Origin of the sequence: Comamonas odontotermitis, assembly GCF_014207855.1 — a bacterium.
In the GTDB taxonomy this organism is placed as follows: domain Bacteria; phylum Pseudomonadota; class Gammaproteobacteria; order Burkholderiales; family Burkholderiaceae_C; genus Comamonas; species Comamonas odontotermitis_A.
The window spans coordinates 57672-115080 of record NZ_JACHKZ010000011.1; the positions used below are offsets into that span (position 1 = coordinate 57672).

45 protein-coding genes (1 of these 45 running past the window's edge) are annotated in these 57409 nt (G+C 61.7%); 21 read left to right on the top strand and 24 right to left on the bottom strand.

The genetic code is table 11. The annotated features are described in order from the left end of the window. The 3 genes from phoU to phoR form a co-directional block, all read left to right on the top strand. On the top strand, positions 1 to 240 hold the 3' end of the coding sequence (phoU, locus tag HNP33_RS10665) for a phosphate signaling complex protein PhoU (RefSeq protein ID WP_184708181.1). It extends 462 nt beyond the left edge of the window; the window shows 240 of its 702 coding nt (coding positions 463–702); its start codon lies beyond the left edge, outside the window; the stop codon is at positions 238 to 240. Positions 241 to 250: 10 nt separating this feature from the next. Next, positions 251 to 958: a phosphate regulon transcriptional regulator PhoB gene (phoB, locus tag HNP33_RS10670; protein ID WP_184708183.1), complete on the top strand. Its 708-nt coding sequence runs from the start codon at positions 251 to 253 to the stop codon at positions 956 to 958. Positions 959 to 1024: 66 nt separating this feature from the next. Next, the gene (gene phoR / locus HNP33_RS10675) at positions 1025 to 2377 is read left to right on the top strand and encodes a phosphate regulon sensor histidine kinase PhoR (RefSeq protein ID WP_184708185.1); all 1353 of its coding nucleotides are present in this window, start codon (positions 1025 to 1027) and stop codon (positions 2375 to 2377) included. 25 nt (positions 2378 to 2402) lie between these two features. On the opposite strand, the gene HNP33_RS10680 is transcribed toward phoR, so the two are convergent. The 5 genes from HNP33_RS10680 to trxA all read right to left on the bottom strand — a co-directional run bounded on the left by HNP33_RS10680 (position 2403) and on the right by trxA (position 7977). Then, on the bottom strand, positions 2403 to 3785 hold the full coding sequence (locus HNP33_RS10680) for an MATE family efflux transporter (RefSeq protein ID WP_184708187.1): 1383 nt from the start codon (positions 3783 to 3785) through the stop codon (positions 2403 to 2405). 8 nt (positions 3786 to 3793) lie between these two features. Beyond that, complete coding sequence (locus tag HNP33_RS10685) at positions 3794 to 5506, bottom strand: hypothetical protein (protein ID WP_184708198.1); 1713 nt, start codon at positions 5504 to 5506, stop codon at positions 3794 to 3796. 193 nt (positions 5507 to 5699) lie between these two features. After that, a complete protein-coding gene (locus tag HNP33_RS10690) occupies positions 5700 to 5945 on the bottom strand; it encodes a type B 50S ribosomal protein L31 (RefSeq protein WP_184708200.1) in 246 nt (81 codons plus the stop codon). Between the two features lie 138 nt (positions 5946 to 6083). After that, a complete protein-coding gene (rho, locus tag HNP33_RS10695; RefSeq protein WP_184708202.1) occupies positions 6084 to 7346 on the bottom strand; it encodes a transcription termination factor Rho in 1263 nt (420 codons plus the stop codon). A gap of 298 nt (positions 7347 to 7644) precedes the next feature. Further along, positions 7645 to 7977 carry a thioredoxin TrxA gene (gene trxA / locus HNP33_RS10700; protein WP_184708204.1) on the bottom strand — a complete coding sequence of 111 codons (333 nt, stop codon included), beginning with the start codon at positions 7975 to 7977 and terminating at the stop codon, positions 7645 to 7647. Positions 7978 to 8253: 276 nt separating this feature from the next. Between trxA and HNP33_RS10705 the strand changes: the two genes are divergently transcribed. The 4 genes from HNP33_RS10705 to HNP33_RS10720 all read left to right on the top strand — a co-directional run bounded on the left by HNP33_RS10705 (position 8254) and on the right by HNP33_RS10720 (position 11024). Continuing rightward, positions 8254 to 8745, top strand: coding sequence for a hypothetical protein (locus HNP33_RS10705; protein WP_184708206.1), 492 nt, complete (start codon positions 8254 to 8256; stop codon positions 8743 to 8745). A 201-nt stretch (positions 8746 to 8946) separates the two neighbouring features. Then, on the top strand, positions 8947 to 9396 hold the full coding sequence (gene dut, locus HNP33_RS10710; RefSeq protein WP_184708208.1) for a dUTP diphosphatase: 450 nt from the start codon (positions 8947 to 8949) through the stop codon (positions 9394 to 9396). Between the two features lie 70 nt (positions 9397 to 9466). Continuing rightward, positions 9467 to 10000, top strand: a complete 534-nt coding sequence (locus HNP33_RS10715; RefSeq protein ID WP_184708210.1) for a glycine zipper 2TM domain-containing protein — start codon at positions 9467 to 9469, stop codon at positions 9998 to 10000. A 265-nt stretch (positions 10001 to 10265) separates the two neighbouring features. Beyond that, a complete protein-coding gene (locus HNP33_RS10720) occupies positions 10266 to 11024 on the top strand; it encodes a transporter substrate-binding domain-containing protein (RefSeq protein WP_184708289.1) in 759 nt (252 codons plus the stop codon). A 166-nt stretch (positions 11025 to 11190) separates the two neighbouring features. On the opposite strand, the gene HNP33_RS10725 is transcribed toward HNP33_RS10720, so the two are convergent. Genes HNP33_RS10725 through HNP33_RS10740 form a run of 4 tightly spaced genes read right to left on the bottom strand, consistent with a single transcriptional unit; the run spans position 11191 to position 16637 of the window. Next, positions 11191 to 12786 (bottom strand): gamma-glutamyltransferase family protein, encoded by a 1596-nt coding sequence (locus HNP33_RS10725; protein ID WP_184708212.1) that lies wholly within the window; start codon positions 12784 to 12786, stop codon positions 11191 to 11193. A 29-nt stretch (positions 12787 to 12815) separates the two neighbouring features. Continuing rightward, positions 12816 to 13763 (bottom strand): MurR/RpiR family transcriptional regulator, encoded by a 948-nt coding sequence (locus HNP33_RS10730; RefSeq protein WP_184708214.1) that lies wholly within the window; start codon positions 13761 to 13763, stop codon positions 12816 to 12818. After that, positions 13753 to 15375, bottom strand: a complete 1623-nt coding sequence (locus HNP33_RS10735) for an ABC transporter substrate-binding protein (RefSeq protein ID WP_233464476.1) — start codon at positions 15373 to 15375, stop codon at positions 13753 to 13755. Before HNP33_RS10735 ends, HNP33_RS10730 begins: the two co-directional genes overlap by 11 nt. Before the next feature lie 47 nt (positions 15376 to 15422). Next, positions 15423 to 16637 (bottom strand): M20 aminoacylase family protein, encoded by a 1215-nt coding sequence (locus HNP33_RS10740; protein WP_184708216.1) that lies wholly within the window; start codon positions 16635 to 16637, stop codon positions 15423 to 15425. A gap of 449 nt (positions 16638 to 17086) precedes the next feature. Between HNP33_RS10740 and HNP33_RS10745 the strand changes: the two genes are divergently transcribed. From HNP33_RS10745 to HNP33_RS10765, 5 genes are all read left to right on the top strand, one after another. After that, positions 17087 to 19390: a TonB-dependent hemoglobin/transferrin/lactoferrin family receptor gene (locus HNP33_RS10745; RefSeq protein ID WP_184708218.1), complete on the top strand. Its 2304-nt coding sequence runs from the start codon at positions 17087 to 17089 to the stop codon at positions 19388 to 19390. Between the two features lie 73 nt (positions 19391 to 19463). Next, a complete protein-coding gene (locus HNP33_RS10750; RefSeq protein ID WP_184708220.1) occupies positions 19464 to 20645 on the top strand; it encodes a hemin-degrading factor in 1182 nt (393 codons plus the stop codon). A gap of 10 nt (positions 20646 to 20655) precedes the next feature. Then, the gene (locus HNP33_RS10755; RefSeq protein WP_233464477.1) at positions 20656 to 21654 is read left to right on the top strand and encodes a heme/hemin ABC transporter substrate-binding protein; all 999 of its coding nucleotides are present in this window, start codon (positions 20656 to 20658) and stop codon (positions 21652 to 21654) included. A 131-nt stretch (positions 21655 to 21785) separates the two neighbouring features. Beyond that, positions 21786 to 22871, top strand: a complete 1086-nt coding sequence (locus HNP33_RS10760) for an iron ABC transporter permease (protein ID WP_184708295.1) — start codon at positions 21786 to 21788, stop codon at positions 22869 to 22871. Positions 22872 to 22881: 10 nt separating this feature from the next. Beyond that, a complete protein-coding gene (locus tag HNP33_RS10765) occupies positions 22882 to 23820 on the top strand; it encodes an ATP-binding cassette domain-containing protein (protein WP_233464478.1) in 939 nt (312 codons plus the stop codon). Positions 23821 to 23879: 59 nt separating this feature from the next. On the opposite strand, the gene HNP33_RS10770 is transcribed toward HNP33_RS10765, so the two are convergent. Then, on the bottom strand, positions 23880 to 24332 hold the full coding sequence (locus HNP33_RS10770; RefSeq protein ID WP_184708221.1) for a hypothetical protein: 453 nt from the start codon (positions 24330 to 24332) through the stop codon (positions 23880 to 23882). A gap of 262 nt (positions 24333 to 24594) precedes the next feature. After that, positions 24595 to 25407 (bottom strand): pyruvate, water dikinase regulatory protein, encoded by an 813-nt coding sequence (locus HNP33_RS10775; RefSeq protein WP_184708223.1) that lies wholly within the window; start codon positions 25405 to 25407, stop codon positions 24595 to 24597. Positions 25408 to 25713: 306 nt separating this feature from the next. On the opposite strand from HNP33_RS10775, the gene ppsA reads away from it, so the two are divergent. Beyond that, positions 25714 to 28107 (top strand): phosphoenolpyruvate synthase, encoded by a 2394-nt coding sequence (ppsA, locus tag HNP33_RS10780; protein ID WP_184708225.1) that lies wholly within the window; start codon positions 25714 to 25716, stop codon positions 28105 to 28107. 111 nt (positions 28108 to 28218) lie between these two features. Here ppsA and HNP33_RS10785 read toward each other — a convergent pair whose 3' ends face one another. Further along, positions 28219 to 29571 carry a heavy metal sensor histidine kinase gene (locus HNP33_RS10785; protein WP_184708227.1) on the bottom strand — a complete coding sequence of 451 codons (1353 nt, stop codon included), beginning with the start codon at positions 29569 to 29571 and terminating at the stop codon, positions 28219 to 28221. After that, positions 29568 to 30257 carry a heavy metal response regulator transcription factor gene (locus tag HNP33_RS10790; protein ID WP_184708228.1) on the bottom strand — a complete coding sequence of 230 codons (690 nt, stop codon included), beginning with the start codon at positions 30255 to 30257 and terminating at the stop codon, positions 29568 to 29570. The genes HNP33_RS10785 and HNP33_RS10790 overlap by 4 nt, the downstream gene beginning before the upstream one ends. Positions 30258 to 30509: 252 nt before the next feature. On the opposite strand from HNP33_RS10790, the gene HNP33_RS10795 reads away from it, so the two are divergent. From HNP33_RS10795 to HNP33_RS21040, 4 genes are read left to right on the top strand one after another with little or no spacing between them, the layout of a single operon-like run. Beyond that, positions 30510 to 31847, top strand: coding sequence for a TolC family protein (locus HNP33_RS10795; protein ID WP_184708230.1), 1338 nt, complete (start codon positions 30510 to 30512; stop codon positions 31845 to 31847). 2 nt (positions 31848 to 31849) lie between these two features. Then, positions 31850 to 33220, top strand: coding sequence for an efflux RND transporter periplasmic adaptor subunit (locus HNP33_RS10800; RefSeq protein WP_184708232.1), 1371 nt, complete (start codon positions 31850 to 31852; stop codon positions 33218 to 33220). A gap of 14 nt (positions 33221 to 33234) precedes the next feature. Next, positions 33235 to 36393: a CusA/CzcA family heavy metal efflux RND transporter gene (locus tag HNP33_RS10805; protein ID WP_184708234.1), complete on the top strand. Its 3159-nt coding sequence runs from the start codon at positions 33235 to 33237 to the stop codon at positions 36391 to 36393. Next, positions 36393 to 36980 carry a DUF4148 domain-containing protein gene (locus HNP33_RS21040; RefSeq protein ID WP_233464479.1) on the top strand — a complete coding sequence of 196 codons (588 nt, stop codon included), beginning with the start codon at positions 36393 to 36395 and terminating at the stop codon, positions 36978 to 36980. The genes HNP33_RS10805 and HNP33_RS21040 overlap by 1 nt, the downstream gene beginning before the upstream one ends. Positions 36981 to 37139: 159 nt before the next feature. Here the strand turns inward: HNP33_RS21040 and HNP33_RS10815 are convergent, their stop codons facing one another. The 4 genes from HNP33_RS10815 to HNP33_RS10830 all read right to left on the bottom strand — a co-directional run bounded on the left by HNP33_RS10815 (position 37140) and on the right by HNP33_RS10830 (position 41410). Beyond that, a complete protein-coding gene (locus tag HNP33_RS10815) occupies positions 37140 to 38231 on the bottom strand; it encodes a hypothetical protein (RefSeq protein ID WP_184708236.1) in 1092 nt (363 codons plus the stop codon). Continuing rightward, positions 38228 to 38824, bottom strand: coding sequence for a sigma-70 family RNA polymerase sigma factor (locus HNP33_RS10820; RefSeq protein WP_233464480.1), 597 nt, complete (start codon positions 38822 to 38824; stop codon positions 38228 to 38230). Before HNP33_RS10820 ends, HNP33_RS10815 begins: the two co-directional genes overlap by 4 nt. 112 nt (positions 38825 to 38936) lie before the next feature. Next, positions 38937 to 39998, bottom strand: a complete 1062-nt coding sequence (locus HNP33_RS10825) for a hypothetical protein (protein WP_233464481.1) — start codon at positions 39996 to 39998, stop codon at positions 38937 to 38939. Positions 39999 to 40231: 233 nt separating this feature from the next. After that, entirely contained in the window at positions 40232 to 41410 is a 1179-nt protein-coding gene (locus HNP33_RS10830; RefSeq protein WP_184708305.1) for an ABC transporter substrate-binding protein, read from the bottom strand. A 299-nt stretch (positions 41411 to 41709) separates the two neighbouring features. Here HNP33_RS10830 and HNP33_RS10835 point away from each other — a divergent pair, with 299 nt between their 5' ends. Together HNP33_RS10835 and HNP33_RS10840 are read left to right on the top strand one after the other, a co-directional pair. Next, positions 41710 to 41988 carry a hypothetical protein gene (locus HNP33_RS10835; RefSeq protein ID WP_184708238.1) on the top strand — a complete coding sequence of 93 codons (279 nt, stop codon included), beginning with the start codon at positions 41710 to 41712 and terminating at the stop codon, positions 41986 to 41988. A 15-nt stretch (positions 41989 to 42003) separates the two neighbouring features. Continuing rightward, complete coding sequence (locus tag HNP33_RS10840) at positions 42004 to 44064, top strand: VC_2705 family sodium/solute symporter (RefSeq protein WP_184708240.1); 2061 nt, start codon at positions 42004 to 42006, stop codon at positions 44062 to 44064. 205 nt (positions 44065 to 44269) lie between these two features. Here HNP33_RS10840 and HNP33_RS10845 read toward each other — a convergent pair whose 3' ends face one another. The 5 genes from HNP33_RS10845 to dnaG all read right to left on the bottom strand — a co-directional run bounded on the left by HNP33_RS10845 (position 44270) and on the right by dnaG (position 51083). After that, positions 44270 to 44623 (bottom strand): FKBP-type peptidyl-prolyl cis-trans isomerase, encoded by a 354-nt coding sequence (locus HNP33_RS10845; protein WP_184708242.1) that lies wholly within the window; start codon positions 44621 to 44623, stop codon positions 44270 to 44272. A gap of 102 nt (positions 44624 to 44725) precedes the next feature. Beyond that, positions 44726 to 45034, bottom strand: a complete 309-nt coding sequence (locus HNP33_RS10850; RefSeq protein ID WP_184708244.1) for a winged helix-turn-helix transcriptional regulator — start codon at positions 45032 to 45034, stop codon at positions 44726 to 44728. A gap of 240 nt (positions 45035 to 45274) precedes the next feature. Then, positions 45275 to 46093 carry a formate dehydrogenase accessory sulfurtransferase FdhD gene (gene fdhD, locus HNP33_RS10855; protein ID WP_233464482.1) on the bottom strand — a complete coding sequence of 273 codons (819 nt, stop codon included), beginning with the start codon at positions 46091 to 46093 and terminating at the stop codon, positions 45275 to 45277. Positions 46094 to 46250: 157 nt separating this feature from the next. Beyond that, a complete protein-coding gene (gene rpoD, locus HNP33_RS10860; protein WP_184708248.1) occupies positions 46251 to 48716 on the bottom strand; it encodes an RNA polymerase sigma factor RpoD in 2466 nt (821 codons plus the stop codon). 312 nt (positions 48717 to 49028) lie between these two features. Then, positions 49029 to 51083, bottom strand: coding sequence for a DNA primase (dnaG, locus tag HNP33_RS10865; protein WP_184708249.1), 2055 nt, complete (start codon positions 51081 to 51083; stop codon positions 49029 to 49031). 255 nt (positions 51084 to 51338) lie between these two features. Here dnaG and HNP33_RS10870 point away from each other — a divergent pair, with 255 nt between their 5' ends. Next, a complete protein-coding gene (locus tag HNP33_RS10870; RefSeq protein ID WP_184708251.1) occupies positions 51339 to 52997 on the top strand; it encodes an acyl-CoA synthetase in 1659 nt (552 codons plus the stop codon). A 159-nt stretch (positions 52998 to 53156) separates the two neighbouring features. Then, positions 53157 to 53627, top strand: a complete 471-nt coding sequence (locus tag HNP33_RS10875) for a cupin domain-containing protein (RefSeq protein ID WP_184708253.1) — start codon at positions 53157 to 53159, stop codon at positions 53625 to 53627. 72 nt (positions 53628 to 53699) lie between these two features. Here the strand turns inward: HNP33_RS10875 and HNP33_RS10880 are convergent, their stop codons facing one another. Together HNP33_RS10880 and HNP33_RS10885 are read right to left on the bottom strand one after the other, a co-directional pair. Continuing rightward, positions 53700 to 55610: a gamma-glutamyltransferase family protein gene (locus HNP33_RS10880; protein ID WP_184708255.1), complete on the bottom strand. Its 1911-nt coding sequence runs from the start codon at positions 55608 to 55610 to the stop codon at positions 53700 to 53702. A 121-nt stretch (positions 55611 to 55731) separates the two neighbouring features. Then, positions 55732 to 57375 (bottom strand): alkaline phosphatase D family protein, encoded by a 1644-nt coding sequence (locus HNP33_RS10885; RefSeq protein WP_325064928.1) that lies wholly within the window; start codon positions 57373 to 57375, stop codon positions 55732 to 55734. Between the last annotated feature and the right edge of the window lie 34 nt (positions 57376 to 57409).

Below are 57409 nucleotides of genomic sequence, written 5' to 3' on the forward strand. Positions count from 1 at the left end.
ATCCTCAAGGAGGACGATCTGATTGACGCCGAGTTTGATGGCTTTGTCCGCAAACTCATCACTTACATGATGGAAGATCCTCGCAAGATCTCTCCGAGTCTGGATCTGCTGTTCCTGGCCAAGGCCATTGAACGCATCGGCGATCACTCCAAGAACGTGGCAGAACTCATCATCTACCTGGTCAAGGGAATCGATGTGCGCCACACCACGATGGACGAAATCGAATCCAGTGTTTTGTAGAGCTTGAAGTATGAAAAAACTGCCACGCGTACTCATTGTCGAAGACGAGCCGGCCATTGCCGAGCTGATCGCGGTGAACCTGCGGCACAACGGCTGCCTGCCGATCTGGGCAGAGGACGGCGATGCAGCCCAGCGAGAGCTGGACGCCGTGCTGCCGGACGTGATTTTGCTGGACTGGATGCTGCCAGGCCAAAGCGGCTTGTCGCTGGCGCGCAAATGGCGTGCTGATGCCCGTGTCAAAGGTGTTCCGATCATCATGCTCACGGCTCGCGGCGATGAGCCTGACAAGATCGCCGGTCTGGATGCTGGTGCGGATGACTACATCACCAAGCCATTTTCCACGCAGGAGCTGCTGGCGCGTATCCGTGCGGTATTGCGCCGTCGTATTCCAGAGCAGGTCAATGACAGTGTGACGATCGGCGAGCTGGTGCTCGATGCGGCGACCCACCGCGTCACCTTTCAGGGAGAGCTTCTCAAGCTGGGTCCGACGGAGTTCAAGCTGCTCCATTATTTGATGAAGCATGCCGAGCGCGTGCATTCCCGCTCACAGCTGCTCGACAAGGTGTGGGGTGACCATGTCTTCATCGAGGAACGTACCGTGGATGTACACGTGAAGCGCCTCCGCGAGGCCTTGGGCGTTGCGAACGTGATGGTGGAGACGGTGCGGGGCGCGGGCTACCGCATCACGGCACAGCCGCAGGCGCTGCAGCGCGCCTGATGCGCGGGCTTGCCATTTCTCGTATGCTGCGCTTGTCGCAGCTTTTCTTTTTTGAGTTAGGTCTGCATGCTGTTTCGCATTGTCAGTTTTCTGTTGTTTCAGATCGTCGGCGCATCGCTGGGTTGGTGGCTGGGGCAGATGCCAGGGGCGCTTGTCGCTACCGTGGTGGGTGCATGGTGCTGGTTTGTTGCGGACCTGTGGCGTGGCAACAAAGTGGTTTCGTGGCTCAAGCAAGGTGACCTGCAGCGCCCTCCACATCTATATGGTGTATGGGGCGAGGCCGTGGACCGGGCGCGTCGGCTGTTGCGCCAGCATGAGAAGCAAGAGCAGCAGGCGGTGGCGCAGCTGCAGCAGGTGCTGACTGCGCTGCAGGCATCGCCCAATGGCGTGGTGTTGCTGGATGCGCAAGGCCATATCGAGTGGTGCAACCAGACCGCCTGTGAGCACTTCGGCTTCGATCTCGGGCGCGATCACATGCAGCTCATCTCCAACCTGGTGCGTGCGCCGGAGTTTGCAGGTTATTTTGCCGCCAACGATTTCAGCAGAGATGTGGTCCTGATGAGCCCGGTGGTGCGTGCCACCAGCCCGCTGAAACTATCGGTGCAAATGTTTCCCTACGAAGGGAACCGCAAGTTGCTGCTCTCGCGCGATGTCACGTCGATTGAACTGGCCGATGCCATGCGGCGCGATTTTGTTGCCAATGTATCGCACGAGATCCGCACGCCACTGACGGTGTTGACAGGCTTTATCGAAACCCTGCAGACCCTGCCGCTCAGCAGCGAGGAGCGTACCCAATACCTGGCCTTGATGTCCAACCAGGCGCAGCGCATGCAAAGCCTGGTGGCGGATTTGCTGACCCTCTCGCGTCTGGAAGGCAATCCTCCGCCCAGCCTGAAAGAATGGGTAGGGGTGCGCAGCCTGATGCGCCGCTGCGAGGAGGACGCGCACGGCCTCGCACGCATGATTGCCAAGGACGGTGACAAGCCCCTGCACCTGAATTTTCCGCAGATGCAGTCGCTTGACGAAGCGGGCCTCGAAGTGGCGGGTGCGGGCAACGAGTTGCAAAGTGCGCTGTCCAACCTGGTCAACAACGCGGTGCGCTACACGCCCGCGGGTGGGGATATCACCGTACAGTTTGTGCTGCAGGAAGATGGTACAGGCCGCTTCAGCGTCATGGACACAGGCCCGGGCATTGCGCCTGAGCATATTCCGCGTCTGACCGAGCGTTTTTACCGCCTGGATCGCAGCCGTTCACGAGACACAGGGGGCACCGGGCTGGGTCTTGCGATTGTCAAGCATGTCCTGCAGCGGCATGGCGCGCAACTGCAGATCCGCAGTACCCTGGGCAAGGGGTCTGAATTCGTGGTGGTATTTCCGGCATCCCGGATGCGAAAGGCAGATACGGAGGCGCTGGTATAGCGTGAGCCGTTGCTTGCAATGTGGATCAGGCCAGGCTACGTTGTACGGCCTTGCGGGTCACCTGCTGCAGAAGCGCAACAAAGCAGGCGGCAGCCAACACCAGCGCCCCCGCTGCACACATCCAGAACGCAATGGGCGAGTGCAGGGCGCTTATGCTGCCCAACCCGCTGTAGGCCAGTCGGAATCCGCCCCACAGGCCCATGCCCCACAGCAGGCCACAGTACACCAGCAGCGGCGCAAAGGTGATGCGGTAGCTGCGCAGCACAAAGATGGAGACGGTCTGCGTGGCATCTGCCAGGTGATAGAGGCTCACCCAGGCGAGCAGTCCCACTGCAATGGCGGTAACCTCTGGCGTGTGGGTATACACCGGCACAATCCAGTATCTGCCAATAAGCACCACGCAAGACAACACAGCAGCCAGCAGCATGGCAGACAGCAGCCCCATAAACACGACATGGCGTGCACGTCGCTCGTCGCCAGCGCCGCGCCAATAGCTGGCGCGCGCGCTGGTGGCAATGGCCAATGACAGGGGCACCATGTACATCAACGCTGTCACGTTGGCTGCAATCTGGTGGGCGCCTGAGGCTGCCGTGCCCATGCGTGCCACATACAAGGCCATCAGAGTGAACGAGGTGATTTCCACCAGAATCGACAGGCTGGCAGGAACGCCAAGCTGCGCGAACTGAAGCAATGTGGGCCCATGGGGCCGCTCCAGCTTGCGCCAGATTTGTGTCGGCGCGTACAGCGACTGCGTGCGCAGCAGCATCCAGCCCACGCCGCAGAGGAAGAAGTTGACGGCAAACGTTGCCCAGGCGCAGCCCACCACCCCCATGGGTGCCAGACCCAGGCCGCCGAAGGTGAACCAGATCGACAGCGACAGTTTGACAAGCAGCGACACGGCCTGCAGCCAGGTCACCAATTGTGGTTTGCCCAGTGCCTGGCTTACAGTGCTGAAGACGCGAAAGAGCAAAGCTGCGGGCAGGCTCCAGCCCACAACAGCCAGATAGCTCTCCACCAGCGGCTGCAAATCGGTGGGAACTTCGGTCCATCGCAGTATGGGCGCAGGATGGAACAATACAGCCATGCCCACGGCACTTGCTGCCATGCAGATATAGAGCGACTGCCGCAGCGATGGCCCGATGTCTGCGTGGCGGCGGGCGCCATGCATCTCCGACCAGATAGGCAGCAGCGCCTGCAGCAACCCCATCAGCGAGACATAGACCGTCACAAAAATCGCGGAGCCTACGGATAGCGCGGCCAATGAAGCTTCTGCATGGCGGCCCGCAACGATGGTATCGACCACGCCGAAACCCATTACTGCGATTTGCCCTACGAATACGGTTGCCGCGTGTTTGGCGACCACATCGAAATCGCGGCGTGAAAACACGCGGCGCACAGCGCTCAGCATGGCTGCTCCTAATCCTGCTTGCGCTGGTAAATAACAATCTCAGCGTTTTTATCCGTGGGGCGCGGCACGACCGCGCGTGGTTCCCAGTCTTCGTCAATGCCGTGGCTGTGAGCGGATCTGGCGCCTTCTATCGGTAGCGCCAGCCAGCGGCATGCATTGGCGGTGTCTGTGTGCATTGGAATCAACTGCCATCCGCCTTGCGCCTGCAGTGCAACGATCTGTGCGCGCCCCAGGTTTCCGATGGCGACGCAGCCCGCCTGCGATGGAGCAGGTAGTACCTTGGCCAACGCCTCGACCTGCGCCGTGTAGCTGCGGCCATAATCCAGCATTGGCAGCCAGATGCTCATCAGCAGTATCCAGCTGAGCACCGTGCCGCCAGCAGGCAGCACCAGGCTGCGCCAGATCTCTGGGCGGTTGCGCCGGGCGCGCCAGAACACCAGAGCGCACCAGGCCAGGCTGGCCAGCAAGGCCACAAGGAAAAGCGGCAGCGAGAAGTTGGCTACAAAGCCCGGCGCGATACGAGCCACATTGGCGGCTGGCTTGGCCGGTACACCGGTGTAGACGGCCAGCCAGATCACCCAGATGGTGATGGCTGCGGCACTGAAGAACAGCAGGGTGAACCAGTCAATCAGCGCAGCCATGGCGCGGCGGAAGGTAGGCAAGGCAAATGCAGCGAGAGCCGCAAAGGCGGGCAGGCCCAGCAGCAGCGCGCGGTCTCCCGGATTGGTGGTGACGGTGTTGATGAGAGCCAAGGCTCCCAGCAGTATCGGCAGCCACAGGTGGCGATGCACAAAGCGCCAGTCTGCAATCTGGCGGCGCCAGATCCACAGCGACCACAAGGCCAGAGGCCATGCAGGCCATACAAACCAGACCAGCAACTCCAGCAGAGACTGGAACTGGCGGAATTCCTGCACAGGCAGGATGCGCCACTGCCATTGGTGCAGGTATACCGCCAGCAGCAAGGCCAGCACGCTCATCACGGCAAAAGCAATGGACGCCTGCAGACTCTTGTTGCGCTGTGCGGCATTGACAGGGGTGAGTGCCAGGATCAGGGCTGCGCCCAGGCCCATCAATACGCTGTAGGTGGGGGCGCCGCTGAGCGCCAGAATCAGAAGCCCGATTCCTCCAACGGTAAGGGGCAGTACAAACCGGTTGGGGATGCAGGCTGCGGCGAAAAAGACAAAACACACGCCAGTCAGCTGAACCACGTAGCTGCTGGCTTCATGGGATGGCTGTGCAAGGCCCAGACATGCAATGAGCGCCAGCAAACCCCCATCGGCCATGGCGCGCGCATAGTCGATCTCAGACGCTTCGCCACCGAATGCAAAGGCCACAGGGCCTGCCCCCGGGCTGCGGGCCAGGTAATAGACGGCATACCAGGTTGCCATCAATGCAAGCCACAGCAGGGCCGCAAAAGGCAGGCGGCTTGCCATGTTCGGTGGTATCACGTTGCCAAACGCCTGGATGGCCCAAGCGCCCAGCCAGTAGGGCAGCAGCCCCTCGGCGTCCGGATTCAGCCCCAGGATGGAGGGCGCCAGCCACGATGTTTTGCCCTGCGCCAGCTCCAGAGAGTATCCGTAGGTGGTGATATCCAGTGCTTTCCACGGCGCGCGGCCAAAAAAGCCTGGCACGACGTAAGCCAGACACAGCAACAGCAGCAGCGCCCGGGGGAGAGGGCGCACGGCAGCCTGAGGAACAATCGCTGGGGTTGGGAAATTCACCGTAAGAGACCGAAAGGAGCAAGCAAGCAAAGATAGCAGAGCACGCGAGCGAAATCTAGGAGGTTTGTGGTTGCCTTCAAAGATTCAATGCTGCACCACACCCGCAAACAAAAAAGGCAGTACGTCATCCGCACTGCCTTTGCTTTGCCAGAAAACCGTGGCCTTGAAGACCACAGCAGAGGCAAACCGCAAATTACTTCTTGCCGAAACGGTTGCGGAACTTCTCCACGCGGCCGCCCATGTTGTCCACCGACTTTTGGGTACCGGTGTAGAAGGGGTGCGATTCAGAGGATGTGTCCAGCTTGAACAGAGGATATTCCTTGCCTTCGAAGGTTTCGGTTTCCTTGGTGTTCACGCACGAACGGGTCACAAACTTGAAGCCGTTGGACAGGTCCACGAACAAAACTTCGCGGTAATCTGGGTGAATGCCTTCTTTCATGATCTTTCCTTTGGTCAAGTGCGGGAGCCGTGCCAAGCCGGATACAACCTCTGTACCGCAATAAGCTGTGCGTACTTTCCGCAATAAAAGCTCTCCATTATTGCATAAACGGAGAGCTCATGGCAAATCGGTGCGGTTTTAGCCACCCCGACGCATCATGTCGAAGAATTCGGTGTTGTTCTTCGTGGCCTTCATGCTCTTGATGACCATTTCCATGGATTCGATTTCGTCCATGTTGTACATGAACTGGCGCAGGATGCGGGTCTTTTGCAGGATCTCCGGCGACAGCAGCAACTCTTCGCGGCGTGTGCCGCTCTTGTTGAGCTCAATGGCCGGGAACACGCGCTTTTCGTACAGGCGACGGTTCAGGTGCAGTTCGCTATTGCCGGTGCCCTTGAACTCTTCAAAGATCACTTCGTCCATGCGGCTGCCGGTATCGACCAGCGCGGTGGCGATGATGGTGAGCGAGCCGCCTTCTTCCACATTGCGCGCTGCGCCAAAGAAGCGCTTGGGACGCTGCAATGCATTGGAGTCCACACCGCCCGAGAGCACCTTGCCCGACGAAGGCACGACGTTGTTGTAGGCGCGTGCGAGGCGGGTGATGGAGTCGAGCAGAATGACGACATCCTTGCCCATTTCGACCAGGCGCTTGGCACGTTCGATCACCATCTCGGCCACGTGCACGTGGCGTGCTGCTGGCTCGTCGAAGGTGGAGGCGATGATTTCGCCCTTGACCGAGCGCTGCATCTCGGTCACTTCTTCCGGGCGCTCATCGACCAGCAGCACCATCATGTGCACGTCTGGGTAGTTGGCGGTAATGGCGTGGGCGATGCTTTGCATCATCATCGTCTTGCCGCTCTTGGGCGGGGCGACGATGAGTGCGCGCTGGCCACGGCCAATGGGGGCGATGATGTCGATCAAGCGGCCGGTGATGTTCTCTTCGGCCTTGATGTCGCGCTCCAGACGCATCTGTTCCTTGGGGAACAGGGGCGTCAGGTTCTCGAACATCATCTTGTGCTTGTTCTGCTCGGGGGGCAGGCCATTGACCTTGTCGAGTTTGGTCAGTGCGAAGTAGCGCTCGCCGTCCTTGGGCGTGCGTACTTCGCCTTCAATCATGTCGCCCGTGTGCAGGTTGAAGCGTCGCACCTGGCTTGGGGAGATGTAGATATCGTCGGTGCTGGCAGTGAAACTCGTATCGAGGCTGCGCAAGAAGCCGAATCCATCGGGCAGGATTTCCAGAACGCCGTCGGCAAACACCTGTTCACCGGCCTTGGCCCGTTTTTTGATGATCGCAAACATCAACTCCTGTTTGCGCATGCGGCCGGTATTTTCAATCTCAAGCTCTTCTGCCAGCTTGAGGACTTCAGACACATGGAGTGCCTTGAGCTCATTTAAGTGCATGAATGGACTCCAGAACGGAGCAACTGTTAGATGGAGGGGGAATGCAGAGCCGGCGCAACAAGCGGGAAACCGCCAAGCCGGAGATCAGGCGTGATCTATTCTTAGAAAGGGAGACCGATGATCTGGACCCGTATTATAAACAGGGTGTTGGAAAACACCCCCTTTAAATGATCAACTATATGTATCTTTAGGGTAAAAAATGCTGTTATCCCATGGCGAGGGCCAAAGTTTGCGCATATTCCCATAAAAAAGCGCGGCTCGTCGGCCGCGCTTTGCTTTTGGATGATGGAGGTCAATATTAGGCGAGTTGCTCGTCCAGGAACGCTGTCAACTGGGATTTGTTGAGAGCGCCCACCTTCGTGGCTGCCAGCTGGCCATTCTTGAACAACATCAGCGTAGGAATGCCACGGATACCGAATTTGGCAGAGATGGTGCGGTTTTCGTCCACATTCACCTTGGCGATCTGCAGTTTGTCCTTGTAGCTGACCGATACCTCTTCGAGCACAGGAGCAATCATCTTGCAGGGGCCGCACCACTCGGCCCAGAAATCCACCAGCACATTGGTGTTCGGCTGCAGTACGTCTGCTTCAAAATTGGCTTCGTTGGTATGCTTGATCAGGGAGTCCGACATGGCAGGTTCCTTGTTAAATTTCAAATGTCGTGGAGGTTCAGCGACCGCCGTATTCAAAGTTGGGCCATTGTGACAGAAAGCAAGCCCATGTGCTGCAGGTGCCATGGGGCGCCAGTACCGGCAGCATGGGTGCTGTAATGGCTCTCAGAGAGGGGGCGGCCCCGCGTATCGATGCATACTATGATGGGCTTTGAAACTATCAATCACTGAGCCACTGCAGCGGGACCAAAGCTGTAGTAATCCCGGTACTCAACAGGCAGGAGAGGTGCGCTATCCATGGCCAGACACGATTTTGCAACGGACAGCATCTACCAGACTCCGCCAGGGGGCGATTTTGTCCGCTATGTGGAGGGGTTGTTGGCGCGCCAGTCGCTAGGCCATGTTCACCAGACCGCTTCGCAGATGGGTTCGGCGTCGGCGCGCATTGCTGCCAAAGCGTCACAAGGTCAGGCGAAAACCGTTTCACCGGTTTCTTCAGGCCGTGGGCAGAAAGCCACGGCGCCCACTGCCGCCGATGCTTTGCTGGAGCGTATTCGCCAGCTGGAAGGAAAGCGCCAAGGTAGCACTGCGCGTGCAGACAAGGCAGAGGAGATCTTTTCTCCAGTTGCATCCACTGCCACAGGCAAGCAGCCAGCCGGTCAGCAGGCGAGCGTGTTCAAGCTCATCGGCTGGGTGGTTATGGCCTTGATCGGTGTGGCGTTTCCGCCATTGGGCCTCGTGATGCTGGTCGGGGTCATCAAAAAGGCAATGGACAATGCAAAGAAGTGAAAAGTAGCACGAAGCTCTTTTCAAATCCACTGCAACAGTTACATCTTTGCCTGTAGTGGCGGCGGTGTCGTTACAAACGAACCAGCTTTTTCCTCTCACCTTGATTTCCGGCTGCCAGCCGGGTGCACCTGAGGGCCCGCGGTGCGTTAAGGTGGAGTGGGCTGTGCTAGCCTCGCCCATCCCGAGAAACAAAACCAAACCATGATTGTTGATATCAAAATTCTGGATCCGCGCATGCAGGATCAACTGCCGCAGTATGCAACGCCTGGGAGTGCGGGCTTGGATCTGCGTGCATGCCTGGACGAGCCGCTCACCCTGGCGCCCAATGCCTGGCAATTGGTTCCCACGGGCCTGGCCATTCATCTGCGCGATCCTGGCTATGCGGCCATGATTCTGCCGCGCTCCGGTCTGGGGCACAAACATGGCATTGTTCTGGGCAATCTGGTCGGCTTGATCGACAGCGATTACCAGGGGCAGCTAATGGTGAGTGCCTGGAATCGCAGCGACACAGCTTTTGTACTGCAGCCTATGGAGCGCTTGGCCCAGATGGTGATCGTTCCGGTGCTGCAGGCGCAATTCAATGTGGTGCAGGAGTTTGGTGAAGTCTCCGAGCGCGGCACGGGCGGTTACGGATCGACAGGAACCAAGTAGGCAAGGTTCAAAATGCCAGAGAGGCTGCAATACTCGGCAGCGACTGGCTCGAATGCTAAAGGAGAGAGCAATGGCTCAACGCAATATTGGCTGGCGCACCGCGCTGGCGCGCAAAGCGGGCAAACTGGCTGCAGTGGTGGCCAGTGCATCGGTGCTGGCAGCTTGTGTTCAGGCGCCGCCTCGTTACGACAGTCGATATCCGCAAGGCGGCTACCCCCAGCAGGGCAACTATCCCCAGCAGCAGCCCCAGCAAGGCGGCTACGGCGTAGAGTACGGCTCGGTCAGCCACATTGAAGAGCTGCGCGGCCAATCCAGCAGCACGTCGGGCGTTGGCGTCATTCTGGGAGCCGTGATTGGTGGCGTGCTGGGTAACCAGATTGGAGGCGGTTTTGGCCGCGCTGCAGCCACCGCAGCAGGCGCAGGTGCAGGTGCGTTGGCGGGCAACGCCATCGAGCAGAACGGCAACCGCAACCAGACGCGCGGCTACCGCATCGTGATCAACCTGCAAAACGGGGGGCAGCGCGTTTTTGATGTGCCGCACCCAGGCGATTTGCGCCCGGGCGACCGTGTGCAGATCAACCAGGGCCAGATCTCGCGTTACTGAACGTGCCGGTGCTTCCTGGGTGAAGCACCGATGGCATCTGCGCTGCATTGGGCCACAATGGCGGCGGCGTGTGACAAGAAAGCGTGTACACAGCAATGGGTACACGCTTTTTTCATTGGCAGACCTTGCCTGGATGGAATGCGCTTTTCTCGAAGGGGGCTACTGCAGTTGCGCGGTAGGCTGTGGATGGGCCACGCTGTATATGTGGCGAATGAAGACCTAGGAGCAAGAATTGCAAAGCAATAAATCAAAACTGATAACTGCCATGCTCTGCGCGGCGGGCGCAGTGGCCGTATTTTCCTCTGCGCCGGTGCAGGCAGGCCCGCGCCTGGATTCCATCATGCAGGCCAAGGTGCTGCGGGTGGGCACGCCCGGCGATTACCGGCCCTTTGCAATGAAGGCCGATGGCAAATATGCGGGCCATGACATCGACGTGATCGAGGCCATGGCCAAGGAGATGGGTGTCAAGGTGCAGTACGTGGACACGACCTGGCCCAAGCTCATGTCTGACCTGCAGGAAAACAAGTTTGATGTGGCCGTGGGCGGCATCACCCGCAATGTGGCGCGCATCAGCAAGGTGCAGATGCTGCCGGGCTACGCACCGTTTGGCAAGGTGGCCCTGGTGCGGGCGGCTGACAAGGACAAGTTCACCACGCCCGAGGCGCTGAACCAGGCCAGCGTGCGCGTCATCAAGAATCCGGGCGGCACCAACGAGGCCTACGTGTTGCAGAACATGCAGACCGCACAGATCGCCACCCACGACAAGAACGCCGAGATTCCGGCACTGATCGCCGAAGGCAAGGGCGATGTGATGATCACCGAAACCTACGAAGCGCTGCATTACAGCAAGGCCGATCCGCGCCTGCATGCCGCGTATCTGGATAAGCCCTTGACTCCCGTCAATCAACTCGGCTTCATGCTGCCAGCTGACGATGCCGACTACAGCCGGGTGATGCAATTCACCTGGGACGTTCTGGCTTTGCGGGGCGTGCTGCAGCAGGAATCGCAAAAGTGGCTCAAATAATCTGCTCTTGAACCGGCGTCGGTTCTAACGCAACAAGCCCACCTGTTTTGCTGCAGGTGGGTTTTTTGTTGGTATCCAGGTTTTTCTTATTGATAAATCGGCTTTCAGCGCTTGATGCGTCAGCGTCAGAACGCCTGATTCAATAACAAATCATCTGCCTGCCGGGCTAGCGTGCAGCTGCGTGTCCATCGCGGCGGCCGTCCGATGCAGCGCCGTAACCGCCGTGGGGCAGGCGCCAGATCACCTGGCCTGCGCCAAACTCCATGGTCGGATCGGTCACCGGCAGCAACGGGTGCCCCAGCGCTTGCAGACCATCGCGCAGTGGGGGCGCAAAACCGGGTTCGGTGTAGATGCCCTTTCCGGGCTCGATACGCCAGCGGGGCGCGTCGAGTGCCGCCTGTGGGTTCTGGCCATGGCGCAGCATGCGGGTGAGCACCTGTACATGGGCTTGCGGCTGAATGGGGCCGCCCATCACGCCAAAGGCCATCAGGGGCTGCCCACCCTGCGTGACAAAGCCGGGAATGATGGTGTGAAACGGCCGCTTGCGCGGCCCTACGCAATTGGGGTGGTTCGCCTGCAGGCTGAAGCCCGCGCCCCGGTTCTGCAGCGCCACGCCTGTGCCCGTGGGCACCACGCCGCTGCCAAAGCCATCATAGTTGGACTGGATCAGTGACACCATGCGGCCTTGCCGGTCTGCGGTGCAGAGGTATACCGTGCCGTGCCCGCCCAGGCCCGACGCAGGGTGCTGCGCGCGCTGCGGATCGATCAGGGGGGCGCGCCGGCGCAGATAGGCGTCGCTCAGCCAATCGCGGGGCGGAATGCGCATGCTGGCAGGGTCGCCCAGGTGGGGGTACAGGTCAGCGAGCGCAAGCTTGGTGGCTTCAATCTGCCAGTGCATGGCAGCAGCACTGTCTATGTCGGCGGGCAGTTCGTGGTCGCGGGCGTTCAACATGCCCAGGGCCTGCAAGGCGGCGATGCCCTGGCCGTTGGGCGGCAATTCATGCACCCAGCAATCGCCCCACACCCGCTGGGCCAGCGGCTGGACCCATTGGGACTGGTAGTCGCGCAGATCGCTCTCCTGCCAGGCGCTGCCGTATTGGCGGGCATGGGCCAGCAGGCGTTGCGCGGTCTCACCTTCGTAGAATTCATCGGCGCCGTGCGTGGCCAGGCGTGCCAGCGTGTTTGCCAGTGCAAGGTTGGTGAATCGCTCGCCCGCCTGCGGTGCGCGTCCGCCGGGCAGAAAGGTTTCTGCAAAACCGGGCTGGTTGCTCAGGCGCGTTACATGCAGGCCCCATTTGCTGGACACGCCTTGCGGCACGATGAAGCCGGAGCGTGCGTAGTGCTCGGCGTATTCAAGCAGGCTGGCCCAGGGCTGTGAGCCAAAGCGCTGGTGCAAGGCCTGCCAGCCACGCAGCTGGCCGGGAATGGTCACGCTGTCCCAGCCTTCATACGGCATGCGCTCACGTCCGGCAAAGCGCTCGGGCGTCCAGCCTTGCGGCGCCCAGCCCGATGCATTGAGTCCGTGCAGTTGCGCTCCATCCCAGACCAGTGCAAAAAGATCGCCTCCCAGGCCGTTGTTGGTGGGCTCTACCACGGTCAGTGCCATGGCGGCGGCCAGCGCAGCATCAATGGCGTTACCGCCCTGCGCAAACTGTGCCATGGCGGCCGATACCGCCAGAGGCTGGGAGGTGGCCGCCACGTCGTCGCCATACACGGGCTGGCGGGTGCTGGAATAGGGCAGCTCGGATGAGAACGTGATCATGGGCGGGGCAGATGCAGGTGACAGAGGTTTCAGGGCGCCTTGCGCGCAGCACGGGCGCGCGGACTGGTGTCGACATGGAATGCGTCGGCCAGTTGCACACGCTGGCGCAAGTCTTCCGCGCTCCAGGGGCTGCTGGCGGCCAGCACGGTGCACAGCCCTTCGAGCAAGCCCAGCACGCCCATGGCTGATGCAGGCAGCATGGGGTGCTGTGCCGGGGCCAGCAAAATCTGCTGCGTGTATGCGGCAATGGGGGCATCCGGACGGTCGGTGATGGCAACGATGGGAATCTGCCGTGCATGCGCCAGGGCGCACAGCTCCAGCGTCTGGAGCGAGTAGCGGGGCAGCGAAATGGTCAGCAGCAGATCGTCCTTGCCCAGCGACATCAGCTTGCGCTGCGCTTCGCTGGGTCCTCCTGCCTGGGGAAGGCACTCCACATCTGGGCGAAAGAGGCTGGCGTAGCTGGCAAAGTACCCCGCGATATAGGCACTTACATCGCTGCCCAGCACTGTAATGCGGCGCGCCCTGGTAATGTGGTGGGCCATGGCTTCGGTGGCTGCAGGGTCGAGCAGTGCGGCTGCGGTCTGTGCCTGCGCGGCGCCGTTGTGCAGGGTGGATTGCAGGCGCCGGTGGGCAGTGCTGGGCATGTTGCGCTGCTGCTGCAGCTTGTCGAGCGGCGCCATACCTGGCTGCAGCAATTGCTGCCAGTGGTTGCGGAAACTGCTGTAGCTGCCGTAGCCCAGGGCACTGGCAAAGCGGTTCATGGTAGCGACCGAGACCGTGCACTCGGCGGCCATGGCGTCGATGCTCAGGGTTGCGGCTTCAAAAGGGTGTGCAAGCAGGTAGTCTGCCACCTGTCTCTGGCTGCTCGTCAGGCTGCCGTAGTGCACGCGGATGCGGTCGGGCGCATCCTGTGCCTGCGGCGTATAGGTGGGAGGAACGGTCGGGTCGTTGGCAGGCTGCTGGCGTTTAGCGCACATGGATATAGCGAAGCGGTTGGCTGTTATCCGGCTGTTGTACCACGTCGATGTTCCGTTTTACGCCCCAGGCCAGATTCTGGTTGTGCAGTGGCAGAAGTGGAATGTCGTCCTGCACGATTTGCCAGGCCGCCTTCATCAGGCCCTGGCGTTTGGCGGGATCGATCTCCACGCCGATGTCTTGCGTCAATGCATCGAGCTTTGGGTTGGCGTACCCGCCCAGGTTGAAGCGGCCGCGCCCGTCGTTGGCGGGCGTGTTTAGCAGGGCCCATAGTGTGTTCTGCGCGTCGTTGCTGGCAGGTTGCCAGCCCAGCAGGAAGGCCGAAACATCGCGCTTGAAGGCGCGTGGCAGATACAGCGCCTTGGTTTCTGCATACAAGGTGGTCTTGATGCCCGCCCGTGTCCACATGGCGGTGACGGACTGGCAGATGGCCTGGTCGTTCACATAACGATCAGTGGGGCAGTGCAGACCCAGCTCGAAACCGTTGGGGTAGCCTGCCTCTGCCAGCAGTTTTTTGGCGGCTGCCGGGTCGAAGGGCCGGCGCTTGTCCAGCGATGCATCGTAGCCACGCACGCCTGGCGCGACGATGATGCCCGCAGGCTGGGCTGCGCCGCGCATGATCTTGCTGCGGATGGTTTCGATATCGATGGCCTGGTAGAGCGCCTGGCGCACACGCACGTCCTTGAGCGGGTTCTTGCCCTTGATATTGCTGTAGAGCAATTCATCGCGGCCCACATCCAGCCCCAGGTACATGGTGCGCAGCTCGGGCTTTTGCAGCACCTGCAGGTTGGCGCTTGACTGAATACGCTGAATGTCCTGCAGCGGCACCGGCTCCATCAGATCGACTTCCCCCGAGACCAGGGCCGCAACCCGCGTGGCGTTGTTGGCAATCGGTGTGAAAACCACTTCGGTCAGGTTGTGCTCCTTCTGGCCCCACCAGCCGTCAAAGGGCTTGAGCACTGTGCGCACGCCCGGCTGGCGCTGCTTGAGCTGGAACGGGCCGGTGCCGTTGGCGTTCAGGCTGGCATGGTTTTCCGTGCCCTTGCGCACATCGGCGGGAACGCCGGCATTGTTCTTCTCGGCCCAGCCCTTGCCCATCACCAGCCAGCCTGACAGCAGATCCGGCAGTATGGGCATGGGCTGCGCAGTCTCCATCTCGACGGTGTAGGCGTCGACCTTGCGCATGGCCTTGATAGGGGCTACATACAGCTTGGTATCTGATGACTCCGATTGCGTGCGCTGGTAGCTGAAGATCACATCATCGGCCGTGAAGGCCGAGCCGTCATGGAACTTCACGCCCTGGCGCAGCTTGAAGCGCCAGGTCGTGGGCGAGGTCGCCTCCCAGGCGGTGGCCAGCATCGGCATCAGCGCAAAATGGCGGTCGCGGCCAATCAGTGGCTCATAAATGTTGCCCAGAAAGGACAGCTGAAACGATTCCTGCAGCGAATGCGGGTCCATCGACATGGGGTCACCCTGGTTGGCCAGGCGCAGGGTGTGGGCTTCGGCGTTCAGGCTCAGCAATGCGGCTGCGGCAATGACCAGTGCGTTTGCCTTCGCAAACAGTCGGAAAGGGCAGGGCGCAAGGTGCATTTCGGCGGGGGCTTGGGGCAACATGGTTTGTCTCCTGGATTGTTATCTTGATTGGATGCCTGTCCGGCTGCTCAGCGATCGGTTTGAAGCGGCAGCGCATCCAGTGCCAGACTGGCCAGCAGCGCAGCACCCAGTGGCAGGATTTCATCGTTGAAATCGTAGTTGGGGTTGTGCAGGGTGCGACCCTGTTCTGCACCGCCCTGGCCTACGCGCAGGTAGGCACCGGGGCGCGCTTCCAGCATGCACGAGAAGTCTTCCGATGCCGTTGATGGCATGGGCTTGGTGATCACGTGTTCCGCACCCACCAGCCTGGCGGCGACCTGGGCGGCAAAGGCTGCCTCGCGCTCGGTGCTGACGGTGGGCGGGAACAGGCGCGAATACTCCAGCTCGGCGCGCGCGCCATGGGCGGCTGCGGTCTGCTGGGCGATTTCTGCAATGCGGCTCTCGATCAGATCCTGTACCGATTTGGAAAAGGTGCGCACAGTGCCGCCAATTTCCACAAAATCCGGAATCACGTTGCGAGCCTCCATGTCGCCGCCACGAATGGCGCAAATGCTGAGCACGGCATTTTCCATGGGTGGCACATTGCGTGGCACGATGTGGTGCAGCGCTGAGATCACATGGCTGGCAGCCACCACCGGGTCGGCTGCCAGGTGGGGATGGGCGCCATGACCCCCTTTGCCGATGATGCGCAGGGTGAACATGTCTGCCGACGACAGGCAGGCGCCGGGCGCCACCGCCACAGTGCCCACAGGCAGCACGGGCGAGTTGTGCAGCGCATAGATCTCGTCGCAGGGAAAGCGCTCGAACAGCCCGTCGGCCAGCATGGCCTGCGCGCCGCCCCGGCCTTCTTCTGCGGGCTGGAAGATCAGGTGGATGGTGCCGTTGAACCGGCGGTGCCTGGCCAGAAAGCGCGCAGCTCCCAGCAGCATGGCGGTGTGGCCGTCGTGGCCGCAGGCGTGCATCACGCCGGGGTTTTGCGATGCGTGGCCAAAGCGGTTGAGTTCGCACAGGGCAAGCGCATCCATGTCGGCGCGCAGGCCCACGGCGCGGCCGCTGTCGGTGCGCTCACCCTCAATGACCGCCACGATGCCCGTGCGGCCTACGCCACGGGTAAACGGAATGCCGAGCAAGCCCAGCTCCATGGCAATGCGGTCAGCGGTACGGTTTTCCTCAAAGCCCATCTCGGGCCAGCGGTGGAAGTCCTGGCGCAGCTGCGTCAGAAGGGCGTGTTCGCCAGGCTGGCGCAAGGCTTCCAGAACAGGGTTTGCAAGATGGGTGGGCATGGTGTTTTTCGAGAGTTGTGTAATTTAATTTTCAATTAATACATAAAAATAATTATTTAGAAAATTTTCTTTCTAATTGTTTTCACCAAGGGGACATTGGTGCTGTTTGTGCTTGCAGCCAATGCAGCCAAGCAGGATGGGGGGCGGGGGCGTCTCGCATACAAACCCCTGAATGGCGACTGGTTGAGCGTGTTGTCAGGCGAGCAGGGCAGGCGCCCGCTGCCAAAAATGCGCTTTACCTCCAGGCTTTTCGTGCCTGGATGTTTGCAACTTGATTCAAATGAGAACTATTCGCATATAATTGACGCCATTGCCAGCCTCGGACCAGCGTGGATTGACCGCGCTCTGCAACGCTTTGTGCTCTCGGGTCCCAGCCAGCTTCCTTGTTCAACCTCTGTTGTCTGAAAGCTCGGTCCGTGGCTGCTTCATCTCTTTTCGGCATGCGCTGCATGCCTTCGTCTGAATCCTGCACACTGGCAGATGGCCAGCCCGGCAAGGTGCTGGCTTTGCAACCGCTGGCGCTGGCTGCATTGCTGTGTGCCGCGCAAGCGGCCGGCGCCCAGACCTCGCCTGAAACGCCTGCCAGGGCTACGGCTGCCGCCGCCAACCCGGCCGTCGTTCAGATCGCCGCAGCCGATGGCCCGGTGCTCAAGGAAATGGTGATCAGCGGATCGCGCCACGAGCAGGATCCTGACGAGTTGCCGATGAGCATTGATGTGCTCAATGCCCAGCAGATGGAAGAGCAGCAGGTGCGCGACATCCGGGATGTGACGCGAGACATGCCCAACGTGTCCGTCAAGCGCAGCCCGGCGCGGTTCACGCTGGCATCGGGCAGTACCGGGCGCGACCAGAATGCGGGCTTCAACATCCGTGGCCTGGATGGCAACCGGGTGCTGATGATGGTGGATGGTATCCGCCTGCCGCGCAGCTATGTGTTCAGCGCCAATGCCTTTGGGCGCGATTATCTGGATGTGGGCCTGGTGCAGCGCGTGGAGGTGGTGCGTGGCGCCACTTCGGCGCTGTATGGCTCGGACGGCATGGCGGGCCTGGTCAACTTCATCACCACCGATCCGTCCAGCCTGCTCAAGGACGGCAAGACCTTTGGCGGCCGTGCAAGCATTGGCTACGACAGCGAAAACACCGGCAGGACCCTGGGCCTGACGGTGGCTGGCAAGCCCAGCGATGCCGTGGAGTGGCTGCTGGGCGTCAACCTGGGGCGTAGCCGCGAGCTCAAGAGCATGGGCGACATCGACACCATCGACAGCCGTCGCACCCTGCCCAATCCGCAGCATGACAAGGATGCCTCCCTGCTCGGCAAGGTGGTGCTGCGCCCGACAGCCGACCAGAAGCACACCTTCACGGTTGAGCATGTCGACAAAAAGGTGGATTACCAGCTCTACACGGCACGCACTGCACCGCCGGTCACGGCCTCCACCGCCGTGATCGATTCGGCATCCACCACTGACATGAAACGCACGCGCGGCACCTGGGCGGGCGAATGGCGCAATTTTGATGCCCCAATGCTGGACGATGTGAAGGCATCGCTGAGCTACCAGAACGCCGATTCGCGCGAGTTCATCTACGAAGACCGCCTCACTGCTGCAGACCGCACGCGCGATGTGACCTACCAGGAAAAGACTTTCCAGGCCAATGTACAGGCGCGCAAGCTCGTCAAGAGCGGCAGCAGCATGGCGCAGCAGTTCACCTACGGGCTGGACTATGTGCGTACCGATGTTGAAAACCTGCAGACCGGCCTGACGCCGCCCGTGGGCGAGACCTTTCCGCTCAAGCGCTTCCCCGATACCACCGAGTCGAGCTGGGCGCTGTATGGGCAGGACGAGATCAGCTTTGGCAACTGGACGATCACGCCCGGTCTGCGCTACGACCATTTCCGCATCAAGGCCGATCAGGCGGGCTTCAACGCGCAGGCAGTGTCGCTGTCGGGCAATGCCACATCGCCCAAGCTGGGCGTGATGTACCAGGTGAATTCCGACTGGCGTGTATTTGGTAACTACGCCAAGGGCTTTCGCGCGCCCAATGCCGGGCAGGTCAATGCATTCTTCGAGAACCCGGTCGGCAACTACAAGACCATTCCCAACCCCAATCTGAAGCCGGAGACCAGCCAGAACCTCGAAGTGGGCGTGCGGGGCCGCCTTGCGAATGTCTCGCTCGATGTGGCGGCGTTCACCGGCCGGTACAAGGATTTCATTGATGACCTGGTGCAGGTGGGTGGGACGGGCAGGCCAGGCGATCCGCTCATCTTCCAGTCCGTCAACCGCGGCAAGGTCAATATCAGCGGGCTGGAGGTCAAGGGTCGTGCCGACTGGGGCCGCTATGCAGGCATTGGCTGGAGCACGCCTTTCGCCTGGGGCCGTACCCAGGGGCACGACACCACCAGTGGCGAGCCGCTCTCGTCCATCGATCCCCAGCGCCTTACCGTAGGCCTGCGTGCCGATGCCGCCCAGTGGACGGCGCAGCTGGGCCTGAACTACTCCCAGGGCAAGAAAGCCAAGGACACGGTCAACCCTTCGGGCGGTACCCAGTTCCTGAACCCGTCGGCCACCGTGGTGGATCTGACCGCGCAATGGCGCATCCGCAAGGATTTGCGCCTGAACGTCGGCCTCTACAACCTGACCGACAAGAAGGTCTGGCGCTGGTCGGATGTGAGGGGCCTCGCCACCAGCTCGCCAGTGATCGATTCCTACACCCAGCCCGGGCGGTCCGCCAAGGTCACCCTGGTGGCAGAGTTTTAAGCCAAATGAGCCGAAGGCGCTTTCGTAATAAGCACCAATAAGCACCAATAGCTATTGAAAAAGGAGCATTCCGATGATCACCACGAAAACCAAGCCTGCCGCCTTGACCAGCGACCGCGCTGCACAGATCCGCGAAGCCTATGCCGCGCAACGCGCCAAGGGCCTGCGTGCCAAGGATGCTGCTGAAGCCGCTGGCAGCAGCGAGGGTGAGGCCATTGCCGCGCATGCCATGCCACTGTTGGCTGCGGATACCCGCGAGGCCAGCACGCTGCAGGTGCAGCCGCTGCAAGCCCCGCAGGGCGGGTGGATCGAGGTGCTCAAGGCGCTGGAGCCCTGCGGCCCTGTGATGGCGCTGACGCGCAACGCCAGTACCGTGCATGAAAAGACCGGTACCTACACGGACCTCAGCGCCAGTGGCGAGCCGGGCATGCAGGTGGGGCTGGCGGTGGGGGAAGACATTGACCTGCGTCTCTTCTTTGCCAGCTGGCACGCAGCCTATGCGGTGCAGGAGGCGTCTGCCCACGGCGGCAGCACCGTGCTGCGCAGTTTGCAGTTCTACAACCGCGCGGGCCGTGCGGTGCACAAGGTGTTTGCCCGTGAGGCGACCGACCTGGCCGCCTGGGGCGCGCTGGTGGCGCGCTTTGCCTGCGCAGCAGATGTGGATGCGGCTGCCTTGCCCGGCTTTGACGCACCTGCGCCACGCCAGGTTATAAGCGTGCCGGCCGACAGCAGCGTGGATGTGCCAGCGCTGCAATCGGCATGGGCGGCGATGCAGGATACGCACGAGTTCTTCAGCGTCATCAAAAACGCGGGTGCCGAACGTCAGCAGTCCTTCCGTCTGGTGCAGGGGCGCTTTGCCTGGCCGCTGGCCAAGGACAGCGTCACCCAGCTCCTGAACGAGGCCAGTTTTGCAGGCACGCCCATCATGGTGTTCGTCAGCAGTGGCGGTTGCATCCAGATTCACAGTGGCCCGGTGCAACGCGTGGAGCCCATGACGACGCCAACTGCCCAATGGATCAATGTGCTCGATGCAGGCTTCAACCTGCACATGCGCACCGACATGATTGCCAACGTCTGGCTCGTGGAAAAGCCCACCAGCGACGGCATCGTCACCTCGGTGGAAGTGTTTGATGGCCATGGCGATCTGATGGCCATGTTCTTTGGTGCGCGCAAGCCCGGCAAGCCCGAGTTGGCCCCCTGGCGCGCACTGGCAACCAGCCTGCCGCGTCTGGATGCCCAGGCGGTTGCGGCGTAAGGAGGCGGCCATGGATGCGTTTTCTCGCGCTGGCCAGCGCAGCAACAGCTGCCTAGCCAGCCGCCGTGCGTTGCTGCTGGCTGCAGGTGGCACCGCCCTGATGCCTTTGGGTACCCTGGCGATTGCCCAATCTGCGCCGGTTGCTGCAAAAAATGCAGCAAATGCCGCAGATGGCGGCGCCAAGGCGGCGCTGCAGCCATATGTGGGCATTGCGCCGCCAACAGCAACGCGCCTGATCAGTCTGAGCGGCGCACTCACCGAGATCGTCTACCAACTGGGGGCCCAGGCGCTGCTGGTGGGCAGCGACACCACCAGCAACTACCCCGAAGCGGCCAACCGCATGCCCAAGGTGGGCTACGTGCGCCAGCTGGCCGCCGAAGGCGTGCTGTCGCTCAAGCCCGATGTAGTGATCGGCACCACCGAAGCGGGCCCGCCCGTGGTGCTGCAGCAGATTGCCCAGACCCGCGTTGCCATCGCTCTGGTGCAATCGGACCACAGCTGGGATGAAGTACTGCGCAAGATCCGGCTGGTGGGGCAGGCTACTGGCAGGCAGGCGCAGGCCGCACAACTGGCCCAGGATTTGCAGAAGGAGTGGGACACCGTGCAGGCCCAGGTACGCGCCACCGTGGCGACAGGCCGCTTGCCTCGCGCACTGTTTGTGCTCTCGCACAGCGGAACGCCGCAGGTGGCGGGCCAGGGCACGGCGGGCGATGCGCTGCTGCGCATGGGCGGGGCCAGCAATGTCATGCAAGGCTTTGGCGGCTATCGGCCGCTGACGGCAGAAGCCATGGCGCAGGCAGCGCCCCAGGTGATTGTGACAACGACACAAGGCGTGGAGGCGGTGGGAGGAGAGGCCAAGTTCTGGGCGCGCCCGGAACTTGCGCTGACCCCGGCCTACAAGAACAAGGCATTGATCGCCCTGGAAGCCAGCCAGCTGCTCGGCTTTGGCCCGCGCCTGCCGCTGGCGGTACGTACCCTGCACCAGGGTTTGCAGGCCGTGCAGGCATGAGCGATGCCGTGACTGCAACTGGCGCCGTGAGCGCCCGCCCGGTGCCGGGTACGGAGCGGCTTTCGCCATCGCAATCTGCCAGCCCGGCGCGCGCTGGGCGGCTGGGCGTATCGAATGGCGCATCAGTTTCCATGGCGCCTGGTGTTCAAGCAAAACGCCAGAAGGGTGTATTTCGACTGAGAAAATCCCACACCATTGGCCTGATGGCTCTGCTGGCGCTGACCGCGTTTGTATTTGCGGCCGGGCAGGGCGCTTTCGCCATCGACGCGGCACAGCTTCCCGCCATTGCCTGGAGCGCGCTGCAGCACTGGTGGCAGGGCGGCACGGACGCCGGCAGTACCGAGCAGCAGGTGTTTGCAGCCATCCGCGCGCCGCGTCTGGTGCTGGGCTTGGCAGCGGGCGCCGGACTGGGTCTGGCTGGCGCGTTGATGCAGGGGCTGTTTCGCAACCCGCTGGCAGACCCGGGGCTGATCGGCGTGAGCAGCGGAGCCGCGCTGGCGGCTGCCGCATTGATTGTGATGGGCGCGCTGTGGTTCCCATCGGTGCCGCGCAGCCTGGGCAGCTGGCCGCTGATGCTGTGCGCCTTCGCAGGGGGGCTGGTGACGACAGGCCTGATTTACGGACTGGCGCAGGCAGGCGGCGGCACGCGCATCGGCGTCATGCTGCTGGCGGGTGTGGCCATCAATGCGCTGGCCATGGCGGGCTTGGGTCTGCTCAGTTTTCTGTCGACCGATGAGCAATTGCGCAACCTGCAACTGTGGCTGATGGGCAGTCTGGGCAATGCGCGCTGGCCAGTCGCAATCATGGCGTGCGCCGTGGTGTCCATCAGTGCCTGGGTGGCGCAGCGCTTGGCACAGCCCCTCAACGCGATTGCACTGGGCGAGGCGCAGGCCAGCCTGATGGGCGTGGCGGTGGAGCGCACCAAGCGTCTGGCGGTCATCGTGGCGGCGCTGGTGGTGGGTTGCATCACGGCAGCCTGCGGCATGATCGGCTTCATTGGCCTGGTGGCGCCGCACTGGGTGCGGTTGATCGCCGGGCCGGATCACCGTGTGGTGCTGCCCGCTTCCGCCTTGTTGGGCGCTGCCATGGTGGTGTTTGCCGATGCCTTTGCGCGCACGGTGGTTGCTCCGGCTGAGTTGCCGCTGGGCGTGCTGACGGCGCTGGTCGGGGTTCCGCTGTTTTTGGCCATGCTGCGCCAGTTTCGGCGGCAACTGTAGGGAGGGGCGCATGTTCAAACCATTCGAGGTTTTCAGGGAGTCTGGCAATCCGATGCCTGCCCTTGAAGCGCAGCTAGCTATTCATAAAGTAGCGAAAGAGAATGCGCAGGGTCTTTACGCCAGCCCGCCTGCCCAGGGCAGCGGCTGGCAGCTGGACCAGTTGGAGGTGGGGGTGCCCGGTGGCGATGTGCTGGTGCGCCTGCACACCCACATAGCACCTGGCAGGCTCACGGCCATCGTTGGACCTAACGGCGCTGGAAAATCCAGCCTGCTGGCAACCTTGACGGGCCAGTGGGCGCCCCATGCAGGCCAGATTCTGTTCGATGGCCAGCCGCTCACCAGATGGCCGTCCGCTGACCTGGCCCGGCGCCGCGCCATGATGGTGCAGGATGGCTCTGTGGCCTTTGACTTTACGGTGCAGGAAGTCGTGGAACTAGGTCGCTATGCCCACCGCCTGCAACCCAGCCGCAACGAGGCGGCCATTGTTCATGATGCCATGGCGGCCACGCAGATGGAGGCCTTTGCAGGCCGCAGCGTGCGCAGCCTCTCTGGCGGGGAACGTGCGCGAGCGCACCTGGCACGTGCACTGGCACAGGTGTGGGAAGCGCCTTCTGGCGACCAGGCGCGCTGGCTTCTGCTCGATGAACCCACCGCCGCCATGGATTTGGCCTGGCAGCACCGCACCATGGATCTGCTGCAACACTGGGCGCAGGTGCGGGGCGTGGGTGTGGTCGTTGTGGTGCACGATATGAATCTGGCACTGCGCTATGCGGATGATGCGCTGCTGGTGCACGGCGGCGGCTGCCTGCATGGCCCTGTGGGCGACGTGCTGTCGCTACAGACCATGCGCGATGTGTGGGGTGTGGGCTGCTTTGCCGCCACGGCACCAGACGGGACGCAGCAGTACCTGTTTGCAGGTGCCGACGTGGGTATGGGCTTGGGCGGGTAGGCGAGTTCTACTGGTTTTATAGCAGCTGGGGCTTTACAGCCGTGCAGCAAGCCGCATTTTCATTCCAAGGGGCTATCGTCTGCTGTGCAGGCGCGCTGGAGTGATGAAGCCTCGTAATCCAGCGTCTGCTTCATCGCGCCGCCCAGCAGCTGCGCATTGATGTGCAGGCGAAAATCTGCGCCCGTGTTCACCTGGTTGGCCTGCGCGGTCAGCATCTTGCCGCAGGTCACCGTCCATTCCTTGCGGTTTTTGCCCACCAGCTTGCTGTCCTTGATGCGGCACTGGCTGAAATGCTGCGACAGGATCATGTCGGGGTACAGAAAACCCTCCTTGTCCACCAGCTCTGGCCCAATGCAGCGGTCTTTGGTGCGCGGTGGCTTGGCTGCCTTGTTGCCAATGGCAGATTTGGTTTCGGTGACGGAAAAGGCGCCAGGCTGGGCCGCCTGGGCAGCGCCGCACAGCAGCAATGCGCTGGCGAAGCTGCAGAGAAGGTGGGAGCGCAATGAATGCATGGTCAAGACTGTTTGGTGTGTGAGGGCTTGTACCCTTTATATATAACAAGCTGGGGCTGGCCAGGGTATAGGCCAGATATAGCCGGTGTAAAGCTGTGTGACGGAATGCACGGCCCCCGCAGGTCATGGCCGCAAGCAAGGGCGAGCGCGCAGAAATCGCCCGATTTCACTCCAACCCGGAGGGACAGCGATTTTGGGGATGCCCGGTCAGGGATGCCCCGCAAAGCTGCTGTCGCGGCGCGAGGAGATCATAAACACGTTCTCAGCTCTCTTCCTTGAGCTCCTGCAGCACCACCGCTGCAATTTCCTCAATGGATTTGTGTGTGGTGGACAGCCATTGAATGCCTGCGCGGCGCATCATCGATTCGGCTTCGGCCACTTCCATGCGGCAGTTCTGCAGGCTGGCGTACTTCGAGTCGGGGCGGCGCTCATTGCGGATCTGGCTGAGGCGCTCGGGGGCAATCGTGAGGCCGAAGATCTTCTTTTTGTACGGCAGCAGGGCGGGAGGCAGTTGCTGGCGGTCAAAATCTTCGGGAATCAGCGGGTAGTTGGCCACTTTCAGGCCAAATTGCATGGCCAGGTACAGGCTGGTGGGGGTCTTGCCGCTGCGGCTCACGCCCACCAGGATCACATCTGCGCCAGCCAGATCGTGGTTGGTCTGCCCGTCGTCGTGCGCCAGACTGAAATTGATCGCCTCCATGCGCTCGAAATATTCCTTGCTTTCGCTGATATCGGTGAACCGGCCGATGCGATGGTGCGATTTGGCGCCCAGCTCGTCTTCCAGCGGCTGCACAAAGGTGGAGAACATGTCCATCACCAGGCCTTTGCAGTGGTCGTGCACCACCTGCACGGTGTCGGGCTCGACCAGGGTGGTGAAGACGATGGGCTTCTTGCCTTCCTGCTCGGCCGTGTGGTTGATCTGGCGCACCGCCTGGTGGGCCTTGTCCACGGTGTCGACAAAGGGCAGGCGCACGGCGCGCGTGGTGATGTCGAACTGCTTCATGATGGCGCGGCCAAAGGTCTCGGCTGTCACGCCTGTGCCATCAGAGATAAAGAAAATCGTGCGTTGGTGCATAGCGGCTGCGTGTTTTTCAAGCGATAGGAAACAATTTTTGTAGCAGGCAGCGGCCCGTCTGCTGCGCCTTCGTCATTCTTGGCCCTGGTGTTAACCAAGTCACAAGCAGAACGGCAGCCGCGCGCCTACAATGACGCCCATTATTCACATTTCCCGCATGTACTCCGGCCTACCAGTACAAATACAAAGCCAGATGTCCGCGCCAGCCATGGCCCGGATGGAGTACCTGCGCGCGCGCCACCGCCTGATCTGCGGCCGTGGGCGCCTCTGCCAGATACCACAGTTTTTAACTTCCGGAGCTCCATCATGTCCAACCTCTACAGCGCGACCGCCCTGGTCGTACCGTTTGAGAACCTGAGAATGACCGATGTCGAGGTCGTAGGCGGCAAGAACGCCTCGCTCGGCGAAATGATCTCGCAATTGCCGCAGGGCGTGCGCGTCCCCACCGGCTTTGCCACCACGGCCCACGCATTCCGCGAATTCCTGGCCTTTGAGGGCCTGGCTGGCAAGATCAGCGCCAAACTGGGGGCGCTGGATGTGGACGATGTGCGAGCCCTCGCGCAAGTGGGTGCGGAAATCCGCGCCATGGTCGAGAGCCAGCCTTTCCCTGCCGACCTGGAAAAAGCCATCCGCGAGGCCTTTGTGACCCTGCAGGCGGGCAATGACCAGGCATCGTTTGCCGTGCGCTCGTCGGCCACGGCAGAAGACCTGCCCGACGCATCGTTTGCTGGCCAGCAGGAAACCTTCCTCAACGTGGTGGGCATCGACGATGTGCTGCACAAGATGAAGGAAGTGTTCGCGTCGCTGTACAACGACCGCGCCATCAGCTACCGCGTGCACAAGGGCTTTGCCCACGATGTGGTGGCGCTGTCCGCCGGTGTGCAGCGCATGGTGCGTTCGGACAAGGGCGCCGCAGGCGTCATGTTCACCATCGATACCGAATCGGGCTTTGACCAGGTGGTTTTCATCACCTCCAGCTACGGCCTGGGCGAAACCGTGGTGCAGGGCGCCGTCAATCCTGACGAGTTCTACGTGCACAAACCCATGCTGCAGGCAGGCAAGCAGGCGCTCATCCGCCGCAACCTGGGCAGCAAGCTGATCCAGATGGTGTTTGCCACGCCGGAGGAGAAGGCTGCTTCGGGCAAGCTGGTCAAGACCACCGATGTGCCAGCCGAGCTGCGCAACCGTTACTCGCTCACCGATGCCGAAGTGCAGGAGCTGGCACATTACGCGCTGGTGATCGAGAAGCACTATGCCCGCCCAATGGACATCGAGTGGGGCAAGGACGGCACCGACGGCAAGCTCTACATCCTGCAGGCCCGCCCCGAAACGGTGAAGAGCCAGTCGAAGGGCCAGGCCGAGCAGCGCTACAAGCTCAAAGGCAGCGGCACCGTGCTGGCCGAAGGTCGCGCCATTGGCCAGAAGATCGGCACCGGCCCCGTGCGCCTGGTGTCCGACATCTCGCAGATGGACCAGGTGCAGGCCGGCGATGTGCTGGTGACCGACATGACCGACCCCAACTGGGAGCCGGTGATGAAGAAGGCTGCGGCCATCGTCACCAACCGTGGCGGCCGCACCTGCCACGCGGCCATCATTGCGCGCGAGCTGGGCATTCCTGCCGTGGTGGGTTGCGGCAACGCCACCGAGTTGCTCAAGGACGGCACCCTGGTGACCGTCAGCTGCGCCGAAGGCGACACTGGCAAGATCTACGACGGCTTGCTCGAAACTGAGGTGACCGAGGTCAAGCGGGGTGAAATGCCGCCCATCAAGACCAAGATCATGATGAACGTGGGCAACCCCCAGCTGGCGTTTGATTTTGCCCAGTTGCCCAATGACGGTGTGGGCCTGGCCCGCCTGGAATTCATCATCAACAACAACATCGGCGTGCATCCCAAGGCGATCCTGGACTACCCAGCGGTCGATGCCGATCTGAAGAAAGCGGTTGAATCGGTGGCCCGTGGCCATGCATCGCCCCGTGCTTTCTACGTGGACAAGATCACCGAAGGCGTGGCCACCATTGCTGCAGCGTTCTATCCCAAGCCTGTCATCGTGCGCATGTCCGATTTCAAGTCGAACGAGTACCGCAAGCTGATCGGCGGCAGCCGCTACGAGCCCGATGAAGAAAACCCGATGCTGGGCTTCCGTGGCGCTGCGCGCTACATCTCGAAGGACTTCGGTGAAGCCTTCAAGATGGAATGCGAAGCATTGAAGCGCGTGCGCAACGACATGGGCTTGACCAATGTGAAGATCATGATCCCGTTCGTGCGTACGCTCCAGCAGGCACAGCGCGTGACCGAGCTGCTGGCTGCCAATGGCCTGCAGCGTGGTGACAACGGGCTGGAGCTGATCATGATGTGCGAAGTGCCATCCAACGCCATCCTGGCAGATGAGTTCCTCGAATATTTCGACGGTTTCTCCATCGGATCGAACGACCTGACCCAGCTGACGCTGGGCCTGGACCGCGACTCTGGCCTGGAGCTGCTGGCTGCCGATTTTGACGAGCGTGACCCTGCAGTCAAGAAGATGCTGGAGCGTGCCATCAGTGCCTGCCGTGCGCAGAACAAGTACGTTGGCATCTGCGGGCAGGGCCCGTCGGACCATCCCGACTTTGCGCAGTGGCTGGCGGATCAGGGCATTGCCTCGATCTCGCTCAACCCCGACAGCGTGATCGACACCTGGCAGCGCCTGGCTGCCAAGTAAGCGGCCCGGCCCTGCGCCGTTCACATCGCAAGAGCGAAAGATCGAAAGCCAGTCAGTTGCCTGACTGGCTTTTTTGTTGCCGCTTGCGGGGCTGAGTTTGCAAAAGTATTGCTAGCTGGCAGGAAGAATGATGCCAATCCGGGTGCCGCTGGTATCGGACTCGGCAAACACCGAGCCGCCATGCATCTTGGCAATCGCCTGAACAATGGCCAATCCCAGGCCATGGTTGTGGTCGGCATTGTGGCGCGATGAATCTGCGCGGTAAAAGCGCTCGAACAGATGACGCAGGTGTGTGGCCTCGATACCCGCGCCTTCATTGCATACGGTGATCACGGCCTCCTGGTGGTCGGCTTGCTGCCGGTTGCGAAGCTGTATCACGACCGCCGAGCCTGTGCGGGCATAGCGCGTTGCGTTGCTGAGCAGGTTGGAGAGGGCGCGGCGTATCAAGGGCGCATCAATGGGTGCGCTTGCATCTCCATCGATTTCGATTCGCAGATTGGCATCCAGCGCCACCGCTTCGTAGAAATCGGCCACTTCCGAAGCAACGGGCGCCAGGCGTGCGTTTTTCTTCTCCCGCGCACCAGCGCCCCGGTCGGCTCTGGAGAGAAAAAGCATGTCTCCCACAATGCTGGCGATGCGGCGCAGGTCTTCCAGGTTCGACTCCAGCACCTCCCGCATCTCTTCCACGGTGCGGGGCTTGCGCAGCACCACTTCCGAGCTGCTGATCAAGGTGGCAAGCGGGGTGTTCAACTCATGCGCCACATCGGCGTTGAAGGATTCGAGCTGGCGGTAGGCATCGGCCAGTCGGTCCAGCAAGGCGTTGAACTGCGTCACCAGCGGGTGCAGCTCCTGCGGCAAGGCGCTGCCATCCAGGCGCTTTTCAAAGTCCTTGGCAGTGATGTCGCCAATCTGAGCAACGAGTGCCTTGATCGGCCGCAGGCTCTTTCTCACCAGCAGTCTGCCGAACAGGGACAGGATGAGCGAGCCTGCCACCATGGAGGCGAGGAGCGTCCAGGCCAGTGACCGGAGCAGCGCGTCATCGGGCCGCCGATCCATCACCAGAGTGGCATTTGCGCTCAGCAGTTGCTCGGATTGTTCTGAATAGAAGGACACCCTGAATGAGCGCTCGATCGAGTGGTGCGCAGGAAAGGATGCAGTGCGGCTGTCGAACAGGGTGTTTCCGGCATCGTCCTTGATGTAGACCGCATAGTCTCCGTGGCCTGCCAGAAAATCCATCAGCATGTGCTGCAGCGACTTGGTTCTGTGCTCTTTCAGATCGTCTGCAAGCACATGGGTGAGCGAGGCCTGCTTTTGGTCCAGCATTTCCTGCTGCCGCACGGACAGCGTATGGTCAAAGACCAGATAGACCGCCAGGCTCACAGCCCCCAGCCCGAGCATGGTAAGTATGGCCAGCCAGCGGAAAAGGTATTTCCCGAGGTGGGGAACAGGGGCGGCAGTGTTCATCCGACGGCCCTGGCCTCCAGTACATAGCCCATGCCGCGCACGGTCTGGATCAGTGGGGTGCCAAACGGATGGTCTACCTTCATGCGCAAGCGACGCACCGCGACCTCCACCACATTGGTTTCGCTGTCGAAGTTCATGTCCCACACCTGCGATGCCAGCTCCGTGCGTGAGAGCACCTCGCCCTTGCGGCGAAGCAGCAGCGCCAGCAGGTTGAATTCCTTGGCCGTGAGATCCAGCCGAGTGCCTGCGCGCGTGGCCTTGCGGCGGATGAGGTCCAGCTCCAGATCGCCTTCGCCGAGGATGGTGGGCTCTGGCGACTGCTGGTGCATGCATGTTCTGCGCAGCAGTACCTGGATGCGCGCAACCAGCTCGGAGAACGCAAATGGCTTGACCATGTAGTCATCGGCGCCGCTTTGCAGGCCGCGCACGCGGTCTTCCACATCGGAGCGGGCGGTCAACATCAGAACCGGGGTGGCTTTGGACTGCCGCAGTGCAGCAAGCACGGCAAAGCCGTCAATGCCGGGCAGCATGCCGTCCAGAACGATGAGATCGTATTCCAGCTCCATCGCCATGTGGAGGCCGTCCACACCATTGATTGCGGTATCGACCGTATAGCCTTCTTCGGAGAGGCCTTTGCGCAGGTACTCCCCGAGCTTCGCTTCGTCTTCAATCAAAAGCAATCTCATGCAGCAGATTGTCTGGCATTTGAAACAGAAATGCAGATTACAAATTTGTAATCTGGCTGACGGCGTTGTGTCGTCCTTGAATTCATAGAGTCCGTCCAAGCGCGCATTGACCCTGCACGTCGCAATGCGCCGGGCCTGGTGTGCATGGCGAATGCATGAGAGCGCCAGGGCGACCGAGCGGCACTTTGGTGCAGGCCGGACGCCCAGGCACAGGGTATGTGTGCGTGAACCTCGATTTCTGGAGATGCTCACATGGCGACCCCGCTCTATGGCCGGCTCATAGGCCCAACGCATATCAAAACGCTCTCGCTTGCCGCCGTGGTGGCGATAGCCTTCATCTACCCGGCACAGGCGGCGTCCGGCTGGGCTTATCCCTCAGGTACGGCCTCCAGCCTTCCCACATCGGCTTCCCCGGCCCGCGCGGAGACCTCGCTCGCTGCTGCCTGGGGCAAGGCACTGGCTGCCAATCCTGGGTTGCAGGCTGCACGCCATGGTGCAGAGGCCAGCAGGGGCGCAGTGCTGCAAAGCCAGGCACGGCCCAACCCCGAGCTGGCCTACAGCCAGGAAGATACCCGTTCTTCCTCGCGTTCGAGCACCGTGCAGTTGAATCAGCTGGTCGAGCTGGGCGGCAAGCGCGAGGCGCGCATTCAGGTGGCCGAGCGCGAAAGGGATGTTGCCAACAGTACGGTGCTGGAAACCAGGGTGGCGCTCAGGTTTCAGCTGGTGAGCCAGTTCAATGAATTGCTGTTGGCCCAGCAGCGGGTGGAGTACGCCGCCAAAACGCATGCGCTGGCGCAGCAATCGGCAGACGCCGCAGCCCGCCGCGTGGAGGCTGGCAAGGTGCCGCCACTGGAGGCCAGTCGCGCACAGGTGGCGCAGGCCAATGCGCTGCTGGAGCTGAATCAGGCGCGCTCCAATGTGCTGGTGGCGCAGCAGAATCTGGCAGCGCTGTGGGGCGGGCAGGCCGCTGAGGTGGGTGTGGCGACGGGCGATTTTTCCGCCGTCGCAGAGTCCCCCGACTTCGATGACATTGACGCGCTTCTGAACAGCGCCCCAGGTATTGCAACGGCTCGCCTCGCGCTGGAGCAGAGCCGTGCAGCGTCCAACCTGGAGCGCAGCAAGCGTGTGCAGGATCTGACCGTCAGCCTGGGCGTCAAACGGGCCAAGGAAGTAGGGCGCAACCAGATCGTGTTTGGCGTGAGCATTCCGTTGCCATTGTTCGACAGCAACGAGGGCAACCAGCTGCAGGCCTTGCGCAAGGTGGACCAGGCGGAGCAACACCTGCAGGACGTGCGGCTGCAGATACAGACCCAGGTGTTTGCGGCGCGCCAGCAATTGCTCAGCAGCAACAGCCAGGTTCAGCTGCTGCGCAGCCAGGTGGTGCCGACGGCGCAGTCGGCGTACGAGCTGGCGGTGCGTGGCTTCAGCCTGGGCAAGTTCAGCTTTCTGGATGCCCTGGACGCGCAGCGCACCTTGTTTGACAGCCAGCGCCAATTGCTGGAGCAGCTCAGCGCGTCCCACAAGGCGCGCGCGGAAATCGACCGTCTTCTGGGTACGCCCAATGTGGATCTTGCAGTCACTGGAATCTGAATATGTCCGAGAAAACCAAATTCGACACCTCTCTCTCGTCCTCCCGGCAATGGATAGTGGTTGCCGCAATCCTTGCCACCGGCATGGTGGGGGGCGCACTTATTCTGCGGCCAGCAACAAAGCCTTCTCAGGCGCAGGCCCAGCAAGCCGGCCACACTGAATCCCACGCGCATGGCGATGGTGAGCACCACGGAGAGAGCCCAGCACCCGAAAAAGCCCATCAGGATGCGGACCAGCATCAGGATGGTGAGCACCACGAAGGCGAGGCGAAAAAACCCGCGCAGGCGGTCAGCCCCAAGACGGAAGAAGCGGGTCATGGCGACAAGGAAGAGGAAGGGCATGTCAAGCTCAGCCCCGTGCAGGCCAAGGCGGCAGGCATTGTGGTGGTGCAGGCGGATGCGGCATCCATCCGCAAGGAGATGGTGTTGTCAGGCGAGATCCGCTTTGACGAGGACCGCACCGCGCACGTGGTACCCCGGGTGCCGGGCGTGGTGGCTTCGGTGCATGCGCAACTGGGTGAGCGGGTTGCCAAAGGGCAGTTGCTGGCGGTGGTGCAGAGCGCTGCCGTTTCAGACCAGCGCAGCGAGCTGCAGACTGCGCAAAAGCGCCTGTCGCTGGCGCGAACAACCTACGACCGCGAGAGGAAGCTGTGGGAGGAGCGCATCTCTGCCGAGCAGGATTACCAGCAGGCCAGAGCATCCTTGCAGGAGGCCGAGATTGCCGTCGCCAATGCCTCCCAGAAACTCGCTTCCATCGGCGCTGGCGCGGGTGGCGGCGGTGCAGGCGGCTTCAGCCGTTATGAGCTGAGGGCGCCGCTCGCCGGTGTGGTGGTCGAGAAGCACCTCACGGTCGGTGAATCGGTGGCGGAGAACACCGCCTCTTTCACCATCTCGGATATGAGCTCGGTGTGGGCCGAGATGAATGTTTCCGCACCGCAACTGCCTTTTGTGCGCGTGGGCTCGCCCGTCACGGTGCGCGCAACGGCATTCGACTCCAGTGCTGAGGGGCGCGTGGCCTATGTGGGCGCACTGATTGGCGAGCAGACGCGCACTGCGCCCGCTCGCGTTGCACTTGCCAATCCGCAAGGCGTATGGCGCCCCGGCCTTTTTGTCGATGTGAAGGTGCTGGCAGAAGAATCGCAGGTACCCATTGCGGTGGATGCCAAGGCGATCCAGCAGCCCGATGGCAAGGAGAGCGTGGTGTTTGTTCCCACCGATGACGGCTACAAGGCACAGGTGGTGCAGGTGGGGCGCTCGGATGGGCGCCTTGTCGAAATCAAATCGGGGCTGAAAGCCGGGCAGGCGTATGTCAGGGACGGCAGCTTCATGCTGAAGGCAGAGATGGGCAAGGCTTCTGCCGAGCACGCGCACTGAACGGGGGAGAGCACATGTTTGAGCGCATCATCCGCTTTGCCATCGAGCAGCGTTGGCTGGTTCTCGTAGCCGCTGCCGCCATGGCCGTTCTCGGCGTTTTCAGCTACCAGAAGCTGTCGATCGACGCAGTGCCTGACATCACGAATGTCCAGGTACAGATCAACACCCAGGCGCCTGGCTATTCTCCACTGGAGACCGAGCAGCGCATCACCTACCCGATAGAAACCGTGATGGCGGGCCTGCCGCAGCTGGAGCAGACACGTTCGCTGTCGCGCTATGGATTGTCCCAGGTCACCGTGATCTTCAAGGACGGCACCGACATCTATTTCGCCCGCCAACTGGTCAATGAACGCATCCAGGAGGCCAAGGAGAAGCTGCCTGCCAACATATCGCCCAGCCTGGGGCCCATCTCCACGGGCCTGGGCGAGATTTACCTGTGGACCGTGGAGGCCGAAGAGGGCGCCAGGAAGGCAGATGGCTCGCCCTATACCCCCATGGACCTGCGCGAGATACAGGACTGGGTCATCAAGCCGCAGCTGCGCAATGTGCCCGGCGTCACCGAAATCAACTCCATCGGCGGCTTCTCGAAAGAGTACCTGGTGGCTCCTTCACCGGAAAAGCTGGCGTCCTACGGTATTTCCATGGATCGGATCGTGGCGGCGCTGCAGAACAACAATACCAATGTTGGCGCGGGCTACATCGAGCGCCAGGGCGAGCAGTACCTGATCCGCGCCCCCGGCCAAGCCAAGGGAATCGACGATCTCAGGGAGATCATCGTCGGCACGGCGCAGGGCCAGCCCATACGCATCCGCGACTTGGCCGATGTGGAACTGGGGCGCGAGTTGCGCACCGGGGCTGCCACGGACAACGGGCGCGAGGTGGTGCTCGGCACCGTCTTCATGCTGATTGGCGAGAACAGCCGCGTAGTCTCCAAGGCGGTGGACGAGCGGATGCAGTCGATCCGCAAGAGCCTTCCCGAAGGCGTGAAGATTGTCACGGTCTACGACCGCACCACCCTGGTGGAAAAGGCCATCACCACCGTAAAAAAGAACCTGCTGGAGGGCGCCGCGCTGGTGGTGGTCATCCTGTTCCTCTTTCTGGGCAACATCCGCGCGGCCCTGATCACGGCGCTCATCATTCCGCTCTCTATGCTCTTTACCTTCACCGGCATGGTGCATTACCGCATCAGCGCCAACCTCATGAGCCTGGGCGCGCTGGATTTCGGCATCATCATTGACGGGGCGGTGGTCATCGTGGAGAACTGCGTGCGGCGCCTTGCGCATGCCCAGGAGCACAAGGGGCGGCTGCTGACGCGCAACGAGCGGTTTCAGGAAGTGTTTGCCGCCGCCAAGGAATCGCGCAGGCCGTTGCTGTTTGGCCAGCTCATCATCATGGTGGTGTACTTGCCGATCTTTGCGCTGACTGGGGTGGAGGGCAAGATGTTCCACCCTATGGCGCTGACGGTGGTGCTGGCGCTGGCCGGTGCCATGGTGCTATCCATCACATTCATCCCCGCTGCCATTGCCCTCTTTATCGGAGCGCGGGTTGCGGAGAAGGAGAACCGCCTGATGTCATGGGCGCGCAATGCCTATGAGCCGCTGCTGCAAGGCGTGATGCGCATGCCCATGGTCGTGATCGCAGGTGCCGTGGTGGCAGTATTGCTGAGCCTGGTGCTGGCGTCTCGCATGGGCAGTGAGTTCGCGCCCAACCTCAATGAAGGGGATTTTGCGGTGCAGGCACTGCGCGTACCCGGGACGAGTCTGACCCAGTCGCTCGACATGCAGATGCAGCTGGAGCGCACGCTCAAGGAGAAATTTCCGGAGGTCGACCGGGTCTTTGCGCGCACCGGCACAGCGGAGATCGCGGCCGACCCCATGCCGCCCGATATCTCAGACGGCTACATCATGCTCAAACCCAAAGCACAGTGGCCCGATCCCAACCGCAGCAGAGAGGATCTGCTGGCTGCGATCCAGGACGTGGTGCAAGAGATTCCCGGCAGCAACTACGAGTTTTCGCAACCCATTCAACTTCGGTTCAATGAGTTGATATCGGGCGTGCGCAGCGATGTTGCCGTGAAGATTTTTGGCGATGACATGCAGGTGCTCGAGCGCACGGCGCAGAGCATTGCAGCTATGCTGCAGAAGGTGCCCGGATCGTCGGAGGTAAAGGTGGAGCAGACCACTGGCCTGCCCATGCTGACCGTGCAGGTCGACCGCGAGAAGGCATCACGTTATGGGCTGAACCTGGGTGATGTGCAGCAGACCATTGCCACGGCCATTGGCGGCCAGGAGGCGGGCACGATTTTCGAGGGTGACCGGCGTTTCGATATTCAGGTTCGCTTGCCTGAATCGGTGCGCAATGATCTGGCAGCCCTTGAGCGCCTGCCGATTGCGCTGCCGCCGCAGGCAAGCGGCAGGCAGGCCTTTTTGCCGCTGTCTGCAGTAGCATCCTTCAACCTGTCTCCGGGCCCCAACCAGGTCAGCCGCGAAGACGGCAAGCGGCGCATCGTCGTCAGTGCCAACGTGCGGGGGCGAGACATCGGCTCGTTCGTCGCACAGGCGCAGCGTGACCTGGATGCGATTGCCCTGCCAGCAGGTTACTGGACGCGGTGGGGCGGTACCTTCGAGAACATGCAATCGGCCCAGCAGCGCCTGCAGATCGTGGTGCCTGTCGCACTGCTCCTGGTCTTCACCTTGCTGTTTGCCATGTTTGGCAACGTGAGAGACGGGTTGGTGGTCTTTACCGGCATCCCCTTTGCGCTCACGGGTGGAATACTGGCCTTGTGGCTGAGGGGCATTCCGCTGTCCATCTCTGCGGCCATCGGATTCATCGCGCTGTCGGGGGTGGCCGTGCTCAATGGCCTGGTGATGATCTCATCGATCCGCGCCCTGCGCGAGACAGGGTTGGGTGTTCCGCAGGCGGTGCATAGCGGCGCGCTCTCTCGCCTGCGGCCGGTTCTGATGACGGCGCTTGTGGCATCACTGGGGTTCGTGCCCATGGCGATTGCCACGGGTACAGGGGCCGAGGTGCAACGCCCGCTTGCCACGGTGGTGATCGGCGGGATACTTTCGTCGACGATATTAACCTTGCTGGTGCTGCCGCTGCTCTATCGCATGGTGCACAAGAACGATCCATCGGAGGACGAGTTGAAGGAGCAAGAGCCGGTAGCCTGATGGCACCGCAAAAACAGCGCCATGCCCAATCCGGCATGGCGTTTTTTATTCTGCAACGCAAGGGGCTCAGAGGTTATCGGGAAAGCGCTGGCTGCTATGGTTTCTATATTCTTTTTGTAACACGCAGGTGGCGAGAATGTCATCTTCCGGTGGGCAATCCGTCAGGGTGTTTTTTTCAGAATAGAGCCATCTCGAATGCACTCGCTTCGAGGTGTTTACAAACCTTTGAAAGGCACTTCCTCATGCGAAAGAACCGTACTTCCCTGATCGCCGCCATGTCTGTTTTCGCCGCAGCGCTGCTGACGGGCAATGCAGCTTTTGCGAACAGCTATATCCACCAGACCACCACGGAAAAGGGCTATGTCACATACCCCGAGCATTTCAAGAGCGAAAGAACCCGGGCTGAAGTGCAAGCCGAAGCGGCTGCGTTTGTGAAGCAAGGCGGCTCTGATGCGTTCCGTGGTGGCAACTTCCCGCCGCGCGATACCAGTGCTGCCTCCGGCAAGACCCGTGAGCAGGTCGTGAACGAGTTCCGCTCGCTGACCCCCCAGGAGCGCAAGGCATTGGAGACGCTTTACAGGGGGTGATTGCCGGAAGAACAGAACTCTCGCTCCGGCATGTAGTTCCTGCCCCTGTTGATGGTGTGCATGGTGCTGGAGGCTCCATGCATTGCGCATGGAAAGCCGCCCTGGTGTTAAGGCCAGGGCGGCTTTTTTCATCCTCTCTCATCCCTTTGCAGACATGCACTATCGACTGTCCAGGGGTATGGTTTGCGGCGCTGTGGACTTCCGGGGAGGCCTGCAGACTGGCGCGGGCTCTGGCATAGCCTTGCCTGCGGCTTCTGCTTCTTCGCGGGCTTGGATGCGGCGGGCCTGTTCGGCCTGGGCATCGGCAGGCATGGCCGGGTCGCAGTACGGTAGAGGTTTGGCTTTGCTGGTGGCCGTGCCGTGTTCTGCGGAAACCGGGGCCGCGGCTTCTGCCGTGCGCTCGGCTGCCGCGCTGGCATCTACGCTCGCCTGCGCATGTGCTCCGGCAGAGAATTCTGCCTCTTTTGCCCGGGCGCGACGGTCCAGTTGGGGGGGCGGGGTTACTGCAACAGGGGCCGCAGGAGCCGCGGGAGTCGGCATTGCAGCAGTAGGGAGCGCCGGCGCAGTTGCAGCATGGGGTGGTGCAACAGTGGCAGAGTGCATGTCTGCAGAAGCAGGTGCGTGTTGCTGGGCCTTGCGAGCGAAGGCCGCGCCGCCATCGCCGCCTGGCTGGGCCGTATCAGGTGCACTGGCTGCAGGTGGCAGAGGGTGCTCTGCCGTTTTTTTTGCTTCAGGTTTGATCGCCAATGGTGCATTTGGGGTGGGTGCGGGCAGTGATTTTTCTTCAAGATTGGCACTGGCCTTGCCATTGGCGATCGCATCGGCAGCCACAGGCTCTGTTGACGCTGCGGACGATACCGTGGCGGCGGATTCGCCCGCAGCCGAAGAAGCCGGTGCGGGGCTGTCGAGTTGAGGCGCGCCAGGCTCGTCCAGGTGATGCAAGGTGAGCCAGCCAACCAGGCCAATGGCGGCCAGACTGCCAAGCGCATGGCGCAGCCAGCGGCGGTCATTGGCGGGCTCTCCGTCAAAGCCGGCACCTGTGTCTGGTGCGGGCGTGAGTATCGGTTGTGTGTCGTTGGCTGTGCGCATGGCTGCCTGCTCACGTGCATAGGCCAGCACGCGGGCACTGGCCTCGGGGCTGGGGCCGTGTGGGCTGCCGTCTTCTGTGCTGGCTGCATGGTAGCGCTGCACCAGATCATCTGGCGGCGTGCCGGGCACGGGGGCGTTCCGGGGTGTGGTGCGGTCGGTCATGCGGGCACCTTCTGTGGTTCTTCGTCGCCTGCTTCCAGGGCTTGGCGCAGTTTGGCGCGTGCATAGCGCAGGCGGCTTTTTGCGGTCTCCTGGGTCACATGGGTGGCTGCGGCGATATCGGCCACGGTCATGTCGGCCTCGGCTTGCAGCAAAAAGGCTTCGCGTTGTTCGGGCGGTAGTTGGGCCAGGGCGTTGAGCAGGGCACGGGCGATGTCCTTGCGGCCTTGCAGGCGCTCGGGATCAAAGCCGGAATTGGCAAACAGGGTTTCGGCAAGGGCCATGCCTTCGCCGGTTTCCTCGTCGAGGCTGGCATGGGGTTTGTGGCGGCGCCAGTGGTCCACCAGCTTGTGGTGCGCAAGGGTGAAGGCCCAGGTGCTGAACTTGGCACTGGGCTGGTAGCCGGGCGCTGCATCCACCACGGCGAACCAGGTGTCCTGCGCCAGGTCATCAGCGAGAGCTGCGTTGCCTGTGTTGCGGAAAAAATAGCGCCATAGGCGCTGGCTGTGGCGGGCGTAGAGTGGCTCAAACGCGGCGGCATGGCCGCGGGCATAGGCCAGCATCAGCGCTTCGTCGGGTTGTTGTTCATCCACCATCGGGCCCATTATGCAAAGCCGGATGCACAGTGCGAGCCGATGTGGAGAAAATCGCACAACCACCCCTGCCCAGGCTGGCGTATGCCAGGGCGGGGCGGATGGGTGCCGGCAATCAATAGCGAGGTGGGTCGGGCACATAGCTGCGCTCGGCATCGGCGGGAAAGGCTTGGGGGCGGCGTTCAGGCGCAGGGCGCGGCTCGCGGATCACGCCTTTGGCCACCAGGTTGGCGTAGCTGTCGTAGCGGATTCGGACGATCTGCTCGGGCCGTTGCGTGGCGCTGTCGAAATCCACCGTGCGGGTGTGCGAGGTTTCCAGCGCGCCGTGGCCGGTGCCAAGGCTTGGGGAGCGCGGCGCGGCGTTGGCTGTGGCTGCAGGCGCGCGCTTGGCGGCTCTTTCAGATGTGGACGGGGCGGGTGATGCTTCGGCTGCGCTTTCTGCTGCCGGTGAGGAGGGCGGCTGTGAGGCAGCGGCGGGGGCGGCCTGTGGCGCGGATGGTGGCGTGGGCAAGGGTGCCGTCGTGGCTGCGGCATCGGCGGTGGATTTTTCCGATTCTTTCATACGGGCTGGCGCATGTTCTTCGGCCACGGGGCTGCGGCGCACGGCCGGTGGGGGGCGCACGGGTTCGGGCACGCGCTCACGGAACAGGGCGACGCCGATCACGCCTACGTCCAGCGGGCGGCCGGTGCGGCTGGCGTACGATGCGTCGCTTTCCGAAAAGTAGAAGGCCGCAACCTGGGACTGGCTTTTGCGCCAGCCGTTGATGGCCCAGTTTTGCCAGGGATTGAAGACATAGCCGTCATCCGGCGCGCTCGATGCGGTCTTGCCGTCAAGCGCGTTGACGCCGTCAACGCTGATGACAGCCAGAATGCGGCCGCCGGTACGGTTGGTGATGTCAATGGCATAACTGGCGCCGGGACGGCCCGCCACCCAGTATTCGCCCTGGTACTGGTACAGCCGCAGGGGCTGGCCCGTCGTGCGGTCCACCAGCTTGACATCGGCCAGTCTGCCACGCGGCGCGGATGCGCTGGCATGGGCGGTGGGCATGCCTGCTGTCAGCAGGCAGGTGGTGAGCAGGGCTGAGAAAAGAGGCGAAAAACGGGTGGTGCGAAGACGCCCCGAGCGAGAGGGCGCCGAGTGAGAGCGGGCTGGGTAGGGATGTGCGGTCTTAGGCATGGTGCATGCTCCGGCAGGGTTGTGGTACCTGCTGAATCGGAGCAGGCCGCCCCATGGGGTTAAGCCGTACAGTGCGGTTTGTATTTTTTTGTAATGCCGAGGCGGACCTTGCTTTGGACGCTGCCGCGTCTTGCGGTCCGCGCCGATAAAAAACCCGGCGGGCGCCGGGCTTGGGTGTCATTGGTCTTTATGTGAAATCAGGCGCTGGTGCTTACCAGATAAGCCCAAGGTACTCATTTTTTTGTAACAAGCGAGCAGGTGCTCTTGGACAGGGGCTGGAAGGCCTTGTCACCCGGTATGGTGTCGAGGATCTTGTAGTAATCCCAGGCTCCCTTGGATTCCTTGGGAGACTTCATCTGGGCAAGGAACATGTCGTGCACCATGCGGCCGTCTTCGCGCACATAGCCGTTTTGCGAGAACACGTCGTTGATCTTCATCTTCTTGAGCTGGTTGGTCACCGCCACGCCTTCGTCAGTGCCTGCGGCATCGATGGCCTTGAGGTACTGGGTGACGGCGGAGTAGACGCTGGCCTGGTTCATCGACGGCATTTTCTTCATGCGGGCCTGGTACTTTTTGGACCAGGCGCGTGATTCATCATTGCGATCCCAGTAGAAGGCGGTGGCAAAGGTCAGGCCTTGGCCCAGCTCCAGCCCCATGGCGTGCGCATCGTTGATGTAGATGAGTTGCGGCACAAAGGTGATGTTCCTGGTCATGCCGAACTCCCGCGCCGTCTTGATGGAGTTGACGGTATCCTGCGTGGCGTTGGCAAGCGCCACGACCTGGGCCTTGCTGGCCTGCGCCTGCATCATGAAGGACGAGAAGTCGCTGGCATTGAACGGGTGATAGACGGTGCCCAGCACCTTGCCGCCGCTTTCCTTGACAAAATCTGTCACCGTGGCGGCTGTCACCTTGCCATAGGCATAGTCGACCGCCAGAATGAACCAGTCTTTCTTGCCCTGCGCCATGATGCTTTCGACCGCAGACTTGCCCAGGGAGTAGGAGTCGACGGTGTAATGCACGGTGGTGGGTGCGCAGAATTCGTTGGTCAGGCCCGTGGACAGCGCGCCGGTGCTGATGGCCACCTTGTTGCGTTCCTTGGCCAGGGTGAACACGGCGCCGGCAATGGCGGAGTTGTTCAGATCCATGATCATGTCCACGCCTTCGGCATCCCACCACTGGCGGGCCTTGGTGCCACCGATGTCGGCCTTGTTCTGGTGGTCGGCAAATACCAGCTCAATGGGTTTGCCTTGTACTTTGCCGCCAAAGTCTTCGATGGCCATCTTGGCCGCCTCGACCGAGCCCTTGCCGCCCGAATCGGCATACTGGCCCGACATATCGGTGAGCACGCCGATCTTGACCTTGTCATCCGAGATGCCGGTGGCCTGCGCTGCCAAGGTGGTGCAGGCCAGCATGGCGGCAGCTGCTGTGATTTTGAGATGGGTCACGGCTGTTTGTCTCCAAAAATAGTTGTCGTCTGTGCAAGCGATGCGCGATCGCGGAGGCTGGCTGCCGCATGGTGTGCAGCTCCGATTCAGGCTGGATTATCAAAACCCGGCTGTGGACGCTGCACCGTGCTTCCCCCTAGAGAGGGCGCAAACCAGTCCCATCTGCGACAAAATGGCGGGGCGACGGCTGCACAGAATGAAGAGCGTCGCAGAGCTAGCCACCCTTCATGGGCTTGGGTGGCCGTCCCACTCTCAATCTACTGCCAATGAATACTGCCAACAAAAGTGCCAGCCCCGAGGCGACTCCTTCCGATCCATCGGCCGCTTTTGCGTCGATACGCTTGAACGCGGCCAAGCTGTGGGTGTTGCTGGTACTGGTACTCAGCACCTTTGCCTGCCTGTACTGGGCGCCGCAACTCGATGCCGTCTGGGGCGCAGGCGCGGCCTACCGCTATGCCGCCTCGGGCCTGCCGGTTCTGTATGTACTGCTGCTGGTGGCATATGCCTGGTATCTGCGGCTGCATCCGGAAAAGGATGTGCAATAAGCAAGCACGGCTGCCATGCAACGAATCCACAAGCTGTTTGCACTGTATCTGCTGGGCCTGGCCTGTTTCATTGGGCTGGTAGGCTGGGCAGAGCATGCCGGTCTGTCGCGCCAATGGATCGGACCGATCTTCCTGTTTGTGCCGGTGATGATGTATGCCACCATCGGCGTGTGGGGCCGAACGGCCGATTCGGAAGAGTATTACGTGGCGGGCCGCCGCATTCCGCCCATCTACAACGGCATGGCGACTGCGGCAGACTGGATGAGCGCCGCATCGTTTCTGAGTCTGTCGGGCGCGCTGTATCTGCAGGGTTTTGCAGGCACCAGCCAGCAGCCCGGCGGGCTCGCCTACCTTCTGGGCTGGACAGGCGGTTTCGTGCTGGTGGCGCTTTTGATTGCGCCCCAGCTGCGGGCACTCAATCTGTATACCTTGCCGGATTTCTTTCAGCTGCGCTATGGCGGACGCTGGCCGCGCGTGATTGCGGCGCTCGCTGCGGTGATGTGTTCGTTTTCGTATGTGGTGGCACAAATCTATGCCGTGGGCCTGATCGCGTCGCGGCTGACGGGTGTGCAGTTCGAGATCGGCATCATGCTGGGCCTGGGTGGGGTGCTGGTCTGCTCCTTTCTGGGGGGCATGCGTGCCATTACCTGGACGCAGGTGGCGCAGTACGTGATGATTCTTCTGGCGTTTTTGATCCCTGTATCCTGGCTTGCCTACCAGCGCCTGGGCAACCCGGTGGCAGCCGTGGCCTATACGCAGGAGTTGGGCAAGATTGCTGAATATGAAAAAGCCTTGCTGAGCGATCCGGCCGAGCGTGACGTGGAGCTGGTCTACCTGCAGCGTGGCATGGTGTTCGAATCGCGGCTGCGCAATATCCCGGCCGCGCTGGAGGCCGAGCGCGAGCGGCTGCGTGAGCTGGTGCACCAGCTGCGCATCAGCAATGCCGATCTGGGCCAGGTGTTGGCAGCCGGGCGTGAGCTGGCGGCCTTGCCCCAGGACGAAACCACGGCGCGCGAGCAATGGACCGCTGCCATGCACGAAAACTACGCCCGCGCGCAGCCGCTGGGGGGCACGCCGCAGCATACGGTGCCGTATGCGGTGATTCCTGGTGTGGCAGAGGCCGCGCAGGTGCAGGAGGATGTGTCGCGGCGCAATTTTCTGGCCTTGATGTTTTGTCTGATGCTCGGCACCGCGGGCCTGCCTCACCTGCTGACACGCTACTACACCTTGCCCACGCCTGCAGCGGCGCGGCGCTCGGTTGCCTGGACCTTGTTTTTTGTGGTGCTGCTCTACACCAGCGCGCCTGCGCTGGCGGCGCTCGTCAAGCTACAGGTGATGCAGACCTTGGTGGGCAGCAATTTTGATGCACTGCCCACCTGGATCGCCCAGTGGACGCGGGTGGACGGCTCACTGCTGTCGATTGAGGATGTGAATGGAGACGGCATTGTGCAGTGGGGCGAGATACGCCTGGGAGCCGATCTGATCATGCTGGCCACGCCAGAGCTGGGCGGGTTGCCGTTTGTCGTATCGGGCCTGGTGGCTGCTGGGGGGTTGGCGGCGGCCCTCTCAACAGCCGATGGCCTGCTGCTGACGATCAGCAATGCGCTGGTGCGCGATCTGTACCTGGTGGAGCGGGGCAAATCCGTGACACCGCAGCAGCGGGTCATTCTGTCCAAATTCACCTTGCTGATGGTGGCGCTGGCGGCAGCAGCCGTGGCGTCGGTGCGCAGTTCCGGCATTCTGGTGCTGGTGTCGGCCTCATTTTCGATAGCCGCTTCTGCTTTTGTCCCCGCAATGCTGCTGGGTCTGTATTGGAAAGGGGCAACACGCCAAGGCGCCGTGTGGGGCATGTTGGCGGGCCTGGGCATTACCCTGTACTACATGGTGGTCAACGCATGGCCTGCACGCGCCACTGGCTGGCAATCGGCCCAGTACTCTCATCTGTGGTGGGGCATACAGCCAACGCTGGCGGCGGTATTCGGGGTGCCTGCTGGGCTTCTGGTGATCTGGGTGGTCAGCAATCTGTCTCGCCGCAAAGGCGGGGTAGCCGCGGTGCAATCAGAGCAGCAGCGCTAGAAGAATGCCCGGGGGCGGCGTCATGCCTGTCGGGCGACGGCTCAGCAATGGGAGGCTTGCAATGAAAAACTGCACCGGGCGTGTGCGCGGTGCAGTTCTTGCCGGAAATGGCTTTGAAGGGGAAATACCTTTTGTGGCGCAGCAGCGGTTGCTTGCTATCCGCCGCCAGCCCTCAGGCTGTCTTCCCCCATTGGGTTGCCCCGAGTTATACCTTCAGCAGTTCCACATCGAACTTCAGCGTGGCGTTGGGAGGGATTACACCGCCTGCGCCGCGCGCGCCATAGCCCAGCTCTGCGGGGATGATGAGGGTGCGCTTGCCGCCCACCTTCATGCCTTGCACGCCTTCGTCCCAGCCCTTGATGACCATGCCTGCGCCCAGTGGGAACACGAAGGGATCATTGCGGTCCTTGCTGGAGTCGAACTTGTTGCCTTGCTGCCCATTGGCATACAGCCAGCCGGTGTAGTGCACGGTGACTTGCTGACCCTTGGCCGCTTCTGCGCCGGCGCCAACTTCGGTATCTTCGTATTGCAGGCCTGATGGGGTGGTAGTGAATGCCATGGTGATCCTTTGAGAGTGTTCTTGCAACGGGCAATCATACCTGCCCACAAAGCACAAAACCCGCATGAAGCGGGCTTGGCGTGGTTTTGTCGGGGAGGGGCTTTATTTTTTGCCTTGGCCTGCAGCGACCCAGCGGGTGGCAAAGGCTTGCACGTCCGACAGGCGCTTGAGCAGATCCTGGCCCGAAGGGGTGACGGTGTAGCCGTCACTGTTGTGATCGAGGAAGCCAGCTTCGCGCAGCTCCTTGATGCGGGTGTTCAAGGTATTGGGGGTGATGCCGCCCACGCTGTCCTGCAGCAGACGAAAGGTTTGTGGATGGCCGTCACGCAGTGCCCACAGCACACGCAAAGCGTATCGGCATTCCAACCGCTCGAACAGCTGGTTGATGGCGGTATTTTCCTTGGCGCTCATGTATGGTTCTCCTTGCGCTATGTTGAGGAGCGAAAGCGGCGCTTTCGCATTCAAATCCACAATATTGGGCGCGACCATAGTCGCGAGAAATATCTGCTACAAGTTTAATAGCTCTTGATCGGCAATGTATAGGCGCAGTACCCCAATCTGGTGCGATGGCGCGATAAGTGTTGCTGATATGCTACGTTTTTTGAGTGCCTCAGGGCCGTCTGTGGGGCGCTGCGGGGCAGAAAGCAGTCTTTATCGATTGGCGGTATAGGCAATGGATCGCGCCCCCCGGCACAGGCCAAAAAGGCGCATGCCGGCCTGGTTTGCCACCTGAATAGCCAGGGTGGTTGGCGCAGAAATGGTGGCCAGCACCGGCAGCCCCAGGCGAGCGCATTTGCGCACCAGTTCGTAGCTGGCGCGGCTGGTCATCACCACAAACCCGGCTTGCTGGAGCAACTGCTGCTGCGCCATGCTGCCCAGCAGTTTGTCGAGTGCATTGTGGCGGCCCACATCTTCCATCACCAGTTGCAGCTGGCCATCGGCCGAGGCCCAGCCCGCGGCGTGGATGGCACCAGCCTGCTGGTTCAGAACCTGCAGCGCTGGCAACTGGCTGAATGCGCTTTGCAGCTGCTCCAGCCCGATGTCATGCGCCCAGGCCATGGGTACCAACGGCTCGGGCACCATGTCCAGCGCATCCATCGAATCAATGCCGCAGACGCCGCAGCCGGTACGCCCGGCCAGTGTCCGGCGCTTTTCCTTCAGGCGGGCGAAGCAGCGGGTTGCGATGGTGATTTCTACATGGATGCTGGGCAAATCGCCGTCGTTGCCCGATACATGGGCTGCGGCCACTTCGATGCCATAGCAGTCTTCAATGCCGTCGATGATGCCTTCCGACAGGGCAAAGCCGAGTGCAAAGGCTTCCAGGTTCTGCGGGGTGCACATCATGACTGCGTGCGATATGCCGTTGAACACAAGAGCCACCGGAACCTCGGCCGCAATCGCATCCGTGCTCGGCGTGCTCAGCGCGGGTGTAAGCACGGTGGCTGGCAAGGCTTGGATAGCAGAGGGCAAGGTGGTTTCCATAGTCCGGATTTTGACCCAAAACGGCATTTCGCGCGCATCCCTGGAGCGCGTAGTGCTATTGCTTCGATAGCTTTCCGGTGGCTTTGAAGTTTGCTGCAAAGAAAAAGCCCCGCTCGGGGCGGGGCTTGCAGGAGGGGCGAGGAGCTTAGATGAAGCTGCGCAGCTTGTCCGAGCGGCTGGGGTGCTTGAGCTTGCGCAGCGCCTTGGCTTCGATCTGGCGAATACGCTCGCGCGTCACGTCGAACTGCTTGCCCACTTCTTCCAGCGTGTGGTCGGTGCTCATCTCGATACCGAAACGCATGCGCAGCACCTTGGCTTCGCGCGGGGTCAGACCATCAAGAATGTCCTTGACCACGTCGCGCAGGCCAGCCTGCATGGCGGCATCCACGGGCGCCGTGTTGGCGCTGTCTTCGATGAAATCGCCCAGGTGACTGTCGTCATCATCACCGATGGGGGTTTCCATCGAGATCGGCTCCTTGGCGATCTTCATGATCTTGCGGATCTTGTCCTCGGGAATCTCCATCTTCTCGGCCAGGATGGACGCATCAGGCTCGAAGCCGAACTCCTGCAGGTGCTGGCGCGAGATGCGGTTCATCTTGTTGATGGTCTCGATCATGTGGACCGGGATGCGGATGGTGCGGGCCTGGTCCGCAATCGAGCGCGTGATGGCCTGGCGAATCCACCAGGTCGCATAGGTCGAGAACTTGTAACCACGGCGGTACTCGAACTTGTCCACGGCCTTCATCAGACCGATGTTGCCTTCCTGAATCAGATCGAGGAACTGCAGGCCGCGGTTGGTGTACTTCTTTGCAATGGAGATCACCAGGCGCAGATTGGCCTCGATCATCTCCTTCTTGGCATTGCGCGAAGCACGCTCGCCGTCGTTCATGCGCTTGTTGATGAGCTTGAGCTCATCGAGCGGCACCACCACGCGGGCCTGCAAGTCGATCAGGTTCTGCTGCAGCTCCTGCACGGGCGGGATGTTGCGACCCATGATGGCGCTCCAGCTGTTGCCAGCCTGGGCTTCCTTCTCGATCCATTGCAGGTTCAGCAGGTTGGCAGGGAAGAGCTGGATGAACTTTTCCTGTGGCAGACCGCACTTTTCCACGATGATCTTGCGCAGGGCACGCTCTTTCTGGCGTACGCTGTCCACCTGCTCGCGCAGCATGTCGCACAGTTTCTCGATGGTCTTGGCGGTGAAGCGGATGGTCATCAGCTCGGCAGACAGCTGATCCTGCACCTTTTTGTATTGGGCGGAGCTGTAGCCGTTCTTGTCGTAGGCCTGGTGCAGCTGCTCGAACAGCGAATGCAGCTTGTCAAAGCGCGACAGTGCTTCGTTCTTCAGCTCTTCCAGGCGGCGGGTCATGGCCTTGGAGCCGCCCTTGCCATCGTCATCGTCTTCTTCGTCGTATTCGTCGAAGTCTTCTTCGGCCACGTAGTCATCGTTTTCGTCGGCGTCGGAGAAGCCGTCCACGATGGTGGAGATGACAACCTTGCCTTCACGAATTTCCTCGGCCATGGCCAGAATTTCGGCGATGGTGGCGGGTGATGCGCTGATGGCCAGCATCATGTCCTGCAGGCCGCCTTCAATGCGCTTGGCAATTTCAATTTCGCCTTCACGGGTCAGCAGCTCGACCGTGCCCATTTCGCGCATGTACATGCGAACGGGGTCGGTCGTGCGGCCAAACTCGGAATCCACGGTCGAGAGGGCGGCTTCCGCTTCTTCTTCCGCTTCTTCCTCTGTCGTTGCGGACTGGCCGGTGTTGTTCAGCAGCAGGGTTTCTGCGTCCGGGGTCTGCTCGTATACCGCTACGCCCATGTCGTTCAACATGGAGATCACGACTTCCAGCGTTTCGGCGTCAACCAGCTTGTCGGGCAGGTGGTCAGAGATTTCGGCGTTGGTCAGGTAGCCGCGGGTCTTGCCCAGCTTGATCAGCGCCTTCAGGCGCTGGCGGCGGGTGGACATTTCCTCTTCGGTCAGAACGGCTTCGTCCAGACCGAATTCCTTCATCAGCGCGCGCTCCTTGGCCTTGGAGACCTTCATGCGCAGCGGCTTGGCTTTCTCGACAGGGGAGTCGGGCGCAGCCTCGGCCTCTACCGTTTCCTCGCCTTCGAGATCGTCCTCGATGTCGGAGAAATCGGCATCATCATCGATGACTTCTTCGCTCTTGGCTTTTGCCTTGGCTTTGCCCTTGGCAGCCGTCTTCTTGGCGGCCTTGGGCTTTTCTTCTGCGGCAGGCTTGGCAGCTTTTGGTTTTGCGGTTTTTGCGGCGGCCTTGGCCTTCACAGGGGTTTCCGCTTCTTCGGCTTCCACCTTCTTGGTGGCACGTTTCTTGGGGGCGCCTGCATTCAGCAAGGCATCGGCAGCCTTGAGCAATTCTGCTTGAGACAGGCGTTGTTTACTTTCGGACACGGAGCTAACCTTCTTCGTCGCTGCCTTGGTAGGGGAGGGGGCGGCAGCACTGGCTTTTACGGTTTTGCCAGCTGCAACAGGTGTCTTGGCAGCCGCAGGTTTTGCGGCTTTGGACACGGTTGCAGCCTTGGCACTTTTGGCAGCGCTGGCTTTGGTTGGCGACTTGACGGACGACTTCGCGGACTTTGTAGCAGGCATGTACACCCTCGAATCAAAGAAAACACACAAAGAAAACTGGCAAGCGCCATTAACCGGCGCATACAAAATAAATAAATACGGCGTCTGCCTGCAACAGGTGCAATGGGCAGCTGGGCCATACGAGGTGCGGAACCTCTGGGCAAGATGTTGGGGCGATCATTTGGAATGCAGTCCTTGCGGTATGTTGGGCGCTTGCGCTGGTGGCAAATCACGTAAGTCTTTACGCGGGCCCGGTCCGGAGGTGCTGCTGTCGCTCTTGCCGATGCAACAAATATTATACCTTTTTGGCGAATGTCAAGAGCTTGGCGCCATTTATTTGTTGACCTGGCGCTTGAGCAGGCCAATGCGGTGGAAATTGCTCTGGTAGCGCCGCAGGGCCTTGGGGTCAGAAGCCTGGGTGATGAGCTGGCGGTTCTGCTTTTCGAGGTGGTCGAGCACGATGCGGCTGAGCGAGTCACGCAGCTCGTCGCGGATCTCATCGAGCGGGCCGTCGATCTGGGCGTGGTGCCCTTGCATCAGCTGGGTGGCGAATTCCTCGATCACATGGCCACGCATGTGCTCCCGCAGCACGGCCCATGACTGCGCGCCGTGCGCCAGAAACTGCTGTTCTATCCAGGCAAACAGGCTGCCGTAGGGCGCATCCAACTGCGCCAGGGTGGCGGCATCTTCCGGGGAAAAGTTCTCCAGAAACGCCATGTGCGACAGCAGCAGGCGCGCGGCCTGGTCTTCCCGCGTGACTGCTACGGTGGGCATGGGTGGCTGCGGCGCAGGGCGTGGTTGCCAGTTGCTCTTGCGGCCCTTCCATTCGCCAGGGCTGCGCTTGCCGTAGGCATTGCCTCCAGCGCCATGGCCGAAGTTGCTGCCTGGTTGGGAGCCATAGCCATCGCTGCGCTGGCCGGGGTAACGGTCCATGCCGCCCTCGCCATCCCAGGGCGGTGCGTCGCCATACGAGGGAGGGGGCTCGACTGCCGCATCCCACGGCGCAGTGGATCGGGTGGGGTCGGCTCCCGGGTGGTGCGCACGGCCACCGCCTCCCTGGCGGGCCTGTTCCAGGGCCGTGGTCTTCTGCCACAGCCCGTCGAGTTCAGCGGCAGGAAGCTGGGCCTTGTCGGCAATTTCGACCAGCAGTTGGCGCTTCAAGGCTCCATCGGGCAGCAAATTCCATAGCGGCCGGGCGTTGCTGGACATGCGCGCGCGTCCTTCTGCTTGCCCCAGATCGCAGCCTTCGCTGGCGGCTTCAAGCAAGAAGCGCGACAGCGGGGTTGCGTCATGTACATGGCGGGCAAACGCATCGGCGCCATATTCGCGCACAAAGCTGTCCGGGTCGTGCTCGGAAGGCAGGAAGAGGAATTTGATGCTGCGCGTATCGGTGGCATAGGGCAGGGCGCCGTCGAGCGCCTTGCGGGCGGCGCGGCGTCCGGCGGCGTCGCCGTCAAAGCTGAACACCACGGTATCGGTAAAACGGAACAGCTTGTGTACGTGATCGGGCGTGCAAGCGGTCCCCAGGGTGGCGACGGCATTGGGAAAGCCCAGCTGCGCCAGCGCTACTACGTCCATATAGCCTTCGGTTACCAGGACGTAGCCGTGTTCGCGGATGGCGGTGCGCGCCTCAAACAGGCCGTACAGTTCACGCCCCTTGTGAAAGACCGGTGTCTCGGGCGAATTCAGGTATTTGGGCTTTTCGTCGCCGAATACGCGGCCGCCAAAGCCGATGCATTCGCCTTTGACATTGCGGATCGGAAACATCACCCGGTCGCGGAAGCGGTCGTAGCGCTTGGCATCGCCCCCCTTGTCGTCTTCGGACTCGATCACCAGCCCCGATTCCACCAGCTTGGCGTCATCGTAAGCAGGGAAGACGCTGGCCAGGCCGCGCCAGCCTTCGGGCGCATAGCCCAGGCCAAAACGCTTGGCAGTGGCGCCAGAGACACCTCGGCCTTTCAGATAGGCAATGGCTTTTTGCGACTGTGACAGGTGCTTGCGGTAGGCGTCGCCCGCCTTTTCCAGCATGTCGGTGAGTGTCGCCTGCTTTTCGCGCGCCTGGGCGGCGCGTTCGCGTTGCTGGGGCGAGACATCGTCTTCGGGCACCTGCAGGCCGGTGCTCTGGGCCAATTCGGTCACCGCTTCACGGAAGCCCATACCCGTGTGGTCCATCAGAAAACCAATCGCGTTGCCGTTTTTGCCGCAGCCAAAGCAGTGGTAGAACTGTTTGGAAGGGCTGACGCTGAATGAAGGCGACTTTTCGCCATGAAAAGGGCACAGCCCCATGTAGTTGGCGCCGCCTTTTTTCAGCTGTACATAGCGGCCCACCACATCGACCACATCGACGCGGGAGAGCAGTTCCTGGATGAATGACTGGGGGATGGACACCGTCCTATTGTCGCCCAAGCGCAGCCACGCCCAAGTGCTGCATGGGCAAATTGCTGCGGCACTCGGCTTGACCGGTTGCTTGCCAAGCAGGCATGGATTGCTATGAAAAAAGGATTGATGTTGCCCAATGGGCGGGCGCTAGCAGTCATTTTTACCATATTCACCGATCCGTATTCTTGGTGAGAGCCCATCGGCCATTGCAATTTCCGTGTCAGCCATCTGTGGCACAGTGGTTTCCAAGGAGACACAAGACCGATGACGAGCATGTACGACACCCGGTTGGAGCGCAATGAGGCCAACCACGCCCCGCTGACCCCCTTGAGCTTTCTTGAGCGCGCGGCCGAGGTTTACCCCGAGCGGCTGGCCATCATCCATGGCGATCTGCGCCAGACCTGGGGGCAAACCTATGCCCGCTGCCGCCAGTTGGCCAGCAGCTTGCAGCAGCATGGCATTGGCAAGAATGACACAGTAGCGGTGATGCTGCCCAATACGCCCCCCATGGTGGAGGCGCATTTTGGCGTGCCGATGGCGGGCGCCGTGCTCAATGCTCTCAACACCCGGCTGGATCCTGAAACCATTGCTTTCATGCTGGACCACGGGGAAGCCAAGGCATTGATCGTGGATCCCGAGTTCGCCGGTGTGGTGGCCAAAGCGCTGCAGTTGCGCCAATCGGCCACGCCGTTGCTGTTGATCGATGTGGAAGACGCCATCTATGGCGAGGCCAGCGAGCGCCTGGGCATCCTCACTTACGAACAGTTGCTGGCGCAGGGCCGGGCAGACTTTGAGTGGGTCTTGCCGGGCGATGAGTGGGATGCGATTGCACTGAACTACACCAGCGGCACCACCGGCAACCCCAAGGGCGTGGTCTACCACCACCGGGGCGCGGCGGTAAACGCCACCAGCAATGTGCTGGAATGGGACATGCCCAAGTTTGCTGTCTATCTGTGGACCTTGCCCATGTTCCACTGCAATGGCTGGTGTTTTCCATGGACGGTGGCGCTGCGCGCAGGAGTCAACGTTTGCCTGCGCCGGGTCGAGGCGCAGGCCATCTTCAACGCCATCAAAACCCATGGCGTAACCCACTACTGTGGCGCTCCCATCGTGCACAGCCTGCTCGTCAACGCCCCGGCGGCCATGAAGGAGGGGATGCAGAATCTGGCGCAGGGTGGCGTCAAATGCATGGTGGCGGGTGCGGCGCCGCCCGCATCGATGATCGAAGGCATGGAGCAGATGGGCTTTGACCTGACCCATGTGTATGGTCTGACCGAGGTTTACGGCCCCGTCACTGTCTGTGCCAAGCAGGAGAGCTGGAATGGGCTGGACGTGGGCGAGCGTGCCCGCCTCAATGCGCGCCAGGGCGTGCGCTACCACCTGCAGCGCGCGGCCCGTGTCATCAATGCCGAAACCATGGAGCCTGTGCCGGAAGACGGCGAAACCATGGGCGAGATCATGTTGCGCGGCAACATCGCAATGAAGGGCTACCTCAAGAACCCGACCGCCACGGACGAGGCTTTCCGTGGTGGCTGGTTCCACACGGGAGATCTCGCGGTGCAGTACCCGGATGGCTACATCAAGATCAAGGACCGCAGCAAGGACATCATCATCTCCGGCGGAGAGAACATCTCGTCCATCGAGGTGGAAGACGTGCTCTACCGCCATCCCGCAGTTCTCGCCGCCGCCGTGGTGGCCAAACCCGATGCCAAATGGGGCGAGACACCCTGCGCCTTTGTCGAGATCAAACCTGGCGCGGCGGTGACGGCCGAGGACATTGTGGCCCACTGCAAAAAGCATCTGGCAGGGTTCAAGGTGCCTCGCGCTGTAGTGTTTGGCGATCTGCCCAAGACGAGTACGGGCAAGATCCAGAAGTTCGAGCTGCGCAAGCTGGCCGGGTCTGCAGACGCCATTGATGTGTGATGCTCGGGCGCCTGACGCTGCCGCCGGGCTGTATGACGCGAGGTGTTGGCTGAAAGCTGCGTTGTATTTGCCGCTCGGGTTTGCCGCAATGGCTCTGGTGTGGCCCAGTGCCTAGAGTGGCTTGGTTCATCCACATTTCAATCGACAAGGACACAAGCCATGCAACACGCCCCAAGCGCCACCTCTCGCACCGCACCTCGCAGTATATTATGGCTAAGTGCTTCTTTTTTGATAGCTACTGGCGCGCTGCTATTGGGCGGAAAAGCCCATTCCGAGGTGTATGCCAAGGAGAGCATGCTCAAGGCGCAGAAGGAAAAGGCGGGTGGTGGCCAGGGCGTGCTGGTAGGTGAATATGCCTTTACCCGTGACAAGGCCAAAAAGGACGAGGCGATCAAGGAAATCAGCTGGCTGAGCTTGAAGCCGGGCGATTCCATCGGTTACCACCCGCACACCACCAACGAGGACACCTACATCATCGTCTCGGGCACTGGCGTCTTCAAAGACAAGGATGGCAAGGATGTGCCGGTGAAGGCGGGAGACGTGACCATCGTGCGCAAGGGCGAATCGCATGGCTTGACGGCAACAGGCACGGAACCGCTGGTGTTCATTGATGTGATTGCCGAGCAGTGATGCGCGCATCTGTGCGCATGAAATAACAAAGGAGCCACGCAGGCTCCTTTTTTCATGCCGGGCGCCGAGGCCTTACTGCCCCATCACCACGCCTTCGCGCCGTGGGTCTGCGCCGCCGAACCACAGCGATTTGCCATGGGCCTCGCCGCGCGAGATCGCTTGCAGGCCGCTGGTCAGGTTCTGCTCCTTGACTTCGGCTCCGCGCTTGGCGAGGGCTTCTACCGTGGCGGCAGGGAAGCGCTTTTCCTCCAGCACGGTAGGTCCGTTCAAGCTTCCAAAATTAGGCAGGTTGATGGCTTGTTGTGGCATCAGGCCCCAGTTGAGCATGCCGTACAGCGTTTTGGCGGTGTAGTGGATGATCCAGGCGCCACCAGGGCTGCCGGCGCTCACCACCAGCTTGTCGGTGGCCTTGTCAAACACCAGCGTGGGTGCCATCGACGAGCGTGGGCGTTTGCCAGGCTCGACCCGGTTGGCGATGAGCTGGCCCTGGGCATCGCGCGGAGCCAGGCTGAAGTCGGTCAACTCGTTGTTCAGCAGAAATCCGCCGGACAGACCCCGGCCGGTGTTCACCATCTGGCGCGAGCCGAACTGGTCTTCGATAGTGGTGGTCATGGCAATCGCATTGCCATAGGCATCGACGATGCTGATGTGGCTGGTGCCATATTCCATCTGGTAGGGCTGGGTGGCGTAGGCGATTTTCACGGCACCGGGCTGGCCGGGCTGGGCTTGTTTCATGCTTTGCGCACCGATGAGCTTGGCACGCTCAGCCAGGTATTGCGGACGCAGCATGTTGTGCCAGTCGTTGCCGGGAGCCTGAACGAAAGCAGGATCAGCCACGTACTGGTTGCGGTCGGCAAATGCAAGGCGCGACGCTTCTGCGTACAGGTACAGCCAGTCGGCAGTAGGCAGGCCATCGGCGCCCAGCGCCATTTGCGGGGCCGGGGTATTGCCCAGTATGCCCAGGATCTGCCCGACTGCAATGGCGCCCGAGCTGGGTGGCGGGAAGCCGCACACGCGGTAGCTGCGTGCAGCCGCATTGGCTGCAGCTTGCGGGCTGTAGTCGCTGCACAGTGCTTCGCGCTTGACGGGCTGGTAAGCGGCCAGATCGGCTGCTGTCATCTTGCCGGGGTTGGTGGCATGGCCTTGCACCTTGCGCACAATCGCTTCTGCCACCGGGCCTTCCAGCAGCGCCTTGGAGCCATTCTTGGCGATGTCTTTCAGGATTGCCGCGTATTCCGGGTTTTTCAGCACATGGCCCACGGGCCAGGGCTTGCCGTTGGCATCGAGAAAATAGCTGCTGGCGACTGTATCCTGGCCCAGAAACTTTTCCTGTGCCGTGAGCGTGTTCAGGCGAGGGCTGACCTTGAAGCCGTCGCTCGCCAGCTTGATGGCGGGCTCAAACAAGGTGGCCCAGGGGAGCTTGCCGTGCTCCTTGTGGGCCAGCTCCAGCATGCGGATGGCGCCAGGCACGCCCACCGAGCGGCCGCCCACCACGGCATCGTGGAAGACCATGGGCTTGCCGTCCTTCATGAACAGGTTTTCATCGGCGGCCATGGGGGCGACTTCGCGGCCGTCATAGGCCTCTACCTTACTGCCCTGGGCATGCAGCAGGAAGGCTCCGCCGCCGATGCCGCTGGACTGCGGCTCAACCAGGCCGAGCACCAGTTGTACGGCAATGGCTGCATCAATGGCGCTGCCGCCGGCCTTGAGCACCTGAAAGCCTGCATCCGTTGCCAGCGGGTTGGCTGCAGCCACTGCGTACTTTTCGTTGGCCCAGCCGGGCTTATCGATCCAGCCGGAGCTGCCTTCGGGCTGGTCGGCCACGGCAGGTGGGGTGTAGTGGAGCGATGGCGCGCTGGTGCAGGCGGCCAACAGGGCCGCCGCCGCCAGTGTGCTGATCTGCAAGGCATGGCGCGCGCCGCGCGTGAGCGGTTGGCGGGCCTTGTTTCTGGCTTCGAGATTCAGGGAAGTCTGGTGTGCCATGGCGGTATTCCTTCTCTATTTCTGTAGTGGGATGCTGCATCGTACCTGCTCTGCCAGATAAGCCATTGAGGGAGTGCACCGACACACGCATCCAGATGTAAATAGGCTCTTGCGCGCTGCTTCAGGCGAGCTGTGGCCCGGCCACGCGGTCTTCCACCACAAAGCGCGCCAGGGTACGGATGCCACTGTCCGCACGCAACGGGTCATCGACGGCGCGCAGCTGCGTCTTCCACAGGGTAGGTGTAACTTCGCACAGGCCATAGCCGCGCTCGTCGCAGCGGGCAAACAAGATTTGTGGGTTGCGAGCAACGACGGCATCGACCCGGGCCTGCGTGGTGCCCGAGTGCGATGTGATGGATGTGCCACAGAATTCGCTTGCCACCGCACGGGGTGCGCGGCCCTCGGCTTCGGGGTTGTCGATGCGGCAGACATAGTTCTGGTGGATGTCGCCGCCCAGCAGCACGGTGTTGCGCAATGCGGCCTGATCGATGGCGCGGATCAGGCGCTGGCGCGCTGCGGGGTAACCGTCCCAGCTGTCGGTGCTGGTGCGACCATTGGGATAGTGGCGAGGGGCAAACAGGGTTTGTTGGCAAATCACGCTCCATCGCTTGCTGGATGAGCGCGAGGCGCTATTGTTCTTGAGATTTTCTGCCAACCAGCGCTCTTGATCCCACCCCAGAAAACTGCGGGCATCGAGGGCCAGATCGGGGCAGTCATCCGCATGGACGGAGCCGTTGCTTTTATCGCCCGGTGTGCGGCAGGCCTGAATGTCTCGGTACTGGCGCGCATCAAGCACCATCAGTTCAGCGAGGTTGCCCCAGGCGAACCGGCGGTAGATCTGCGTATTGCGCAGGCTACCGGCTGCACTGGCTTTGGCGGCCACGGCAGCGCGCAGCGGCATGTTTTCGTAGAACGCCTGATAGGCAGCCAGGCGCTTGGCGGCAAAGGCGGTAGCGCTGCCCACGCCTTCCAGGCCCACGTAATCGTTTTCCACCTCGTGGTCGTCCCAGGTCATGACCCAAGGGCAATAGGCGTGCATGGCCTGCAGATCGGGATCGCTTTTGTGCAGCGCGTAGCGGTCACGGTAGTCTTGCAGGCTGCGCGGGTAGGCCAGCGGCTGCAGGCGCGCCAGCTTGGAGAGCTGTGACTGGGTTTTCGCGTCGCTGGCATCGGCTTTGGGTGATGCGTATTCGTAGATGTAGTCGCCCAAAAAGACCACCAGGTCTGGATCGTCTGCCCGCGCATGGCGCCAGGCAGCGTAGTAGCCGTGTTCCCAGCGCTGGCACGAGGCAAACACGAGCCGCATGCGCTGTACGGGCGCGCCATCGACCGGGGTGGTGCGTGTGCGTCCGGTGGTACTGGTCTGGCCATTGCAGTGAAATCGATAGTGGTACCAGCGGTCAGGTGCCAGGCCGCGCGCCAGCACATGCACGCTGTGGCCCCAGTCTGTTGTGGCCAGTGCTTCGCCCTTTTGCACGACATGCTGGAACTGCTCGTCGTGGGCAATTTCCCACTGCACTGATTGCGGCCCAAGCAAGGGCATGCGCGGGCTGGGCAAGAGCCGCGTCCACAACACTACGCTGTCGCTGGCGGGCTCGCCGCTGGCTATGCCCAGGCCAAAGAGCTGCTCGCTGACCGGCCAGGCCGCAGTCGCCAGGGCTGCATGGCTGGCCAACGACATGCCGCCGAGGCTTGTGGTTGCAAGCCATTGCAGCCATTGGCGGCGGGATATATTGGCCGGAATACTGCTTTGCGCTTGATGCATATACGTAATTTGCTATGAATTTTGAGTTTTTACA

What these genes read in the sequence shown, in the direction of transcription:
- phoB (WP_184708183.1), top strand. Translation starts at nt 251, where the DNA reads ATGAAAAAACTGCCACGCGTACTCATTGTCGAAGACGAGCCGGCCATT.
- phoR (WP_184708185.1), top strand. Translation starts at nt 1,025, where the DNA reads ATGCTGTTTCGCATTGTCAGTTTTCTGTTGTTTCAGATCGTCGGCGCA.
- HNP33_RS10680 (WP_184708187.1), bottom strand. Translation starts at nt 3,785, where the DNA reads ATGCTGAGCGCTGTGCGCCGCGTGTTTTCACGCCGCGATTTCGATGTG.
- HNP33_RS10690 (WP_184708200.1), bottom strand. Translation starts at nt 5,945, where the DNA reads ATGAAAGAAGGCATTCACCCAGATTACCGCGAAGTTTTGTTCGTGGAC.
- rho (WP_184708202.1), bottom strand. Translation starts at nt 7,346, where the DNA reads ATGCACTTAAATGAGCTCAAGGCACTCCATGTGTCTGAAGTCCTCAAG.
- trxA (WP_184708204.1), bottom strand. Translation starts at nt 7,977, where the DNA reads ATGTCGGACTCCCTGATCAAGCATACCAACGAAGCCAATTTTGAAGCA.
- HNP33_RS10705 (WP_184708206.1), top strand. Translation starts at nt 8,254, where the DNA reads ATGGCCAGACACGATTTTGCAACGGACAGCATCTACCAGACTCCGCCA.
- dut (WP_184708208.1), top strand. Translation starts at nt 8,947, where the DNA reads ATGATTGTTGATATCAAAATTCTGGATCCGCGCATGCAGGATCAACTG.
- HNP33_RS10715 (WP_184708210.1), top strand. Translation starts at nt 9,467, where the DNA reads ATGGCTCAACGCAATATTGGCTGGCGCACCGCGCTGGCGCGCAAAGCG.
- HNP33_RS10720 (WP_184708289.1), top strand. Translation starts at nt 10,266, where the DNA reads ATGCTCTGCGCGGCGGGCGCAGTGGCCGTATTTTCCTCTGCGCCGGTG.
- HNP33_RS10725 (WP_184708212.1), bottom strand. Translation starts at nt 12,786, where the DNA reads ATGATCACGTTCTCATCCGAGCTGCCCTATTCCAGCACCCGCCAGCCC.
- HNP33_RS10730 (WP_184708214.1), bottom strand. Translation starts at nt 13,763, where the DNA reads ATGTGCGCTAAACGCCAGCAGCCTGCCAACGACCCGACCGTTCCTCCC.
- HNP33_RS10735 (WP_233464476.1), bottom strand. Translation starts at nt 15,375, where the DNA reads ATGTTGCCCCAAGCCCCCGCCGAAATGCACCTTGCGCCCTGCCCTTTC.
- HNP33_RS10740 (WP_184708216.1), bottom strand. Translation starts at nt 16,637, where the DNA reads ATGCCCACCCATCTTGCAAACCCTGTTCTGGAAGCCTTGCGCCAGCCT.
- HNP33_RS10745 (WP_184708218.1), top strand. Translation starts at nt 17,087, where the DNA reads ATGCCTTCGTCTGAATCCTGCACACTGGCAGATGGCCAGCCCGGCAAG.
- HNP33_RS10750 (WP_184708220.1), top strand. Translation starts at nt 19,464, where the DNA reads ATGATCACCACGAAAACCAAGCCTGCCGCCTTGACCAGCGACCGCGCT.
- HNP33_RS10755 (WP_233464477.1), top strand. Translation starts at nt 20,656, where the DNA reads ATGGATGCGTTTTCTCGCGCTGGCCAGCGCAGCAACAGCTGCCTAGCC.
- HNP33_RS10760 (WP_184708295.1), top strand. Translation starts at nt 21,786, where the DNA reads ATGGCGCCTGGTGTTCAAGCAAAACGCCAGAAGGGTGTATTTCGACTG.
- HNP33_RS10765 (WP_233464478.1), top strand. Translation starts at nt 22,882, where the DNA reads ATGTTCAAACCATTCGAGGTTTTCAGGGAGTCTGGCAATCCGATGCCT.
- HNP33_RS10770 (WP_184708221.1), bottom strand. Translation starts at nt 24,332, where the DNA reads ATGCATTCATTGCGCTCCCACCTTCTCTGCAGCTTCGCCAGCGCATTG.
- HNP33_RS10775 (WP_184708223.1), bottom strand. Translation starts at nt 25,407, where the DNA reads ATGCACCAACGCACGATTTTCTTTATCTCTGATGGCACAGGCGTGACA.
- ppsA (WP_184708225.1), top strand. Translation starts at nt 25,714, where the DNA reads ATGTCCAACCTCTACAGCGCGACCGCCCTGGTCGTACCGTTTGAGAAC.
- HNP33_RS10785 (WP_184708227.1), bottom strand. Translation starts at nt 29,571, where the DNA reads ATGAACACTGCCGCCCCTGTTCCCCACCTCGGGAAATACCTTTTCCGC.
- HNP33_RS10790 (WP_184708228.1), bottom strand. Translation starts at nt 30,257, where the DNA reads ATGAGATTGCTTTTGATTGAAGACGAAGCGAAGCTCGGGGAGTACCTG.
- HNP33_RS10795 (WP_184708230.1), top strand. Translation starts at nt 30,510, where the DNA reads ATGGCGACCCCGCTCTATGGCCGGCTCATAGGCCCAACGCATATCAAA.
- HNP33_RS10800 (WP_184708232.1), top strand. Translation starts at nt 31,850, where the DNA reads ATGTCCGAGAAAACCAAATTCGACACCTCTCTCTCGTCCTCCCGGCAA.
- HNP33_RS10805 (WP_184708234.1), top strand. Translation starts at nt 33,235, where the DNA reads ATGTTTGAGCGCATCATCCGCTTTGCCATCGAGCAGCGTTGGCTGGTT.
- HNP33_RS21040 (WP_233464479.1), top strand. Translation starts at nt 36,393, where the DNA reads ATGGCACCGCAAAAACAGCGCCATGCCCAATCCGGCATGGCGTTTTTT.
- HNP33_RS10815 (WP_184708236.1), bottom strand. Translation starts at nt 38,231, where the DNA reads ATGACCGACCGCACCACACCCCGGAACGCCCCCGTGCCCGGCACGCCG.
- HNP33_RS10820 (WP_233464480.1), bottom strand. Translation starts at nt 38,824, where the DNA reads ATGGTGGATGAACAACAACCCGACGAAGCGCTGATGCTGGCCTATGCC.
- HNP33_RS10825 (WP_233464481.1), bottom strand. Translation starts at nt 39,998, where the DNA reads ATGCCTAAGACCGCACATCCCTACCCAGCCCGCTCTCACTCGGCGCCC.
- HNP33_RS10830 (WP_184708305.1), bottom strand. Translation starts at nt 41,410, where the DNA reads ATGCTGGCCTGCACCACCTTGGCAGCGCAGGCCACCGGCATCTCGGAT.
- HNP33_RS10835 (WP_184708238.1), top strand. Translation starts at nt 41,710, where the DNA reads ATGAATACTGCCAACAAAAGTGCCAGCCCCGAGGCGACTCCTTCCGAT.
- HNP33_RS10840 (WP_184708240.1), top strand. Translation starts at nt 42,004, where the DNA reads ATGCAACGAATCCACAAGCTGTTTGCACTGTATCTGCTGGGCCTGGCC.
- HNP33_RS10845 (WP_184708242.1), bottom strand. Translation starts at nt 44,623, where the DNA reads ATGGCATTCACTACCACCCCATCAGGCCTGCAATACGAAGATACCGAA.
- HNP33_RS10850 (WP_184708244.1), bottom strand. Translation starts at nt 45,034, where the DNA reads ATGAGCGCCAAGGAAAATACCGCCATCAACCAGCTGTTCGAGCGGTTG.
- rpoD (WP_184708248.1), bottom strand. Translation starts at nt 48,716, where the DNA reads ATGCCTGCTACAAAGTCCGCGAAGTCGTCCGTCAAGTCGCCAACCAAA.
- HNP33_RS10870 (WP_184708251.1), top strand. Translation starts at nt 51,339, where the DNA reads ATGACGAGCATGTACGACACCCGGTTGGAGCGCAATGAGGCCAACCAC.
- HNP33_RS10875 (WP_184708253.1), top strand. Translation starts at nt 53,157, where the DNA reads ATGCAACACGCCCCAAGCGCCACCTCTCGCACCGCACCTCGCAGTATA.
- HNP33_RS10880 (WP_184708255.1), bottom strand. Translation starts at nt 55,610, where the DNA reads ATGGCACACCAGACTTCCCTGAATCTCGAAGCCAGAAACAAGGCCCGC.
- HNP33_RS10885 (WP_325064928.1), bottom strand. Translation starts at nt 57,375, where the DNA reads ATGCATCAAGCGCAAAGCAGTATTCCGGCCAATATATCCCGCCGCCAA.